The sequence below is a fragment of the Acinetobacter sp. YH12231 genome, from assembly GCF_013417755.1.
GTDB classification, from domain to species: Bacteria; Pseudomonadota; Gammaproteobacteria; order Pseudomonadales; family Moraxellaceae; genus Acinetobacter; species Acinetobacter amyesii.
Window position 1 is genome coordinate 1 of the sequence record NZ_VPDJ01000012.1, and the last position, 57,671, is coordinate 57,671.

Annotated in this window: 56 protein-coding genes (1 of these 56 running past the window's edge); 42 read left to right on the forward strand and 14 right to left on the reverse strand. The window is 41.0% G+C overall.

From position 1 onward, the window contains the following. Positions 1-532: 532 nt before the first annotated feature. From FTV11_RS08720 to FTV11_RS08755, 8 genes are all read left to right on the forward strand, one after another. The gene (locus FTV11_RS08720; protein ID WP_180073846.1) at positions 533-1,048 is read left to right on the forward strand and encodes a hypothetical protein; all 516 of its coding nucleotides are present in this window, start codon (positions 533-535) and stop codon (positions 1,046-1,048) included. A gap of 46 nt (positions 1,049-1,094) precedes the next feature. Further along, a complete protein-coding gene (locus FTV11_RS08725) occupies positions 1,095-3,077 on the forward strand; it encodes a multicopper oxidase domain-containing protein (RefSeq protein ID WP_180073847.1) in 1,983 nt (660 codons plus the stop codon). Continuing rightward, a complete protein-coding gene (locus FTV11_RS08730; RefSeq protein WP_180073848.1) occupies positions 3,064-4,056 on the forward strand; it encodes a copper resistance protein B in 993 nt (330 codons plus the stop codon). The genes FTV11_RS08725 and FTV11_RS08730 overlap by 14 nt, the downstream gene beginning before the upstream one ends. 300 nt (positions 4,057-4,356) lie before the next feature. Further along, positions 4,357-4,674 carry a multidrug efflux SMR transporter gene (locus FTV11_RS08735; protein ID WP_078191168.1) on the forward strand — a complete coding sequence of 106 codons (318 nt, stop codon included), beginning with the start codon at positions 4,357-4,359 and terminating at the stop codon, positions 4,672-4,674. A 54-nt stretch (positions 4,675-4,728) separates the two neighbouring features. Continuing rightward, entirely contained in the window at positions 4,729-5,046 is a 318-nt protein-coding gene (gene sugE / locus FTV11_RS08740) for a quaternary ammonium compound efflux SMR transporter SugE (protein WP_078191206.1), read from the forward strand. A 37-nt stretch (positions 5,047-5,083) separates the two neighbouring features. Further along, positions 5,084-5,566, forward strand: a complete 483-nt coding sequence (locus tag FTV11_RS08745) for a methylated-DNA--[protein]-cysteine S-methyltransferase (RefSeq protein ID WP_180005010.1) — start codon at positions 5,084-5,086, stop codon at positions 5,564-5,566. A 39-nt stretch (positions 5,567-5,605) separates the two neighbouring features. Continuing rightward, positions 5,606-6,259 (forward strand): nuclease-related domain-containing protein, encoded by a 654-nt coding sequence (locus tag FTV11_RS08750; RefSeq protein WP_180059814.1) that lies wholly within the window; start codon positions 5,606-5,608, stop codon positions 6,257-6,259. A 62-nt stretch (positions 6,260-6,321) separates the two neighbouring features. Then, positions 6,322-6,690 carry an SseB family protein gene (locus tag FTV11_RS08755; RefSeq protein ID WP_180055577.1) on the forward strand — a complete coding sequence of 123 codons (369 nt, stop codon included), beginning with the start codon at positions 6,322-6,324 and terminating at the stop codon, positions 6,688-6,690. A gap of 92 nt (positions 6,691-6,782) precedes the next feature. Here FTV11_RS08755 and FTV11_RS08760 read toward each other — a convergent pair whose 3' ends face one another. After that, the gene (locus FTV11_RS08760; protein WP_180073849.1) at positions 6,783-7,715 is read right to left on the reverse strand and encodes a tRNA-dihydrouridine synthase; all 933 of its coding nucleotides are present in this window, start codon (positions 7,713-7,715) and stop codon (positions 6,783-6,785) included. Between the two features lie 449 nt (positions 7,716-8,164). Between FTV11_RS08760 and FTV11_RS08765 the strand changes: the two genes are divergently transcribed. Next, a complete protein-coding gene (locus FTV11_RS08765) occupies positions 8,165-8,374 on the forward strand; it encodes a cold-shock protein (RefSeq protein ID WP_067761877.1) in 210 nt (69 codons plus the stop codon). Positions 8,375-8,541: 167 nt separating this feature from the next. On the opposite strand, the gene FTV11_RS08770 is transcribed toward FTV11_RS08765, so the two are convergent. Beyond that, on the reverse strand, positions 8,542-9,351 hold the full coding sequence (locus FTV11_RS08770) for an inner membrane protein YpjD (RefSeq protein WP_180073850.1): 810 nt from the start codon (positions 9,349-9,351) through the stop codon (positions 8,542-8,544). 138 nt (positions 9,352-9,489) lie between these two features. On the opposite strand from FTV11_RS08770, the gene ffh reads away from it, so the two are divergent. Both ffh and FTV11_RS08780 read left to right on the forward strand, forming a co-directional pair. Further along, positions 9,490-10,893: a signal recognition particle protein gene (gene ffh, locus FTV11_RS08775; protein WP_078191163.1), complete on the forward strand. Its 1,404-nt coding sequence runs from the start codon at positions 9,490-9,492 to the stop codon at positions 10,891-10,893. A 283-nt stretch (positions 10,894-11,176) separates the two neighbouring features. Further along, on the forward strand, positions 11,177-11,770 hold the full coding sequence (locus FTV11_RS08780) for an alpha/beta hydrolase (protein WP_078191162.1): 594 nt from the start codon (positions 11,177-11,179) through the stop codon (positions 11,768-11,770). A 143-nt stretch (positions 11,771-11,913) separates the two neighbouring features. On the opposite strand, the gene FTV11_RS08785 is transcribed toward FTV11_RS08780, so the two are convergent. The 3 genes from FTV11_RS08785 to FTV11_RS08795 form a co-directional block, all read right to left on the reverse strand. Then, positions 11,914-12,591, reverse strand: a complete 678-nt coding sequence (locus FTV11_RS08785; protein WP_180073851.1) for a hypothetical protein — start codon at positions 12,589-12,591, stop codon at positions 11,914-11,916. A gap of 226 nt (positions 12,592-12,817) precedes the next feature. Further along, positions 12,818-13,546 carry a type III pantothenate kinase gene (locus FTV11_RS08790; RefSeq protein WP_180073852.1) on the reverse strand — a complete coding sequence of 243 codons (729 nt, stop codon included), beginning with the start codon at positions 13,544-13,546 and terminating at the stop codon, positions 12,818-12,820. A 22-nt stretch (positions 13,547-13,568) separates the two neighbouring features. Beyond that, a complete protein-coding gene (locus FTV11_RS08795) occupies positions 13,569-14,324 on the reverse strand; it encodes a biotin--[acetyl-CoA-carboxylase] ligase (RefSeq protein ID WP_180073853.1) in 756 nt (251 codons plus the stop codon). Between the two features lie 29 nt (positions 14,325-14,353). On the opposite strand from FTV11_RS08795, the gene FTV11_RS08800 reads away from it, so the two are divergent. The 5 genes from FTV11_RS08800 to ligA all read left to right on the forward strand — a co-directional run bounded on the left by FTV11_RS08800 (position 14,354) and on the right by ligA (position 22,655). Next, positions 14,354-15,166, forward strand: a complete 813-nt coding sequence (locus FTV11_RS08800; protein WP_180073854.1) for a sulfite exporter TauE/SafE family protein — start codon at positions 14,354-14,356, stop codon at positions 15,164-15,166. Between the two features lie 147 nt (positions 15,167-15,313). Next, complete coding sequence (locus FTV11_RS08805) at positions 15,314-16,009, forward strand: GntR family transcriptional regulator (RefSeq protein ID WP_180073855.1); 696 nt, start codon at positions 15,314-15,316, stop codon at positions 16,007-16,009. 10 nt (positions 16,010-16,019) lie between these two features. Beyond that, positions 16,020-19,469, forward strand: a complete 3,450-nt coding sequence (smc, locus tag FTV11_RS08810; protein ID WP_180073856.1) for a chromosome segregation protein SMC — start codon at positions 16,020-16,022, stop codon at positions 19,467-19,469. Position 19,470: 1 nt separating this feature from the next. Further along, a complete protein-coding gene (locus tag FTV11_RS08815; RefSeq protein ID WP_180040879.1) occupies positions 19,471-20,523 on the forward strand; it encodes a cell division protein ZipA C-terminal FtsZ-binding domain-containing protein in 1,053 nt (350 codons plus the stop codon). A gap of 98 nt (positions 20,524-20,621) precedes the next feature. Next, positions 20,622-22,655: an NAD-dependent DNA ligase LigA gene (gene ligA, locus FTV11_RS08820; RefSeq protein ID WP_180073857.1), complete on the forward strand. Its 2,034-nt coding sequence runs from the start codon at positions 20,622-20,624 to the stop codon at positions 22,653-22,655. Positions 22,656-22,895: 240 nt separating this feature from the next. Here ligA and FTV11_RS08825 read toward each other — a convergent pair whose 3' ends face one another. From FTV11_RS08825 to FTV11_RS08835, 3 genes are all read right to left on the reverse strand, one after another. Then, positions 22,896-24,359: an amino acid permease gene (locus FTV11_RS08825; RefSeq protein ID WP_180073858.1), complete on the reverse strand. Its 1,464-nt coding sequence runs from the start codon at positions 24,357-24,359 to the stop codon at positions 22,896-22,898. Continuing rightward, on the reverse strand, positions 24,359-25,393 hold the full coding sequence (locus tag FTV11_RS08830; RefSeq protein ID WP_078192341.1) for a methyltransferase: 1,035 nt from the start codon (positions 25,391-25,393) through the stop codon (positions 24,359-24,361). The genes FTV11_RS08825 and FTV11_RS08830 overlap by 1 nt, the downstream gene beginning before the upstream one ends. Positions 25,394-25,459: 66 nt before the next feature. After that, on the reverse strand, positions 25,460-26,830 hold the full coding sequence (locus FTV11_RS08835) for a uracil-xanthine permease family protein (RefSeq protein ID WP_078191151.1): 1,371 nt from the start codon (positions 26,828-26,830) through the stop codon (positions 25,460-25,462). 173 nt (positions 26,831-27,003) lie between these two features. Here FTV11_RS08835 and typA point away from each other — a divergent pair, with 173 nt between their 5' ends. After that, positions 27,004-28,839, forward strand: a complete 1,836-nt coding sequence (gene typA / locus FTV11_RS08840; RefSeq protein WP_111884800.1) for a translational GTPase TypA — start codon at positions 27,004-27,006, stop codon at positions 28,837-28,839. A gap of 290 nt (positions 28,840-29,129) precedes the next feature. Next, positions 29,130-29,561: a large conductance mechanosensitive channel protein MscL gene (gene mscL / locus FTV11_RS08845; protein ID WP_078192339.1), complete on the forward strand. Its 432-nt coding sequence runs from the start codon at positions 29,130-29,132 to the stop codon at positions 29,559-29,561. Between the two features lie 113 nt (positions 29,562-29,674). On the opposite strand, the gene FTV11_RS08850 is transcribed toward mscL, so the two are convergent. Together FTV11_RS08850 and mutM are read right to left on the reverse strand one after the other, a co-directional pair. Then, on the reverse strand, positions 29,675-29,959 hold the full coding sequence (locus tag FTV11_RS08850) for a peptidylprolyl isomerase (protein ID WP_086198859.1): 285 nt from the start codon (positions 29,957-29,959) through the stop codon (positions 29,675-29,677). Beyond that, a complete protein-coding gene (gene mutM, locus FTV11_RS08855) occupies positions 29,956-30,810 on the reverse strand; it encodes a bifunctional DNA-formamidopyrimidine glycosylase/DNA-(apurinic or apyrimidinic site) lyase (protein ID WP_180059797.1) in 855 nt (284 codons plus the stop codon). Before mutM ends, FTV11_RS08850 begins: the two co-directional genes overlap by 4 nt. A gap of 389 nt (positions 30,811-31,199) precedes the next feature. Between mutM and FTV11_RS08860 the strand changes: the two genes are divergently transcribed. From FTV11_RS08860 to FTV11_RS08875, 4 genes are all read left to right on the forward strand, one after another. Further along, positions 31,200-32,456 (forward strand): carbohydrate porin, encoded by a 1,257-nt coding sequence (locus FTV11_RS08860; RefSeq protein ID WP_180073859.1) that lies wholly within the window; start codon positions 31,200-31,202, stop codon positions 32,454-32,456. 18 nt (positions 32,457-32,474) lie between these two features. Then, on the forward strand, positions 32,475-34,619 hold the full coding sequence (locus FTV11_RS08865) for a TonB-dependent receptor (RefSeq protein ID WP_180073860.1): 2,145 nt from the start codon (positions 32,475-32,477) through the stop codon (positions 34,617-34,619). 12 nt (positions 34,620-34,631) lie between these two features. Continuing rightward, positions 34,632-35,747 carry an NADH:flavin oxidoreductase/NADH oxidase gene (locus FTV11_RS08870; RefSeq protein ID WP_180073861.1) on the forward strand — a complete coding sequence of 372 codons (1,116 nt, stop codon included), beginning with the start codon at positions 34,632-34,634 and terminating at the stop codon, positions 35,745-35,747. Between the two features lie 77 nt (positions 35,748-35,824). Then, entirely contained in the window at positions 35,825-36,754 is a 930-nt protein-coding gene (locus FTV11_RS08875) for an AEC family transporter (RefSeq protein WP_180027265.1), read from the forward strand. Between the two features lie 71 nt (positions 36,755-36,825). Here the strand turns inward: FTV11_RS08875 and FTV11_RS08880 are convergent, their stop codons facing one another. Continuing rightward, complete coding sequence (locus tag FTV11_RS08880) at positions 36,826-37,632, reverse strand: tetratricopeptide repeat protein (protein WP_180073862.1); 807 nt, start codon at positions 37,630-37,632, stop codon at positions 36,826-36,828. 249 nt (positions 37,633-37,881) lie between these two features. On the opposite strand from FTV11_RS08880, the gene FTV11_RS08885 reads away from it, so the two are divergent. Together FTV11_RS08885 and FTV11_RS08890 are read left to right on the forward strand one after the other, a co-directional pair. Further along, positions 37,882-38,127: a hypothetical protein gene (locus FTV11_RS08885; protein WP_078191141.1), complete on the forward strand. Its 246-nt coding sequence runs from the start codon at positions 37,882-37,884 to the stop codon at positions 38,125-38,127. A 207-nt stretch (positions 38,128-38,334) separates the two neighbouring features. Further along, a complete protein-coding gene (locus FTV11_RS08890; protein WP_180073863.1) occupies positions 38,335-39,510 on the forward strand; it encodes a sorbosone dehydrogenase family protein in 1,176 nt (391 codons plus the stop codon). An 86-nt stretch (positions 39,511-39,596) separates the two neighbouring features. On the opposite strand, the gene FTV11_RS08895 is transcribed toward FTV11_RS08890, so the two are convergent. The 3 genes from FTV11_RS08895 to FTV11_RS08905 form a co-directional block, all read right to left on the reverse strand. Next, complete coding sequence (locus FTV11_RS08895; RefSeq protein WP_180073864.1) at positions 39,597-40,850, reverse strand: YgcG family protein; 1,254 nt, start codon at positions 40,848-40,850, stop codon at positions 39,597-39,599. 99 nt (positions 40,851-40,949) lie between these two features. After that, complete coding sequence (locus FTV11_RS08900) at positions 40,950-41,675, reverse strand: folate-binding protein YgfZ (protein WP_257223224.1); 726 nt, start codon at positions 41,673-41,675, stop codon at positions 40,950-40,952. A 117-nt stretch (positions 41,676-41,792) separates the two neighbouring features. After that, positions 41,793-43,892 carry a multicopper oxidase family protein gene (locus FTV11_RS08905; protein WP_180073865.1) on the reverse strand — a complete coding sequence of 700 codons (2,100 nt, stop codon included), beginning with the start codon at positions 43,890-43,892 and terminating at the stop codon, positions 41,793-41,795. A gap of 591 nt (positions 43,893-44,483) precedes the next feature. Between FTV11_RS08905 and acnD the strand changes: the two genes are divergently transcribed. The 18 genes from acnD to FTV11_RS08990 form a co-directional block, all read left to right on the forward strand. Further along, positions 44,484-47,102, forward strand: coding sequence for a Fe/S-dependent 2-methylisocitrate dehydratase AcnD (gene acnD, locus FTV11_RS08910; protein ID WP_180073866.1), 2,619 nt, complete (start codon positions 44,484-44,486; stop codon positions 47,100-47,102). 49 nt (positions 47,103-47,151) lie between these two features. Next, on the forward strand, positions 47,152-47,580 hold the full coding sequence (locus FTV11_RS08915; protein ID WP_180073867.1) for a hypothetical protein: 429 nt from the start codon (positions 47,152-47,154) through the stop codon (positions 47,578-47,580). 45 nt (positions 47,581-47,625) lie between these two features. Further along, positions 47,626-47,799, forward strand: a complete 174-nt coding sequence (locus tag FTV11_RS17110; protein WP_257223225.1) for a hypothetical protein — start codon at positions 47,626-47,628, stop codon at positions 47,797-47,799. A 219-nt stretch (positions 47,800-48,018) separates the two neighbouring features. Next, a complete protein-coding gene (locus FTV11_RS17115; protein WP_257223226.1) occupies positions 48,019-48,339 on the forward strand; it encodes a hypothetical protein in 321 nt (106 codons plus the stop codon). Positions 48,340-48,414: 75 nt separating this feature from the next. Then, on the forward strand, positions 48,415-48,645 hold the full coding sequence (locus FTV11_RS08925; RefSeq protein ID WP_180073868.1) for an antitoxin: 231 nt from the start codon (positions 48,415-48,417) through the stop codon (positions 48,643-48,645). Beyond that, entirely contained in the window at positions 48,645-49,064 is a 420-nt protein-coding gene (locus tag FTV11_RS08930; protein WP_078192327.1) for a type II toxin-antitoxin system VapC family toxin, read from the forward strand. The genes FTV11_RS08925 and FTV11_RS08930 overlap by 1 nt, the downstream gene beginning before the upstream one ends. Before the next feature lie 60 nt (positions 49,065-49,124). Continuing rightward, positions 49,125-49,340: a hypothetical protein gene (locus tag FTV11_RS08935; protein ID WP_111884814.1), complete on the forward strand. Its 216-nt coding sequence runs from the start codon at positions 49,125-49,127 to the stop codon at positions 49,338-49,340. Between the two features lie 127 nt (positions 49,341-49,467). Continuing rightward, positions 49,468-50,043: a DUF4126 domain-containing protein gene (locus FTV11_RS08940; RefSeq protein WP_111884815.1), complete on the forward strand. Its 576-nt coding sequence runs from the start codon at positions 49,468-49,470 to the stop codon at positions 50,041-50,043. A gap of 174 nt (positions 50,044-50,217) precedes the next feature. Beyond that, positions 50,218-50,682: a DUF2569 domain-containing protein gene (locus FTV11_RS08945; RefSeq protein ID WP_180082307.1), complete on the forward strand. Its 465-nt coding sequence runs from the start codon at positions 50,218-50,220 to the stop codon at positions 50,680-50,682. Positions 50,683-50,899: 217 nt separating this feature from the next. Continuing rightward, a complete protein-coding gene (locus FTV11_RS08950) occupies positions 50,900-51,109 on the forward strand; it encodes a hypothetical protein (protein WP_078191130.1) in 210 nt (69 codons plus the stop codon). Positions 51,110-51,214: 105 nt separating this feature from the next. Beyond that, complete coding sequence (locus FTV11_RS08955) at positions 51,215-51,472, forward strand: hypothetical protein (protein ID WP_180027257.1); 258 nt, start codon at positions 51,215-51,217, stop codon at positions 51,470-51,472. A 752-nt stretch (positions 51,473-52,224) separates the two neighbouring features. Beyond that, on the forward strand, positions 52,225-52,467 hold the full coding sequence (locus FTV11_RS08960; RefSeq protein ID WP_078191128.1) for a DUF6868 family protein: 243 nt from the start codon (positions 52,225-52,227) through the stop codon (positions 52,465-52,467). A gap of 106 nt (positions 52,468-52,573) precedes the next feature. Then, entirely contained in the window at positions 52,574-53,278 is a 705-nt protein-coding gene (locus FTV11_RS08965; protein ID WP_180027256.1) for a DUF1003 domain-containing protein, read from the forward strand. Positions 53,279-53,882: 604 nt separating this feature from the next. Further along, positions 53,883-54,341, forward strand: a complete 459-nt coding sequence (locus tag FTV11_RS08970; RefSeq protein WP_180027255.1) for a GIY-YIG nuclease family protein — start codon at positions 53,883-53,885, stop codon at positions 54,339-54,341. A gap of 85 nt (positions 54,342-54,426) precedes the next feature. After that, complete coding sequence (locus FTV11_RS08975) at positions 54,427-55,092, forward strand: pseudouridine synthase (RefSeq protein WP_078191125.1); 666 nt, start codon at positions 54,427-54,429, stop codon at positions 55,090-55,092. A gap of 497 nt (positions 55,093-55,589) precedes the next feature. Then, a complete protein-coding gene (locus tag FTV11_RS08980) occupies positions 55,590-56,525 on the forward strand; it encodes a hypothetical protein (RefSeq protein ID WP_180027254.1) in 936 nt (311 codons plus the stop codon). A 133-nt stretch (positions 56,526-56,658) separates the two neighbouring features. Continuing rightward, entirely contained in the window at positions 56,659-57,045 is a 387-nt protein-coding gene (locus tag FTV11_RS08985) for a ribonuclease E inhibitor RraB (protein ID WP_168378552.1), read from the forward strand. Between the two features lie 329 nt (positions 57,046-57,374). Further along, positions 57,375-57,671, forward strand: partial view of an SRPBCC family protein gene (locus FTV11_RS08990; protein WP_078191122.1) — the 5' portion only. It continues 150 nt past the right edge of the window; the window shows 297 of its 447 coding nt (coding positions 1-297); it begins with the start codon at positions 57,375-57,377; its stop codon lies off the right edge, out of view.

Below are 57,671 nucleotides of genomic sequence, written 5' to 3' on the forward strand. Positions count from 1 at the left end.
CAAGTAACTTGGACCAGTGTTGATCATTTAGCATTGTTCGAGGCATAGCGAGTGTAAAATTGGGTTTGGCGATTTAATTTTACTATCTCGCTATTTTTTTAATCAACAAATGTCAACAGACCCTAATCTATGGTAAATAATTAATCAGTTTAAAAAATAACTTTTATGTTTTAACTGGAAGATATGCGCTGATTTTTATGACAGCGCAATAAATTTAAAACTGTTGTGAATAACTGCACAATTAATTATGCTGTTAGCAACTATTGAGATACGCTGCGACTGGCAAAACACATCATCGATCGCACTAGATAGTGCTTTTAGATATTTCTGAATGTATCGTTCATGATGGATAAATCGGTCGAGCTGCATGTCATGTTGATACAAATGTCATGTGATTGCATTTGAATCGTAAATAATATCATCATGGTGTTTCATGCGGATTTCGGCTGAGCCGATCGCGTGATGTTTCTAAAGATGTGTTAATAGGGATATATTGTCACAGTGCATCATTGGGTTGAATTAGGATACTAAATTGTTTAATTTTTTGCGTAAGCATCTTGGCTTTGCTTGGCTCATGGCATTTGTCATGGGGTGGAGCAGTGTGGTCAGTGCACAGCAAAATTTTCAACATCAACAAATGATGACAGCGAATGCCCATCAGGCACCAGTTCATGCAGCACATACTGATCCTTCACGTTCAAATATAGCAAATTGCCATCAAAATCAGCGGCAAGCTGTTCCAGAGCATGCAGCACATCATGGCAAGCAGCCGACACCTGAAGTCATTTCAATGATGGACTGTCATCAATCTTTAGATTCGCCATCTGCACAGCAAGATGGTCTGGTGCATCATTCATCGATACAAAACACAGACTGTCAGGACTGTACACTCGCACATTGCCAAATCAGTACCTCTTATGTCGATAGCGCCTTGGTCGCATTGCAGACCGTCCATGTGCATCACTATGCAGAACCTCCTCGTTTCATTTTTGCTGGACAGCATTTAAAAGGCTTTTGGCAAGAAATTCTAAGACCTCCGCAAGCTTAACCTGAGTATTAAATACGTTTTTTCGTTATTTTATAAAGGTTAAGTCATGTCTAATTTATTTAAATCAGGCCTCGTGTTCGGGGTATGTCTGCTGTCTCCAACGTGGGCGTTTGCAGCCATTAAAGAATATCATCTGAATATTGATGAAAAGACCATCAATTTGACTGGTAAAGCGGTCAAGAAAATCAGCGTCAATGGTCAGTTTCCAGCACCATTACTGGAGTTTGAAGAAGGCGATGATGCGGTCATCCATGTGCATAATCAGCTCAAAAAACAAAATACCTCAGTGCATTGGCATGGTCTATTACTGCCCGGCTTAATGGATGGTGTCCCCGGCTTTAATGGTTTTAATGAAATTCAGCCTGATGGTAGCTTTACTTATAAATTTAAAGTCCGTCAAAGCGGAACCTATTGGTATCACGCGCATTCCAAAGGCCAAGAACAAGACGGATTGTATGGCGCTTTGGTAATTTATCCGAAAGGTAAACAAGCACTTGCCGTACATGAACAGACGCAACGTGATTATGTGGTCATGCTGTCTGATTTTCATGAATCATCTAGCGCTCAGATTATGGCAAATCTGAAAAAGTCTGCCGAATACTATCAAAATCAGCGTGAAACAGTTTCAGATGTATGGACGCAAATGCAACGAACGGGTTTGAAAAATACTTGGCAAGACCGTTCGATGTGGAATCAAATGCGTATGCTGAAAACGGATTTGTCTGATGTAACGGGTTATACGTTCTTATTGAATGGTAAAACTCCAGAACAAAACTGGACAGGTCTATTTAAGCCTAACGAAAAAGTTAGACTTCGTTTTGTAAATGCTGCGGCCATGTCGTTTTTTGATGTGCGTATTCCTCAGCTCAAAATGACGGTGGTCAGTGCAGACGGTCAAGCGGTCAAGCCGGTCGCTGTGGATGAATTCCGCATCGGTGCTGCAGAAACCTATGATGTGATCGTAGAGCCTAAATCTGCGCATTATCAGATTGAAGCTGAGTCGATTGATCGGACTGGATTTGCGATTGGCACTTTACATGATGAAACGCAGCCTCAGCACTCAGGTATTCATATACCAAAAGCACGGCTACGCGCTTTGCTGACCATGGAAGATATGGGGCATGGTTCAATGTCAGGTATTGACCATAGCAATATGGGACATATGGCTACAGGTTCAACCCAAACTTCAGCAATCCAGCAAGTGAATGCTCATGAGCACAGCGCGCATACTGTCGATCCGTCAAAGATTCAGCCGAATCAAGCACATGATCATGCAGCTATGGGACATGACATGGACCATTCTCCAGTGACTGCACATACTACTATGCAGCATCCAGAGATGCATAAACAGAACATGTCTGATTCAGCGCATGCCAATATGGATCATAGTGTGATGGATCATTCATCTATGAACCACTCCTCAATAGATTCATCTATGAAACATGATATGCATACAGCGATGGAGCATGCACAGTCTAAAGGAGAGATGCGGGCAGTTGAAAATTCAGCAACGGTTATGGGTTGGGCCAATGCTTCAACACCTGTCGGTGATAAGGCACTGCAATATAGTGATCTAAAAGCGTTAACCCCGCAGCCTGATACACGTGAACCGACGCAAGACTTGGTCATTCATTTGGGTGGAACTATGGAACGCTATATGTGGACCATGAATGGCAAAAAATTTAGCGAAGCTGGACCACTAAAAGTGAAATATGGTGAGCGAATCCGACTGAAATTTGTCAATGACAGCATGATGGCGCATCCGATGCATTTACATGGCATGTTTATGCAATTGGAAAATGGGCAAGTGTCTTCTGAAATGCCAAATAAACATACGGTGATTGTGCCGCCGGGGAAAACAGTGACGGCTCTGTTAACGGCCAATGAATTAGGGGAATGGGCGATTCATTGTCACTTGCTGTATCACATGTCTGCAGGGATGATGAATAAACTTGTGGTCGCAAATGTCGCAGAGAATACGAAAACGGCATCTGTACCGCAAAAGGAGGTGTCTCATGCGCATCATTAAACCATGCACATATACGGTTCTAAGTTTAGCTTTGGCATCGGTCACTCAAATGACCATGGCGCAAGATGCACATCACAGCATGCCGATGTCAGCTCAACATGAGTCGCATTCCTCACATGATTCGTCGCATCAAGTGATGCAAACAAGGATCGAATCGAACAAGATGGAGCATACTGCAGAACATGCAGAACATGCAGAACATGCAGAACATGCAGAACATGCAGAACATGCAGAACATGCAGAACATGCAGAACATGCAGAACATGCAAATGCATCATCTATTGCGTCACGTGCTGCTTCTGCGCAGTTTCCTGTTGATCATAAGCGTGAACATGGTGGACAGATTTATCAAGCGACTGAGATAGACAATCGATGGCTCAATAATGCCGATGGCAGTGGAAGTTTAAAGACCGAAATTGAGAGTCGAATCGGGACCGATGAAAATAAGCTCTTTATCAAACTACATGCCGATAAAGCAGAATCTCAAGATGCTGATTATGCGGCTCAAGTGATGTATAGCCGTATGATCTCCGACTTTTGGGATGCGCAAATTGGCGCACGTTATCGGGTCGATGAACATCAAGTGATGGACAAGGAACAGTTTGATGCTGCGGTGGGTCTGCATGGTCTGGCACCGTATTTCTTTGAAACTGATGCTTATCTATATCTTGGTACAGATAATCAGGTCAGTTTTTCTTTAAAAACCGAACGTGATCTGCTGCTGACGCAAAAATTGATTTTAAAACCGTATCTGAACCTAGATGTGGTGCTGAGTGATGATTCCGCCTATGCACAAAAAACAGGACTCAGTTCTGTATGGCTAGGGCTAGAAACACGCTATGAAATCAATAAAAAGCTGATGCCCTTTATCGATGTCGCTTACAGCTATGAAAAAGGAAATCAGCATACGGCATGGCAAGCTGAAACTGGAAGTGAAAAGCAATGGTGGTATGGCGCAGGTCTTCGTCTGAAGTTCTAATCGGCGAATAGACCAAATAAATAGGGTATCATCAATAGGTTTTGGTGATGCCTTTTTTATTTCTGAATTTGTCCTTTGAACAGACATGCTATGTTTTGGCGCAAATCATCAGCACTAGAGTTTTACTCAACTGAATAACGCCCTGAATTTGGTCAAAAAATGTAAAGACTGCACTAAAATTCAGCATATTTGCTATACTGAGAAAATATTCGGAGGAACGACCTCCCTTACATCTTTGTTCAAAGCCAGTAAGAAAAATCGTCAGGACGACCTGACTCTATTAATATGGAGGAAGGCATCATGGCTTGGGTTGTTCTGGTATTCGCTGGTATTTTTGAAATCGTTTGGGCCTATTCGATGAAGCTCTCAGAAGGCTTTACAAAACTTGGCCCAAGTTTAGTCACTTTATTTTTTATGATCCTGAGCTTTGGTTTGTTGGCCTATGCCATGAAAACGTTGCCTCTGGGAACAGCTTATACCATTTGGACAGGAATCGGCGCGATTGGCTCTTTCCTCGTGGGTATTTTTATACTCGGTGAGCCTGCAACTGCCATGCGGATGTTAGCCGCAGTACTGATCATTTCGGGTCTAATCTTGATGAAATTATCTTCAAGTTAATATGTTCTAAAGCACAGCGGTCATTGATCCCTGTGCTTTTTTTGGGGTAAAAATATGGCTTGGGTTTTATTAATTGTAGCGGGATTACTTGAGGTGGTTTGGGCCTATTGTATGAAAGTCTCTGAAGGCTTTAGCAAACTGACGCCAAGTATTTTGACCATTGTTTTCATGATCGCAAGTTTCGCTTTATTGTCTTATGCAATGAAATCCTTACCACTGGGTACAGCCTATACGGTGTGGACAGGGATTGGTGCAGTGGGTTCATTTATCCTCGGCATCGTTGTATTGGGTGAGCCTGCCAATGCCATGCGCATGCTAGCTGCGGTACTGATTATTTCAGGACTGGTCTTGATGAAATTATCGTCCTCCTGAATAATGAAGTGCTGCGATTTTGAGCTTGGAGTATGTCATGCAACTTTCTTATCAGTTTTTAGATTCGCCCGTTGGACAATTAAAACTTGTTGCACATGAAACCGCATTGGTGGCTGTCCTTTGGGAAAATGAAAACCCTAATCGTGTGCGATTGGCGGCTTTGGTTGAAGATCGGCAACACCCGATTTTGCTCAAAACTGCACAGCAATTAAATGAATATTTTGCAGGTAAAAGACAGCAATTTGACTTGCCGCTAGACTTTGAAGGTACCGAATTTCAGCAACAAGTTTGGCAAGCTTTACTGACAATTCCTTTTGGAGAAACTCGCAGTTATAAACAAATTGCAGAGCAGATAGGCAATGTCAAAGCCGTACGTGCTGTCGGTGCAGCCAATGGTAAAAATCCAATTTCAATTATTGCACCCTGTCATCGTGTCGTGGGCGCAAATGGAAAATTAGTGGGTTTTGCGGGTGGTTTAGAAAATAAAGAAATATTGTTAAAAATTGAGAAATTACAATAAAATATAAAATATACTTATTTAAAATAATGAATCAAAACAATGAATATTTCTCAAATCTTTGCACCCCTCATTTCGACGTTGTGGTGGCTAATTCCATTGTTACTGATTGTGGGGGCAATCAAAGCATTTAAACCTTTTTTAAAGGGGAAAATGGGGGAGTTTGCTGTCGCCGTTCATGTTAAACTTTATTTGAAAGACCATTATATCTTGTTAAATGATTTGACCTTACCAGATGGCGAGGGAGCTACGACTCAAATTGATCATCTTCTTTTAAGCCCATTTGGTGTGTTTGTGATTGAAACTAAAAACTATAAGGGTTGGATTTTTGGGAGCGAGAGACAAAAACAATGGACGCAAAAGATTTATAAAAAAAGTTTTAAATTTCAAAATCCGATTCACCAAAATTATAAACATATGAAAGTGTTAGAACTGGTGTTGAGCGATATTGTGGATAAAGACAATATGCATTCTGTGATTGTTTTTATGCCTGAAGCGGTGTTTAAAACAGAGATGCCGTCGAATGTTTTTCGGGGTACAGCTTGGGTGGACTATGTTCAAACTTTTCAGCAACCCGTGATCTCTGAAATGAAACTTAAACGAATACAGTTGCGTTTAGAAAAAGAAATTTTAGAAAAGTCGTGGAAAACAAATCGACAGCACATTGAGGATTTAAATCAACGGCATAATTCATAAACTTCCTGTATGCTGTGGATTGTGAACAGTATCTGACTGATAAAAATAGACGGACAATAACAATGAACGACACGCTGCAACATCTTTATGAATCGACTTTAGATCATCCTGAGCAATACCAAGACTTTTATCAGCAACTTTTAGCCAGCCAAGTGTATTGTCTGGGTGAGCGTGATGCTGAGCAGCATCTGCATTTTCAATTGATGGAAACGGAGCAGGGCGAGCAAGCCATTCCATTCTTTCTGAGTCTTGCGATGCTTCAACAGGATGTTGGCGCAGACGCAGAATTTGTCATGATCAGTGCTGAAAAATTGTTTGCCATTACCAAAGGCGCAAGCTTGGTGATGAACCCGACTTCGGAACATCCGAAAGAGTTTTTGGCAGATGAGATCGATGCAATTTTAGAGTTTGCCACACAACAAAGCCTTTGAACACTGTAGGTGTAATCAAAGGCTCTGCGGCTACGCTTAAATAGCTGTTTTCACACTTTTTCGTTTTCATATTGGGCGATGTGCTTTAAAACTTACATACCGGCTTTGAGTTTTTGCACGATTTCATCAAGTGGTTTGACACGTTTTACTTCATCCCAAAGGACTTTGGCTTCTGGATAGTGCTTCGACATCATGCCGAGCCATTGTTTATAACGACCGACCATATTCATTTCTTTTTTATACGAGCCATTTAAGAAACGAATTTGTAATCCAAGTAGTTCATGCCATGTAATCAGCGGTTCATCGGTATTACGACGGATACACTGTGTAATGTCAGGAGTGGTCACCGCAGCACGACCAATCATTAGGTCTTCACAACCGGATTCGAGTTGGCACTGTTTGGCATCGGCATTATTCCAAATTTCACCGTTGGCAATCACATTGATTTTCAATGCTTCACGAATGGGTTGCAACTGATCCCAAAAGGCAGGCGGGGTATAACCATCGGCTTTAGTCCGCGCATGGACTGTAACCCATGCAGCTCCAGCATCTTCGATGGCATGCGCATTTTCCATAGTGAAGTTACGGTCCATATAACCCAAACGCATTTTTGCTGATACAGGAATATGACTCGGAACAGCATCACGCACAGCTTTGACTAACTCATACACCACTTCAGGCTCATCCAGCAGAACTGAACCACCACGGTGGCGGTTGACGGTTTTTGCAGGGCAACCAAAGTTCATATCAATTGCAGGGGCACCAAGTTCTACCGCGCGTACAGCATTTGCCGCGAGCATAGTGGGATTGTTACCTAACAACTGCACATGAACCGGTGTTCCTGCTGCAGTTTTGCCTGCATTGTTTAGTTCAGGACAATAGCTATGATAAATATGATCGGGCAGGACAGAGTCCGTGACACGGATAAACTCGGTTACACACCAGTCAAAACTCCCCACATGCGTTAACACATCTCGCATAATTGGGTCGGTTAAGCCTTCCATCGGCGCAAGAACAAGTTTCACGGTCACACAGCCAAAAATTGAAAAACGGAGTTATACGTGGTTTTGAAAGGGATGTCTAGGTTTTGTGCTTCTGGTGATGCGGAATACGAAATCACAAGATTTTATGTAATTATTTGGTGAAATTAGGACCAAAGTCGTAAAGTCTTGACTGACATAAAACTTAAACAATAAAATGAGTAAATACAGATGGATAGTAATAATAAGAAGATGGCTTTTACTGTTGTTTTTTAATGGAATCAACAACATATACTGTGCTTGAATCTTTTAAGATTTCATGTATGATGGCTGCAACTAGAAAAAAAGTATTGTTTCGTAAATTTTCTTTAAGTATCGCAGTGTTAGTCATAATCCTTCGTTTTTTACAGAAATGAAGTTCAATTCTTTATTATTTTCCAAGTTATAGTCAGTCATCATCCAATGGCTAAATCAACAAATTAATAGGTATTATTATGTCTAATACAGTTACTGGTACAGTTAAATGGTTCAACGAAACTAAAGGTTTCGGTTTTATTGCACAAGACAACGGTCCTGACGTTTTTGCTCACTTCAGCGAAATCACTGGTTCTGGCTTCAAAACTTTGCAAGAAGGCCAAAAGGTTTCTTTCAGCATCGCTCAAGGTCAAAAAGGCCCGAATGCTGTAAACATCGTTGCTCTATAATTTAGACGTAATGAAAAAAAAGCGCTGTATAGCGCTTTTTTTATGCCAGTTATTTCTGTGTGAATAATCAAGCTATAATAAAGAGAGCCTTAGCTCCCTTCTTGATAAAACTTACTTCTTAATAAAACTTACTTCGTAATAAAACTTAAAATCATTTCATCGTCGACTTAGCGGCCCAAAACCATTTCTAAAATAAACTTAGATCCAATAAAGCCGACTGCCAAAAGACAAAAACCAATAATGGTAAAGCGAATAGCTTTTTGACCACGCCAGCCAAAACGATAGTGTCCAATAAGCAAAGCTCCATAGACGAACCATGAAATAATGCTAAAGGCTGTTTTATGTGCCAAATGCTGTGCAAAGAAGTTATCGATGGTGAAGAAACCAAACCCAAGCGCCACGGTCAGTAGTGCAAATCCAGCAATCAATAAATCAAATAGCAAAGATTCCATGGCTTGGAAGGATGGAAGCAGGCTCACCCATACACGCTTTTTCTGCTTGTTTTTTAGTTCACGGTCTTGTAAACGCAAAATAACCGCTTGAATAGTTGCCATCAGCAGGACTGCATACGCGGAAAGCGACAAAATAATGTGAACATCTAAGCCGAGAGAGTGCTGTTCAATAAACTGATTTTGTTTACTAAAGGCAAAACCCAATATTAAACCCATTGCTGCTACAGGGATACCGAGCAAATTCATTGCAAGAACAGGGCGATAGGTACTAAAAATTAAACTGAGAAAAAGCATTAAACCTGATGTAAAAGACATCAAGTTAAACACATCATAATTAACACCTGATGGTGTCATCATGTCGTTATATAAAACGCCTGCATGTAGCAACATGCCTAAGCCAAGCACTACACCAATTAACCAATGGTTCGGTACACGTTTAGACATCAAATGGCTGAATAAATACCAAAAAGAAGTGGTATAAGCGATTAATGCTAAGATCGTATAAACCAAGGGGAGACTGATCATGTCAAACCTTTTTCAGGATGATGAATATTCATTTATATAAATTCTGCAAGAACTAAAGTATCCTATAGCATTCTATGCATAAATTTTCTATTTTAAGAAACAATTTTTTGCTCATGGCTATTTTAAGCGGAATTTGCAATGTTTGATACCTTAACAGAACGACTCACGCAGAGTTTAAGAAATGTTACTGGCTCAGGGCAGCTAACCGAAGACAATATTAAAGATACGTTACGTGAAGTACGTATGGCACTTCTTGAAGCCGATGTGGCGTTACCTGTAACTCGTGAATTTATCGCGAAAGTTAAGGAAGAGGCATTGGGTCAAGAAGTGATGACTCAGTTATCACCGGGGCAGGCATTCGTCAAAATCGTTCATGATGAATTGACCAAAATGATGGGTGAGGCGAATGAAAGCCTAGACCTAGCGGCAAAACCACCAGTTGTTGTGCTTCTTGCAGGTTTGCAAGGTGCGGGTAAAACAACCACTGCGGCAAAACTTGCACGTTTCTTACAAGAACGTCAAAAGAAAAAAGTAGCAATGGTATCTGCCGACGTTTATCGTCCAGCAGCGATTAAACAGCTACAAACAGTTGCAGGTGAAGTTGGCGCGATTTTCTTTGAATCAAGCGCAGACGAAAAACCAATTACCATCGCTAATCGTGCGATTGAGCAAGCAAAAATTCAATTTGCTGATGTCTTGATTGTCGATACAGCAGGTCGTTTACATGTAGACGACGAAATGATGGATGAAATTAAAGAGCTTCATGCAGCAATTAAGCCGACTGAAACATTGTTCGTGGTTGATGCCATGACCGGTCAGGATGCGGCGAATACGGCAAAAGCCTTTAATGATGCTTTGCCTTTAACAGGTGTGATCCTGACAAAAACGGATGGTGATGCACGTGGTGGTGCGGCACTTTCTGTTCGTGCTATTACTGGCAAGCCGATTAAATTCTTGGGTATGGGTGAAAAACTCGATGCCCTAGAGCCATTCCATCCTGAACGTATCGCACAGCGTATTTTGGGTATGGGTGACGTACTTTCTTTGGTCGAAGAAGTTGAACGTAAAATCGACAAAGAAAAAGCCGAAAAAATGGCGAAAAAACTGCAAAAAGGCGGTAGCTTCAACTTTGAAGATATGCTGATGCAGTTTGAACAAATGAACAAAATGGGCGGTATGATGGGCTTCCTGGATAAACTTCCAGGCATGAGCAACTCAGGGATTCAAGATGCAATTGCACAAGCAAATCCTGAAAAGCAAGTGAAGAAAATGGAAGCGATTATTCAATCGATGACCATTAAAGAACGTCGTAACCCAGACTTGATGAATCCAAGCCGTAAAAAACGTATTGCAGCAGGCTGTGGTATGGATGTTGCTGAAGTGAATAAACTCATCAAGCAACATGCGCAAATGGCGAAAATGATGAAGAAATTTGCCAACCCAACGGGTATGGCAAAAATGATGAAATCATTAGGCAATATGCAAAAACAATTTGGCGGCGGTGGCATGGGTCCATTGTTTGGCAGTAAAGATCCGAAGTAATTTGGACTGAAAAAAAGGCGCTTTCTGCGCCTTTTTTTATGGCTGCAATTTGACGAGACTGTGCGTTCAAGTAAAGTGGTAGGGTACATTTGATAGCAAGTACTGGATGAAGGAATCTTGCTATACCAGCAGATAGATACCGAACTGAGCTAAATCATTACAAAAAGATGCCAAATTGACATTGAGAGCGTGTAGGTGACAGGTTTAAAACAGAGGTGAAAATTTGCCGAACTGCAAATTGAAAGCTTCACTAAAAATAATCACCTAAAATAAGAATCAAATCATGAATACACCGCATACGCCAGAAAGCCAAAAGATCTATATTGTTCATGGTCATGATGCATCGCCTAATGATCATTGGTTTCCTTGGTTGGGACGAAAGCTGCAAGAAGCAGGACATTATTCTCGACGCATCGTGATGGCAAATGCAGCACAACCTGATTTTGACCATTGGCAGAAATTTCTAGCGTTGCAAATGCCTGATTTGGATGAAAATACCATTGTGATTGCCCATGGTTTGGGGTGCTTAACTACGCTGCATTATCTCAATCAATATTTTGAACAGCATGGCACACGGATTAAAGCGGGCGTTTTTGTGTCAGGTTTTAAAAGTAGTTTACCGACACAACCTGAATTAACCGCATTTATTCAACGTGCAAAAATGGATAGCGGTGTTTTACAGACCTATATGCCGATTTGTATCAGCTTGATTTCATCCAATGATCCTATCGTGCCGCCACCGGTTGCGATCCAATTGGGCAATTTTATAAATGCACAAATTTATGAAGTGAAAGAAGCCGGGCATTTCACAGCAAAAGATGGCTTTTCTGAGATTCCACAACTGTGGCACGTGTTAGAGCCAATTTTAACGGCTTAGATAGGTTTTGTGCGCGTGTTTAATAGATCGCGTGTTTTGTAGATAAGGTAATAGTGAAAACTAAAATTGATCATGCAATAGGTGCAATTGAAGATAAAAAAAGGCGCAATCTGCGCCTTTTGTTTGTTCGATTTGTTGATAGATCAGTCGAGTTCTAAAGCAACACGTTCACGAATGTCGTCAATGTTGTCATTGGCTTCGCGACCATCTTCCTGCCAAGCTTTATAGCCACCAACATATTCACCATCGGTATCGACCACATATTCAGCCGCAATTTTTCCTGAGGCATACCATAAGCGATAGGCATCATTGCCATTTTCATCGACTTTATACGCTGCGCCACGTTGTCCTGTTGGATAAAACTCTTCGCCGTGGATGCTCACGCCATCTTGGTTCACAAAGGTTGATTCTACTTTGCCGTTTTTGCGATAAAGCGTTACTGGGCCTTCAATGTCACTGCCACTGAAACTAAATAGTTTCATCGGATCTTTGACCCAAGCAGGTGAGGATTGAGGGGTTTTGGTTTCTTGGTAAAAATCTTGGACTAAAAAATCACCTGTGGCATTACGACCTAAAAGTACACGGTAATAGCCGTCTTTGACTGGGGTCATGTAATAGCTTGAGTCAATATACGATACGCAGCCGCAGTAATCAGGATTATCTTCATCACCGAAATAACCCAAAACAGCTTCAGAGGTGCTGAGCTGTGATTTGATTTCGGCAGGGGTTTTAGAGTTGGCTAGATTTTGTGTCGTGGTACAACCGCCGAAGAATAATGTAGAGGCGAGCAGGCTTAAACCCAGTAAATTTTTAAATTTCATATCTATACTCTTCGTCTTATATTCTATCTTGAAAGACATTTTTAAATTATAAAGTTGCTGATGTATCTGTCGATCATCGCAGGCTATTGTAATTCCTTGGACGAAAAAAGGTCATGAATCGCGATACAATTTGTAACCACGCTTATATGAAATGAACCTCAATAAAAAAGCGTGATCACCATTGGCCATCACGCTTTCACAGTTTGCTATCAAATAAATAGCTAAATTACACACCATTTACATAACTTTGTAGGCCTCGAAGCAGTAAATCTGCTTCGACAGCTGGCTGGTATTGTTCTAAATAGCGTGCAAATAGCGCAGCATCGCCACCGGTTAAAATCAACTGACTTGGATATTTGTCGAGAACCTTTTCAATGGTGCTGACCAAACTGAGCAATATGCCATGATGAACAGCATCGATGGTATTTTTACCAGGAGACAACTCGTCAAAGATGGCATCTGGAATTTTAATGCCTTTGGTATTTTGGATGAGCGAATCACGTTGCAAATATAAATTTGGCAAAATATAGCCACCTAAATGTTGTAATCCATCCGTTAAGTCAATGGTGAGTGCCGTTCCACAGCTAATCACACAGTATTTTTGAGCAGGGTCTTTGACCACAGCCAGCATTTGCAGCCAACGGTCGATCCCGAACTTTGTGGTGTCTTCGTAAGCACAGCGCAAGCCCGCATATTCGGCATGAACTTTGGCAAAGGTGACAGGAACGGCTAAAAATTTAAGAATTTTTTGAATCCGATCATTATTTTTTTTGTCGAGTACTGAAGAAATACCCACCTGATCTAAATTCAAGCTTTTAAAGTGCTGGATCAAACCGAGTAGAAGTTCCGCAGGAGACTGTAGATGCAGTTCCGCAGCATGTTCTATGATTTGATCGTGTTCAGTAATCCAGTATTTCAGCCGAGTATTACCGACATCGAGCCATAATTTTTTCATCAGTAGGCCTTTGCAATCCTGTTTATGATTGATCTGCTAAACGTAAGCGACCTTGGAAATGATTTTCTAAGCGCTGCGAAGTTTGGATGTTGATCGAACCATCATTTTCAATACCGAGAAAGAGACCTTGGCTTTTGCCTTGCAGGTGTTCAAGCTCAACGGGCTGTTGCATAAATGCAGCATAATGGTTGAATCGTGCAGCGAGGTTATAGCAGTTATGATCGAACCATTCACCTGCAAGTTGAATCGCTGCATAGAGTTCAGCGATTAACTGTAAACGGTTTGGCGAGTGAAGTCCGAGTTCATATAACGACGTTGCGCGTTGCTCAATTCCTCTGGATGGAATCGGAAATAAGTTCATGCCCACGCCGACAATCGCTTGATGTGGCGAAATTGGTTCAATCAAAATCCCGCCCCATTTGCCTTGTGGGCTATATAGGTCATTGGGCCATTTCACTTGTAAAGCGAGATTTTGCAAACTTGGCATTTGTAAGATATTTAAGGCAATTTCGAGTGCAAGCCGTCCATCTATCGCTGTTTGTAAATTCAGCAATGTGCTTAAATAGATATTACCAACGGGTGAGACCCATTGATGATCGCGTTGCCCACGGCCTTGAGTCTGTTGTTCACTGCATACCAAAACATGCTGAATGCCTTTTTTGGCAATCTCACGGACATCGTCATTGGTCGATGTAGTAATGGGCTTCAGTAATAAAACTTCAGGCGGTTGAGGTACTGTGCTCAGCAATTGCTGTAAGTATCTGGTCTCTAAATCCATTTGAATCTGAGAGTTGTGGAATAATATTGATGGAGTTAATCATATATTTACTGATTGGTGCAATCGCTGGTTTTGCTGCGGGGCTATTTGGTGTTGGCGGTGGCCTGATTATTGTGCCAATTTTGTTCATCGTCTTTACCCAACTTCAGTATGACCCCAGTGTGATTATGCACATGGCGGTGGGCACATCTTTAGCCACGATTATTGTGACCTCACTCAGTTCGGTTTCGGCGCATCATAAAAAAGGTGCAGTGCTGTGGAATGTCTTTCGTAATTTGGCACCGGGTTTGGTGATCGGTTCATTTCTCGGTGCAGGCATTGCAGATTATTTATCAGGGCAGGGTTTGCAACTGTTAATTGGCTTTTTTGCGGTCTGGGTGGCCTTTAAAATGTTTCGCGGTGCAGCGACACCAGTCGATCCGAATAAACATTTACCCTCACAAGCCATGCAAATGGCAGCAGGCGGTGGTATTGGGATTGCTTCTGCGATCTTCGGTATTGGTGGTGGTAGCTTAACCGTCCCGTATTTGAATAAAAACGGCGTCATTATGCAAAAAGCGGTCGCAACCTCTGCTGCATGTGGTTTACCGATTGCGATTGCTGGGGCCCTCGGCTTTATGTGGTTTGGTCATCAAGCCGATATCGAGGTTCCCAATACCATTGGTTATATCCATATTTATGCATTTATCGGGATTAGTGTAATGAGCTTCATTACTGCGAAATTGGGTGCGAAAGTGGCTCATATGTTGTCTCCATTTATGCTAAAGCGTTGTTTTGCATGTTTATTAATAACAGTCGGCTGCTATTTTATTTACCAAGGTATGCAAGTCTTTGGCGCATGATTGTCCGTTTTGACTGACAAAATTGGCTTTGTTGACACAAGATTGTCAGACAATGTCATGTTCAATTAGGTTGCTTATCGTTTCTAATGCAAATAGATTGAGTGTAAATCTGAACATTGCATCTTATAAAAAAAAGATAGGAACAGTATGCAACAACAAGAAGCGGACAGTTTGTCAGAACAAATTGCCAAACACATCGGTGAACAAATCATTCGCGGTGAGTTGGTCGAAGGCGAGCGTATTCAGGAACTTAGAATTGCGGCTGAATTGGATGTGAGCCGTGGCTCTGTTCGTGAAGCTTTATTGATTTTAGAACGGACCCAACTCATTGAAATCTACCCGCGACGTGGCGCCTTAGTCTCTGAAATGTCGGCTTTACAAGTGCGTTCATTATTTGATATTGCAGCATTATTGTTGGGCCAAATTGTGCATCGTATGGCGGAAACGTGGCGCAGCCATGAAGCTGAGCGTATCCAGTCATTACTTGAACAATTAGATGTAGAAACTCGCCAAGGCAATACCGAAAAGTTTTATGATCTGATTTTTCAGGGCATGGCTCGTCAGCATGAAATGGTGGGAAATACCTACCTGATGCGTTATTACCAAGAATTGTTGCCATCACTCAGACGCAGTTATTTTCTGACACTGAATATTTCACGACGTGAACTCCAAGAATCTTTTGATTTGTTTAAATTGGTGACTGATGCAGTTTTAATCAGAAAATCACATCAAGCCACTTTATTTATGGAAGATTTTTGTCGACACTTACGCAACCTTGTGTTGGAATCACTAACACGGATGAAACAAATCGAATTAGCGTGGGCGAGACGTTCACGCCGCTGATCAGGACATTATGCGTTTAAGCAGTTTAAAACTTTCCGGCTTCAAATCTTTTGCCGATAGCACAACTCTAAAATTTGAAGGCAACCGTAGTGCGGTTGTTGGACCGAACGGCTGTGGTAAATCCAATGTGATTGATGCCATTCGTTGGGTTATGGGTGAATCCAGTGCTCGTCAATTGCGTGGTGGCACCATGCAAGATGTTATTTTTACCGGAACGGCCAAGCGTAAACCAGTCGGGATGGCGAGTGTTGAACTGCGTTTTGATAATACCTATGGCAAGCTAGGTGGCGCTTATAATGCCTATACTGAACTAGCAGTTCGTCGTCAGGTCAATCGTGATGGTAAATCCGAATATTTCCTCAACGGCACCAAATGCCGCCGTCGTGATATTACCGATATTTTTTTAGGTACCGGTTTAGGTCCACGTTCGTATGCGATTATTGAACAGGGCATGATCAACCGTTTGGTCGATGCCAAACCTGAAGAAATGCGTGTGTATATTGAAGAAGCCGCTGGGGTTTCTCGCTATCAAGCTCGTCGTCGTGAAACTTTACAGCATCTAGAACACACCACTCAAAATTTAGAACGTCTCGAAGACATTGCATCCGAACTAAAGTCTCAGCTGAAAACCTTAAAACGTCAGTCTGAAACGGCGGTGCAATACAAAGAATTAGAAACCCAAATTCGCACGATTAAAATTGAAGTGCTGTCTTTCCAATGTGAACAAAGTATGCGTTTACAGCAAGAATACACGCTTCATATGAATGAGCTTGGGGAAACTTTCAAACTGGTGCGTTCTGAGCTGAACACCTTAGAACATGACTTATCTTCCACCAGTGCTTTATTTCAACGGCTTATTCAACAGTCCACGCCATTACAAAGCGAATGGCAACAGGCGGAAAAGAAACTGTCTGAGTTGAAAATGACGCTGGAGCAAAAGCAGGGTTTATTTGCACAAAATTCGGCAAGTTTGGTGGAGCTTGAAAAGCAAAAAGCTCAAACCAAAGAACGTTTACAGCTATTAGAGTTACAACTGGAAACGCTGCAAGAACAGCAAGATGGATTTGTTGAGCAATTACAGCGCCAAGAAAGCAGTAGTCAGGAACAGACCCAGCAGTTAGCCGATTTGAAAGCTCAGCATCAACAAGCAGTTCAACAATTTGAACAATGCCGTGGGCAAGTTGAAAAGCAGCAACAGCAAAAGCTACAGATGTTGGCGCAGAGTGAACAATTGACCAAAAATATTGGTCGTATTGAGCAACAACGTGAGACTCTGCAACAGCAACGAGGTCAAATTCAGCATCAGGCGCAGCAAGATGAGTTGGAGCAGTATCAGCAAGATAAGCAGCAGCTCGAACAGCAAATTGTGCAACAAGAGCAGGTGATTGCCGAAACTCAAGCACAGCTTGCAGCTGCACAAGAACAGCAGGCACAGCATAAAAATATGGTGCTGCAGCTAAAGTCAGAAATACAGGTGCTGTTGTCAGAGCAGAAAAACCTAAATCAATTGATGATTAAAGCCAGTCCAAAGCAGCAAAGCCAGCGTCAACATTTAATGCAGCAGTTGCAGTTGAGCACACAAGGTAAACAGCATGCACAACTGGTCGAGAAATTTTTGTCTAAATGGCTGAGTGCCCAAGTCTTGGGACACAGTGATAATTTTCAAGACAGTGTTGCACGTCAGGTCAAAGGCAGTCACCACACTGCAGCACAAATCGTTGGATTAGATGCTTTGGTGACGTGGGTTGAAGCACCACAGCTTTCAATCTGGCAGCAGGTCGCGATTGCTGAAACATTGACGGTGGCATTGAGCCATCAGGCTAAACTGGCCGCAGGTCAGTCAATACTCACGCTCGATGGTTATCATGTCGGTGCGGATTGGGTGATTGGTTTGGACTATGACGAGGACAGCCAAGCAGGCCAAGGTGCATTGAGCCATCGTATTCGTTTAGATGAATTGACTGAATTACTTGCAGAGCAGCAGCCTAAACTGGCACAACTAGAAGGCCAATTGCCTGAGTTGCAAAATGCCATACAGGCTTTACAGCAAAACCTGCAACAGCAACACAGTCAATTAAAAAATTGGCAAAAAGACATTCAAAATGCTGATGTTGCCATTGCGAAGGTACAAAGTTCCAATCAGGCATTTGCATTACAAAAGCAGCAGTTAGAAGATCAATTGCAGCAACTTGAAGCGCAGCTCGAAGAAGATGCCATGCAAAAAGACGATTTGGAAATTGATCTGCATGCGCTGACAATGAAGCTTGAGCAAGCCTTGCCCAATTATAAAACCTTGCAATTCCAAGTTGAAGAATTGAGTCTAGCGCTGGAAAGTGCTCAACAAGTGGCATTACACAGTCAGCAAGAATTGGAAATCGTGCGTCGTCAGTCTGTACAGACGAAACAACAGATTGAATTATTAGAAAAAGACACGGTCTTTTTGAAAGCGCAAACTCAGCAAATTATTGGACAGATGGAGCAGGCAAAGAAATTTGTCGATCCGGTACAGTTAGAATTGCCTGCGCTTGAGTCACAGTATTCTGAACAGGCTCAAGTCACTGAACGTTTACAAAAAACCTGGAATGACTGGCAGCTTGAACTGAATAACGTACAGAGCAAACAACAGACATTGACGGAACAACGCCATTCACATCAACAGCAAGATGAAAAATTGCGTACGCAATTGGAAGAAAAGCGTCTGGCTTGGCAATCCGCGCAGTCTGATTTGCAGCATTATTCTGAACAGCTGAAAGAAATGAACAGCGAAATGCTGACAGGTTTAAGCCTTGATGTGGTATCCCATCAGCAAAAACTCGAAAAAGCACAGCAGCAGTTTGATAAATTGGGTGCAGTCAACTTGGCTGCGGCAGAAGAATATACTGAAGTTTCTAAACGCTTTGATGATTTAAGCCACCAAATTGATGACTTGCAAAAGACCGTTGAACAACTGCAAGCTGCGATGAAAAGCATTGATCAGGAAACGCGGAAGCTGTTTATGACCACTTTTGATAAGGTCAATGCAGAACTTCAAGCGTTATTTCCGAAAGTATTTAATGGTGGTGAAGCAAGCTTAAGCCTTGAAGATGGTTGGCAATCGGGTGTAAAACTTATGGCACGACCACCGGGTAAACGAAATAGCTCTTTGGCATTATTGTCAGGTGGTGAAAAGGCACTGACCGCATTGGCTTTGGTTTTTGCGATTTTCCGCCTAAATCCTGCACCATTTTGCGTTTTAGACGAAGTCGATGCACCTTTAGACGATGCAAATGTAGGAAGATTTTGTAATCTTGTAAAAGAGCTTTCAGAACAAGTGCAATTTATCTACATTACACACAATAAACTGGCTATGACAATGGCAACTGACTTACTTGGTGTGACCATGCCAGAACCAGGAACTTCAAAATTAGTGACTGTGAATATAGAGCAAGCCAAAGAATACGGTTTAGCTGCGGAGGCATAACATGGAAATCACCACTATAGCTGGGATTGTAATCGCTGTAATTATAATGGTTGTGGGTATTCGAATGATGTTTCGTAAACCTGCAGATGCAGCGCCATCACTTGACACCGAATTACATATTGATCCTGATAGTCAGCAACCTGTTATTCCGCGCCATGTACGCAATCAGTTAAATACACCTGAAACCACGCAACGTGTAGAGCCGACTTTGGCTGAGGAAAAAGTCACAGCGGTTGAAACGACTGAAGCTGTTCAAGCAAATGTAACGCCAGAAGCAACGGCAACGGAACAAGCGGAGCAGAGCGTTGAGGCTACGGCAAAGACTGAGACGACAACGACGGATCCCGTTTCAGTTGAAAACGCTCAAACTGCAACAGAAGACAGTACATTGTCTACAGAAGCAACTGAATCTACAACTGTTGCATCTGTAGCCGCCGATGCCAATGACGCAGCGACTGCTGCGACACACGTTCAGGCTGACGCTGTTCCTGCGGAAAAAGCGCCAGAGTTTAGTGTAAATAGCGCAATTGAAAAAGCTGAAATCAGCGATTTTGATGAAGAAAGCAGTATTTTGGATGCGCATTTACATGAACAAAAAATTGTTGATGAAGAAAGTGCTTTAGCAACTGCGGAAACTTATATCGCCTTAAATGTTTTCCCAGATAGCCGTGCATTGTCAGGTGAAAAAGCATTAAAAGTGTTACTCAAATACGGCCTGCGTTTTGGCGAAATGGCCTGTTTCCATCGCTATGATGAAGAAGGTACAAAGTTATTATTCTCTGTATTGCAAATGAATAATGATGGCGCTGCGCAAGGTTTTGATCTTGAAACTTTATCGACTGAAGAAGTAAAAGGTTTGGCCTTCTTCTTAGCGCTGCCACACAGCGATGTACAAAATGCCTTTGATACCATGGATAGCATTTCACGTCTAATTGCCCGTGAAATTGACGGTACTGTGTATGATCAAAATAACCAAGAATTTACACCGCAGATGCGTGAACATTGGCGTCATCAAGCGATTGATTATCGTCAAGGTCAAGCTATCGAAGTCTAAGCGTCTTTGATTGAAACTCACCGAGTGGGTTTCTATAATAGCAACAGATAATGAAATTTGAGGGCGGAGCATGAACCGCCCTTTTTTATGGTGAATGTATGACACAACAATCCACTGTCGTTGCACAGATGCGACAACTGATTCAACTCTTGGCGAAGCATAACCATGCCTACTATGTCATGGACACGCCAGAAATTGAGGACAGTGAATATGATCAACTTTTTCACCAATTAAAAGCTTTAGAAGAGCAATACCCTGATTTAGTACAACCTGATACACCAACTACAAAAGTGGGTGGAAAGGCCTTGTCTAAGTTTGAATCTGTAACCCATGCAGTACCCATGTTGTCATTGGGTAATGTGTTTAATGCAGAAGATTTATTTGCCTTTGCGCGTCGTGCGGAAGAGCGCTTGCCGAATCAAAAAATTGAATATGATGTCGAATTAAAATTTGATGGACTGGCCATTTCTCTCTGGTATGAAAATGGCATTTTAGTCCGTGGTGTGACACGGGGTGATGGTGAAACTGGGGAAGACATTACCCAAAATGTAAAAACCATTCGTAATTTACCTAAAGTACTGACTTCTACACAGACTGAAATTCCAAGTCTGCTTGAAGTCCGTGGTGAAGTCCTGATGCCAAAGTCAGGCTTTGAAAAGCTTAATGCTGAAAATGAAGCCAAAGGTGAAAAAACCTTTGCCAATCCACGAAATGCAGCAGCAGGAAGCTTACGTCAACTCGATCCTGCAATTGCGGCTTCGCGTCCTTTGGCTTTTTATGCTTATGGCATTGCACAGTGCGAACCACATCATGGTCAAACCACCATGTCTGCTAGCTTAGAATGGCTAACACAGTTTGGTTTTGCTGTCGGTGAACGTCACTTTATTTGTGACAGCATTCAGGACGTACAAGCTGCGTATGAGCAAATGATCATTGATCGTCCAAGCCTGAGTGTTGAAATTGATGGCATGGTGATTAAAGTGAATAGTTTGAAACAGCAGCAAACTTTAGGTTTTTTAAGCCGTGAGCCACGCTGGGCAACGGCATATAAATTCCCTGCAGTTGCAGCGCTCACGACGGTTGAAAATATTGATTGGCAAGTGGGGCGTACAGGCACTTTGACCCCAGTCGCACGTTTAAACCCTGTGGCAGTCGGAGGGGTAACGGTTTCCAATGTCACTCTTCATAATATTGGTGAAATTCACCGCCTAGATGTCCGTGTAGGCGATACCGTGAGTGTTTACCGTAGCGGTGATGTGATTCCAAAAGTGGAAAAAGTATGGCCTGAATTCCGTCCTGTAGATACGGTAGAAGTTCAGTTACCTGCATATTGCCCAGTCTGCTCATCTCCAGTGGTGATGCCCGAAGGTGAAGCCTTGGCACGTTGTTCAGGTGGTTTGTACTGTGCTGCACAGCGTATTGAGGCGATTCGTCACTTTGTATCGCGTAAAGCTATGGACATTGAGGGCTTAGGCGACCGTTGGGCGGAATCACTTTTACATTTGGATCTGCTCAAAGATGTTGCTGATATTTATAGCTTGCATGCGCATCGTGAAAAATTACTGACTATTGAAAAAATGGGCGAGAAGTCGGTTCAAAACCTCATCGATTCTATTGAAAATAGTAAGAAAACGACACTAGGCGCATTTATTTATGCACTTGGCATTCGAGGCGTGGGTGAAACCACGGCACGCATGCTCGCCAATACCTTCCAAACCTTTGATGCGATTCGTCATGCAGATCTCGAATCCTTGAAAAAAACGCCAGACGTTGGTGATATTACCGCTGAATGGATTGTCGACTTTTTCCAAGCGCCGCATAACCTCGAAGTGGTTGATCGTTTGTTGGCAGCAGGGATTCATTGGGATGCACCCGTTGCACCAAGCCGTCAGCCACTGAATGGCGAGAGTTGGGTGATTACTGGGACATTGAGTACCATGGGTCGTGATGAAGCGACGCAAATGCTTCAAGCCTTAGGCGCACGTGTCAGTGGTAGTGTTTCGGGTAAAACCAAATGTGTAGTTGCAGGTGAAAAGGCAGGTTCTAAATTAGAAAAGGCTGAAAAGTTGGGTGTACCTGTGATGAGCGAAGAAGAGTTTATTAGATTTGTACAACAGCATAATGCTTCTTAACTATTGAAAATCAAACCTGAAAAGGTGATTAATTTTGAACAAACGCCTGATGCATTGCATTGGGCGTTTTTATTTGAGCGCTTAAAAATGATCGAATGAGTAGATAAATTGGCGGTTATAGGTGAGACAGCGTACTTTAAATAGACACTAAGCATTTTGTTAAAGCGTGAATGTATTGAGACACAATTTTAGCCATAAAAAAAGCAGCTCTTAGGCTGCTTTTTTTATTTAGTGATCACATTATTCTTGATCAACTTTCATTGGTTTTACATCCATTTCTTGATATGGAACCAACTTAGTTTTGTGTTTCCACTTATAACCGAACCAAATGGCAAGGAATAAGAAAATACCAATATAGGTAGAAACAACGGCTAACCATTCACCATCTAAAACGGCTTGATAGTTCTGACCAAGGACTACGATGGCACACAAAATAAAGGCAAACCACGGTGCAAATGGGAAGAATTTTGCACGGTAAGCAAGATCTTCTAATTTATTGCCTTGAGCCAAGTAGCCTTTACGGAAGCGATAATGTGAAACTGCAATACCGAGCCACACAATAAAGCCACACATACCTGACATGTTCAGTAACCAGTTAAAGACCGCTTGTTCACCGATAAAAGTGGTTAAGAAGCACAGTGCCGCAATCGCCGTCGTTGCATAAAGCGCATTCATCGGTACGCCACGTGAATCTAAGCGACCAAAGACTTTCGGCGCACTGCCTTTACGTGCCATATCAAACAGCATACGAGTAGAGGAGTACATACCAGAGTTACCCGCTGATAAAATCGCAGTCAAGATCACTGCATTCATCACCGATGCAGCAAAAGCAAAACCTGCTTTTTCATACAGTAAGGTAAATGGTGATAGTGCAATATTTTCAGAAGATGCCGCTTGTAATAAACGTGGGTCATCATAGGCAATCAGTGTGCCGATAATGAAAATACACACGATATAAAACAACAAGATACGCCAGAAAATTTGCTTGATGGCAATAGGGATGGTCTTTTCAGGATCTTTCGATTCACCTGCAGCCACACCAACCATTTCAGTCCCTTGGAAAGAGAAACCGGCAATCATGGCGACACCAATCAAGGCAGATAAACCACCGACAAATGGGGCTTCACCCTTGCTCCAGTTGGCAAATGTTTCTACACCCGGTGTCAGCATGATTTTGCCAATCATAAACAGACCGATAATGATAAAGGCAACAATTGCGAGCACTTTAACAAGGGAGAAGAAGAATTCGGATTCACCAAAGCCTTTTACGGTCAGCGCATTAATGGCAAAGACGATTGCGAGGAAAATCGCACTCCAGTAAAAGCCCGGAATATCTGGAAACCAGAATTTCATAATGAATTGGACTGCGACCAATTCAAATGCCACGGTAATCGCCCAGTTGTACCAATAGTTCCAACCCAAAGCGAAGCCGAAACCGCCCTCGACATATTTGGTGCCGTAGGTAAAGAATGCACCCGAAGTTGGGTTATGTGTTGCAAGCTCACCTAAACTGGTCATCAAGAAGTAAATCATGATACCAATTAAGCAGTATGCGAGCAGGGCGCCGCCCGGGCCTGCATTGGCAATGGTTGCACCTGAGGCAAGGAATAAACCTGTACCAATGGATCCACCAATTGCAATCATGTTGAGATGGCGAGCACCCAACTTACGCTGAAGCTGAGCTGGTTTTTGAGTTTCGCTCATCATTGTTCCTTAAGATTTTTTTGCGTGCTCGCAAACAAGACTTTAAATCCTTGTTGGTCGGCTTTGATTGTACATTGACCATAATGCTGCTCAATTAAAGTCGGATAATTGAGGAATCGGTTGGCAACAATCCAAAGCTCACCCCCAGACTTCAAATGTCTGCGCGAAGTTTTGCATAGATTTTCACTGGCATTGTAGTCGGTTTGAATCCCTTGATGGAAGGGTGGATTGCTGACTATGGCATGTAAAAATAATGGAGCATCCTCGATTCCTGTGACCGCTTTAATCTCAAGTTGTTCAGGTTCAAGCAAATTTTGTTCAAATGTCATTTGTGTAGACGCTAGTGCAAAGGCATCTACATCCATGGCGAAGATACGATTTTTAGGATTCAGTTTGGCTAAATAAGCACTGATAACACCCGCACCACAGCCAAAATCTGCAATTTTGCCCGAAGTCACCTGTGATAAATAAGGCAATAAGGTAGCCGTACCCACATCTAAACGGTTCTGGCTAAATACGCCAGGCAGTGCGCAAATCGTAAGCTCACCATTTGGGGTCTCAACTGGATATTTTTGCACCCAATCTTGCAGTGGCTTCAGTGTGACAGTTTTTTCCAATAGGGTTTGCCACATTTGGCAGTGACGCGCGCTATCAATTTTTAGGGTTTTACCAAAGGGCTGTAATTGTTTTGCAGCGCGTTCAACACCGCCTTTTTTCTCACCCACGAGGAAAATAGACGCACCTTGAGCAAGATGACTTGCGACATTGTGTAATAAATAATTTAGCAGTTCTTTTGATTTCGGAACAAAAATAACCGCTTGATCAAACTGACCTTCAGGAAAATCGACACCAAAATGGACGTTTGACTGTTGATTTTGAAAGTACTGAAAATCATTAAAATTCCAGCACCAAATCGATGGCTTAATATTGTCATTCAATTGACTGAGTAAGTCATCTGTCGGTGCATTTACGAAAAGCACGCGATCTTGTAATAAATCGATCTGTCGTATAACGACTTCACTTGTGAGATCCATAGATTTCTCCATCATAAAAAACACTGCCTAGGGCGGAACCTAGGCAGTGTTCTTTGACAAATGAACTTACTTCTTCACTTCAGGAAGAACAATATTCAAAATAAGGGCAGCGATACCACCAGTGGCAACGCCTGAACTGAAGATATTACGGAACAATTCAGGAAGATGTTCAAGGATTTGTGGTACTTGTGCAACACCTAGACCCAATGCCAATGAAATCGCAATGATTAATAGTGCGCGGCGGTCTAAATGAATGCCTGACAAAATATTAATACCAGAGGCAGCCACAGCACCGAACATCACCATCACAGCACCACCAAGCACGGCTTGTGGAACCGCTTGAATGACACCTGCTACAGCAGGAAGTAAGCCTAAAATAACCAATAAGGCAGCAATCCAAATGCCTACATAGCGGCTTGCAACACCTGTTAACTGAATAACACCGTTGTTTTGCGCAAATACAGAACTTGGGAACGTGTTAAAGATACCGGCAAGGAATGAGTTTGCACCATTCACCAATACACCACCTTTAATACGCTTCATCCATTCAGGGCCATCTACAGCTTGATTTGAAAGCTTAGAAGTCGCGGTAATATCGCCAATCGCTTCCAAAGATGTCACAAGGTAGATAAATGCCATTGGAATAAACAAGCTCCAAGAGAAGCTTAAGCCAAAGTGCATCGGTGTTGGAATTTGAACCAGTGGCGCATCTTTTAAACCATCAAAGTTTAAATGACCCATAAAGCCTGCAAGGATGTAACCCACGACTAAGGCAATTAGGATGGCAGAACTTTTTACCCATGTAATACGCACACGGTTCAATAAAATGATCAGTGCCAAAACGGTACATGACATGATGAGGTTGTCTGCATTGGCAAATGTTTTATCGCCCATGGCTTGATAACCACCACCCATGCTGATCAGGCCTTCTTTAATTAAAGTCAGACCAATCAATAACACCACGATACCTGTTACCAATGGAGTGATCAGTTTTTTCACCCACGGTAAAATTCGTGACACACCCATTTCAATGAATGAACCCGCGATCACCACACCAAAGATAGATGCCATCACTGCTTCTACAGGTGTACCTGCCGCAACCATTGCAGAACCAATACCGATAATAGGACCAATAAAGTTAAAGCTGGTTCCTTGTACAATCAGGAGACCTGCACCAAATGGACCGACTTTTTTACATTGTAAAAAGGTTGCGATACCAGAGATCACCAATGACATCGACAGAATCATATTGGTGTCTTCTTTTGACACACCAAGTGCCAAACAGATCAGCAGACCCGGCGTCACAATTGGGACAATAATGGCCAATAAATGTTGAAACGCAGCGAGAAAAGCAATAAAAGGTTTTGGTCGATCATTCAATCCATAGACTAAATCGAGTTGATCTTTTGCTTCGGGAGATTGGTTTAAATCAGACATGCGGCACTGAAAATTAAGGCTAGGTGGCGCTATTCTAATCTGTTTACACAGCTTTACAAAACCAAAAGCGTGCCAGTCGTCAAAAAAAATGCGATTGTCAATAAACTGTCACTACTAAAATCTATATTTTTTCTGTATAATTTGCCCTCAAACTTTAGGCGTATCGAATTCACATGTCAGATATTAAAACTCTCCGTAACATTGCCATCATCGCGCACGTCGACCATGGTAAAACTACTCTTGTAGACAAACTTTTACAGCAATCAGGTGCTCTTGGCGATCGCGCAGGCGAGATCGAACGTGTAATGGATTCTGGCGCTATTGAAAGTGAACGTGGTATTACCATTCTTGCAAAAAACACTGCAATCAAATGGTTAGACAAGCGTACTAACACTGAATACCGTATCAATATCGTGGATACCCCGGGACACGCCGACTTCGGTGGTGAAGTAGAACGTGTAATGTCAATGGTTGACTGCGTACTTCTTCTTGTTGATTCTCAAGAAGGCCCAATGCCACAAACTCGTTTCGTAACGCAAAAAGCGTTCGCACGTGGTTTGAAACCAATCGTAATTATTAACAAAGTCGACAAGCCAAACGCTCGTCCAGACTGGGTAATTGACCAAGTATTCGATTTGTTCGACAACCTTGGTGGTTCTGACGAACAGTTAGACTTCCCAGTTGTATATGCTTCAGGCCTTCGTGGTGTGGCTGGTCCATCTCCAGAAGAACTTGCTGAAGACATGACTCCATTGTTCGAAACAATTGTAGACATCGTTGAACCACCAGCGGTTGACGTTGACGGTCCATTCCAAATGCAAGTGTCTTCACTTGACTATAACAGCTTCGTAGGTGTTATCGGTGTTGGTCGTATTCAACGTGGTTCAGTGAAATTAAACACTCCTGTAACTGTAATTGACAAAGACGGTAAAACACGTAACGGTCGTATCTTAAAAATCATGGGTTACCATGGTTTAGAGCGTATCGATGTTGAATCAGCTTCTGCTGGTGACATTGTTTGTGTAACGGGTATTGATGAACTTCATATCTCTGACACAATCTGTGATCCAAAAGCAGTTGAAGCTTTACCTGCACTTTCTGTAGACGAACCTACTGTATCGATGACTTTCCAAGTAAACAACTCACCGTTTGCTGGTAAAGAAGGTAAATTCGTAACTTCACGTAATATCCGTGAACGTCTAGATCGTGAATTGATTCACAACGTAGCATTACGTGTTGAAGATACTGACAGTCCTGACCGTTTCAAAGTATCTGGTCGTGGTGAGCTTCACCTTTCAGTTCTTATTGAAAACATGCGTCGTGAAGGCTTCGAAATGGGCGTATCACGTCCACAAGTAATCATCAAAGAAATTGATGGTGAAAAACAAGAGCCATACGAAAACGTAACGTTTGACGTTGAAGAGCAGCACCAAGGCGCTGTAATGGAACAAATGGGTCACCGTAAAGGTGAAATGACCAATATGGAAGTTGACGGTAAAGGCCGTATCCGTATTGAAGCAACTGTTCCTTCTCGTGGCTTAATTGGTTTCCGTTCTGAATTCTTAACTATGACTTCAGGTACAGGTATCATGACTTCTAGCTTCTCGCACTACGGTCCTATGAAACAAGGTACTGTTGCGAAACGTCAAAATGGTGTGTTGATTTCTATGGTTCAAGGTACTTGCTTGGGCTATGCACTATTCAGCTTACAAGACCGTGGCCGTCTATTCGCTAAACCTCAGTTAGAAGTTTATGAAGGTATGATCGTTGGTATTAACTCACGTTCAGACGACATGACTGTTAACCCAACTAAAGCGAAACAGCTAACTAACGTACGTGCTTCTGGTACTGATGATGCGTTGACTCTTGTTCCGCACATTGAATTTACGCTTGAACAAGCGCTTGAATTCATTGAAGACGACGAATTAGTTGAAGTAACACCTAAGTCAATCCGTATCCGTAAACGCTGGTTGACTGAAAACGAACGTAAACGTAACCGTAACGGTTAATTTTACAGTTTCAAAAAAACCGCTGACTTAGGTTAGCGGTTTTTTTATGCATGGGTGTTTTGAATAAAAATGCAAAAATTGAATGACTTTATTCATTTAATTCGACATGTATAATTTTGATAAATCCTTTTTAATAGAATGTATTACCAAAATCAAAAATGTTTTGTGTGAATTTTTATACATGGCATTTAGAATCCAATAAAAACCAAGTAAATTAGGTGGAAATAGTTATACAGACATAATGTATACTTCGTCACAAAATTAAAGCTGAAAAAATTTCTGGAGATCACATGAGTATTATTCAAGAATTTAGAGAATTTGCCGTAAAAGGCAACGTGATGGACTTGGCTGTAGGTGTCATCATTGGTGGTGCTTTCGGTAAAATCATCGATTCCATGGTAAAAGACATTATCATGCCTTTTATTTCTTGGATCCTTGGTGGTGACGTTGATTATTCAAATTGGTTCTTAGTATTGGGCGATAACCCAAACAATTTAACCACGCTAAAAGCAGCACAAGATGCAGGCCTTAATGTGCTGGCTTACGGTAACTTCTTAACTATCTTAATCAACTTCTTGCTTTTGGCATGGGTCGTATTCTGGTTAGTGAAATTGATGAACAAATTGCGCCGTCAAAAAGTTGAAGAGCCAGCTCCAGAGGCGACTCCAGAAGATATCGAATTACTTCGTGAAATTCGTGATGAATTAAAACGTAAAGGTTAATCCTTTAGCATTTAAAATGGCACTTTGAAGTGCCGTTTTTTATTGAATCCCTTCCGACCTCCATTTTAAAAAGGGAGGAGAATTCCTTCTTTTCAAAGGGGGGATTTAGGAGATTAAAAATCCATCCGAAACTTAATTTCTAACAAATGCCAGCCAAACTGGCTTTTGATCGGGCCATGCAGTTCACGTTCGGGCAAAGTAAAAACTGCCTTATCAATTGGACCAACCAGTTGGCCTTTTTTAATGTCGCCAAGCTCACCGCCTTTTTTACCCGAAGGGCATGTCGAATGCTGCTTTGCAATTTTGGCAAAGTCCGCACCGCCTTTGATTTTCTTTTTCAGTTGCTCACATAGTTCTTTATCTTTAACTAATATGTGGCGAACAATCGCAGACTTCATGCGTTATTTCCTTTCACGGTTTTCTTACTCAGCATTTTAACCTTTTTTAAAGGCTGACACTCTGGGCAAAACACCGATGCACGTTGCCCTAGTTTGATATTTTGCAAGATGGTTTCACAGTTGATGCACATTTCACCGGCACGTCCGTAGGCGAGCAGAGTTTGTTGGAAATAACCATTTTCGCCCATCGCATTGGTGTAATCACGTAACGTCGAACCGCCTAAATCAATTGCCTGTTTTAAAATGCGTTTGATTTCGATGACCATTTTTTCAACTTGTTCAAAACTCAAACTTGATGCAGGCTGCGCAGGGTGTATGCCTAAGTTAAATAAGCTTTCCGTTGCATAGATATTGCCGACACCAACCACAATATGATTGTCCATGATCGACACTTTGATACCGGTCTGTTTATTTTTAAATTTTTGGAATAAGTATTCAGCATTAAACGCATCACTCAGCGGTTCAGGGCCAAGCGTGTCAATCAGTTTGCTTTGAGATGATGCATCTAACCATAAAATACAGCCAAAACGGCGCGGATCATGATAGCGTAATTGCATATCTTCAAAATGAATCACCAGATGATCATGCTTTCGTAATGCTTCATGACCTTCACAAATCCGAAAACTGCCAGACATGCCCAAATGCCATAGCATGCTGTCCTGTTCAAATTCAGCCAAAATATATTTTGATCGACGGCTGAGCTGAAGCAGCTTTTGTCCGACGAGTTTTTGAATGTCGTCAGGAATAGGCCAACGCAGGCTCGACTGAAAAACCTCAACTTTGAGAACCTTTTCATTTAATAATGGCAATAAACTGGTTTTAGTGGTTTCTACTTCTGGTAATTCAGGCATATAGGTCGAAGCAATGGGTCATTCAAGTTATGCATACTATTGGGCCTAGCCCTACAGAATGCAAGTTTCATGGCGGTCTGAGTAAAAGGTTAAACAGGTTGTAGGTTATTTATTGTGAGAATAATAAACCAATAAGTCACGATAATGAGTTTAAGTAAGCGATCAGAATTTTAAAATTTAATTTTTCAAAAATATAAGGTGTTGAAAAATAACAATTAAAATAATTATATAACAATAGATTTATTTAAAATCATTTATCGATAAATTAAAGTTTTGTGAATGATAAAAATAATGCTGAGATAGAACGTGAAAAATTATGTAATTTTTGTGACATTAGATTTCAAGCCTTGTGGCTTGTCTAGAGACTCTCTCCAGATTTAGGTTTTACCATGAAAAAATACAGTCTAGCTTTTCTACCTGCATTTGTTGTAGCAGCCATGACACATGTTCACGCCGCAGAAGCATTCGACACTAAAGGTCAGTACATGCTCGGGGATTGGGATGGTAAACGTACCGAACTTGCACAACAAGGTGTGAAGTTTGAGGCCAATATTGCTGCTGATGCTGCCTATCTTGCCGATGGCGGTCGTAATCCGGGACATTCAGCAACGGTAGCCAGCCAATTGTGGTTAGGTACACAGCTTGATATGGAAAAACTCGCAGGTTGGGGTGGTGTGACTGTGCGTGCTGTAATGACTGCTCGTCAAGGTCAAAGTACCTCAGTTCGTGATTTGCAAGGAGATGTTCCTCAATTGGCAAATGCACAAGCCAATTTTGGTCGTGGTAATCAGAAAACTCGCTTATCTGAACTGTCTATTGAAAAGCAATTTAAACAGCAAGGCTTAAGCATTAAAGCAGGCCGTTTAGGTTTGGGCATGGACTTTAACGTGACGGGCTGTGACTTTGCCAGTACTGCATTTTGCGCTGCGCAAATGGGTAAATGGCAAGGCAATATTTGGATGAATACCCCAGTTTCACAGTGGGGCGCACGTGTGAAGCAAGAGCTTAGCCCAGAACTTGCTGTACAAGCGGGTGTGTATGAATACAACCCTGAAAATGCTTTGGAACGCCATGGTTGGAATTTGGATACCGATGATGCCGATGGTGTAACTATTCCTGTAGAAATCATTTGGACACCGAAAGCATTGGTGAATGGTTTAGCAGGCAGTTACCGTGTTGGCGGTATATATAACACGGCTGATGATGTCAAAAATCAAAAAGACATTGCAAATCCAGCTGATGCTAAAAACCGTACTTTTGCAGGTTGGTTAGCCGTAGAACAGCAATTGACGTCTACAGGTGAAGGCAAACGTGGTTTGCATAGCTTTGCCAATTTTACTTGGCATGATCGTGTCACCACAAAAGTTGATAACTCACAGCAGTTGGGTTTGAAATACATTGGATTGGCCGATCGTTTACCAAACGATATGGTTGGCTTGGGCGTGAACCGTGTGCATGTCAATGATCGACTTTCTGCTGAGAAATTTGATGCAAGTGCAGAATATAATGTCGAGTTGAACTATAGCCATAACCCTACGAAATGGTTGATGATTCGCCCAAGTTTACAATATGTGATTAACCCAGGCTCAACAAATCGAGTTGATGATGCTTTCCTAATTGGTTTAAGCTCTAAGGTAATCTTCTAATGTTAAAATAGGTGCTCTATGCAAAGTAAATTTAACGTCACATCATTTAAGACACATTTACTTTGCCTGACGGCATGTATTAGCCAACAGCTGTATGCAGAAACAGGTTCTACGGAACCTGTTTTACTTCCTGAGATTACCATTGAAGCACCACGAACCAATACCACGTGGTTAAAAACACCTGCATCGGTATACCGTGTACAGCAGGCTGAAAATAATAACAATACTGGAGTGAATCTGTCCGAAACCTTAAAAGGTGTGCCCGGACTACAACTGAATAACCGTGAAAACTATGCACAAGACTTGCAACTGTCTATGCGAGGCTTTGGCGCTCGTTCAACATTTGGTGTGCGTGGTATCCGTTTATATGTTGATGGAATCCCTGCGACCATGCCGGATGGTCAGGGACAGACATCAAATATCGATATGAGTAGCTTAAATCATATCGAGGTATTGGGCGGGCCATTTTCTTCTTTATACGGTAACTCTTCGGGTGGGGCGATCTTAACAACAACCAAGCAAGGTACTGGAAAAGACTCTATCGAACTCGGCTATTCGGGCGGCAGTCATCATAAAAGTCGTGCTGATATTGTGCTGCAAGGTGGCTCAGAACAGGCCAATGAGCCTAGCTATGTCGTGAGTTCTTCTTATTTTAAAACCGATGGCTACCGTGATCATAGTGCTGCAAATAAGGTGCTTAGCAATGCAAAACTGACTTGGGATCTGGATGATGGTTCCAAGGTCAATTGGATTGTGAATCATGTGGATATCAATGCCGATGATCCACAAGGTCTGAATCGGGAGCAATTGCGTCAAAATCCGAAACAAGTTAATGATGCCAATAATACCTATGATGTACGTAAGGAAATTAGCCAAACTCAAACTGGGTTGACGTGGAAAAAACCATTGAATGAGCAGCATGAACTCAATGCAATGGTGTATATGGGGCAACGTGATGTCACCCAATATCAATCAATTCCAAAATGTGCTTTAAAAATAGGTACAAAAGATTGTATCCCGAATACCATTCAATTAAATCAAAGACATGCAGGTGGTGTGATTGATTTTAGCCGTGATTATTATGGAACAGATATTCGCTGGACAGGCAAAGACCTCTTGCCGAATACGCGTTTTACTGCAGGCCTTGCCTTTGATTATATGGATGAAGACCGTAAGGGCTATGAAAATTTTGATGCCAATGGAAATTTTGGCAAGAAAGGCAATATTCGTCGAAATGAAAACAACACCTTGTGGAATTTAGATCCCTATGTCCAAGCTTCGTGGAATTTTTTACCCAATTGGACTTTAGATACAGGGCTACGATATAGCAATGTTCATTATGAATCTGACGATAAATATGTCGTGGGTTTAAATAAGGATGACAGCGGTAAAACAGATTATGACAAAGTTTTACCTTCAGCAGCAGTAAGCTGGAATATTGCGCCTCAACTGAATGCCTATGCCAGTTATGCAAAAGGTTTTGAAACACCGACCTTTACAGAAATGGCCTATTCCAAAGATGACGGCATGAATTTTGATTTAAAACCAGCCAGTAGCGATAACTACGAGCTTGGGCTTAAATCACAAAATGCATGGGGGAATTTCACTGCAGCGGTATTCCAAAGCAAAACTCAAGATGACATCGTCTCTGCAGGAAGTATCAATGGTCGTGCAACCTATAAAAATGCCGATAAAACCTTACGTGAAGGTGTGGAGCTTTCGTGGAATAAACAGCTATGGCGAGATTTAAGCGCGCAAGCAAGTTACAGTTATATCGATGCCACATTTGATGCTGCAATTCCTGACAGTGATGTCGTCAAAGGCACTTATATACCGGGTATTGCCAAAAACCAAGCGTTTGCCGCACTGAATTGGCAGCCAGATATTGGCTTTAATGCCGGCCTAGATGTGCGCTATATGGATAAAGTCTATGTCGATGATGCCAACAGTGATGCTGCGTCGAGCTATACCGTGGTTTCTGCCAACGCTGGTTATGTATGGAAACAAGCAGATTGGAAAGTTAAAACCTATGTACGTGCAGATAATTTGTTTGATGAAAACTATGTGGGTTCAGTGATCGTCAATGATGGAAATGGACGCTTCTTTGAACCCGCGGATGGGGTGAATTGGAGTGCAGGATTGAGTGTGACCAAAGCCTTCTAAAAGGAGAGTGATGTGGCGTTGTTATTTCAACCAATTCAGTTTGGAACATTGGGGCTGAGTAATCGAATCGTGATTGCACCCATGTGTCAATATTCTGCCAATGAGCAAGGGGAGTTAAGCTATTGGCATGAGCAACAATGGGCGAATTATGCCTTGTCAGGTGCTGGACTTTGTATCGTCGAGGCAACAGCTGTACAGGCAGAGGGGCGCATTAGCTATGCAGACCTCGGCCTTTGGAATGATATGCAACGCGCACAGATGAAGGCACTATTGGCCAAGGTGAAATCACTTTCACCTATGCCATTTGCTATCCAACTGGCACATGCGGGTCGCAAGGCATCGACAGATAAACCTTGGGCAGGACGTGGACAATTACCCCCAGATCACCCTCAAGGATGGCAAACTGTTTCAGCAAGTGAGTTGCCCTTTAATGCCACAGATCATGCACCCCATGCTTTAAGTCGAGATGAAATCCAGCAGGTCATTCAAGACTTTGCCGATTCAGCAAAACGAGCGGTAAATGCAGGCTTTGACTTAATTGAGCTACATGCTGCACATGGTTATTTGCTGCATCAATTTATGTCGCCATTGTCGAATCAGCGTAGCGATGAATATGGTGGCAGTCTGGAAAATCGCATTCGGCTGACGCTTGAAGTGTTCCAAGCCATGAAAAATACCGTTCCTGAAGATTATCCAATAGGGGTACGTATTTCCGCAACTGATTGGATGGAATATACTGAAGCACCGAGTTGGGATCTAGACTCGGCTGTTGGTTTGTCAAAAGCGCTTGCACAACTAGGCACAGCCTATATTCATGTTTCTAGTGGCGGCTTAGATGTTGCGCAAAAAATTCAATTACAAGCCAGTTATCAAGTGCCCTTTGCAGAAGCCATTAAGCAAGCCGTTCAGGTTCCCGTCATTGCTGTGGGTTTAATTACCGAAGCAATGCAAGCCGAAGGCATCTTACAATATGGCATGGCAGATGCGATTGGTCTTGCTCGTGCAATTCAATATGACCCGCGTTGGCCATGGCATGCTGCTGCAGAACTCGGTGAAAATTTAAAAATTTCTCCGCAGTACTTACGCTGTCAGCCGCATGCACAAAGAAGTCAATTTACGGCTTTCTAATTTTCAAAATAGAGGTCCGATCCACACTCTCAGGTTGAGGGTGTGGATGGAAGAGTCTATTACACAGGATATTTCGTATGGTCTTTGAGGTGATTGGTCCAATCTTTTTTCTTTTGGCCTTGGGATATCTGTCTGTAAAATGCAGTTTATTGAGTAAAGAACAGGTCGGAACCATTGGTGCATTTGTGATTAAGATTGCACTGCCGGCTTTGTTTTTTCAGTCATTAGCTTCTAAAGATTTGCATCAAATTTGGTATCCCGGCTATTTCTTTGTTTATACCGGAGTCACGTTTTTACTGTATGGTATGGCCTATTGGCTATTGTCGACACATTTTAAAAATAATATGTCGCAAACAGCGGTACTGTCATTAGGCGCTGGCATGTCAAATACAGGCTTAATTGGCACTGCAGTCCTAAGCTTATTGGTCGGTCAAAATGCGATGACCTATACCTCACTAATCGTCATTATTGAAAGTGTGCTACTGATTCCAACGGTGCTGGTCCTTGCACAATTAGGAAGTTCACAGCAAAAAGCCAATATTGGCGACATCATCAAAAATACCTTAATGACCCTGTTAAAAAATCCACTCTTTGCAGGGGTAATGCTAGGGATTGGGTTTGCAATTTTCCAAATTCGTTTACCTCATCAAATCAATGATGTACTGGCGATGTTAGGTCAAACGGCTTCACCACTGGCACTGTTTGCAATTGGTGGAGGGATTGTCGGTATGAGCTTAAAGTATGTGAATGCTCAGAGCTTCTATTTGGTGATTTCAAGCAACTTGGTGATGCCTTTACTGACTTATTTAGGCTTACGTTATTTGACCGATGTCAGCCAAGAGATGTTATATGCAGGGACGATTATTGCCGCATTACCGATGCCGACGATTTTTGCCATGCTAGGACAAGTTTATGGCTTAAATGAAAAGACCTTAACGCCTTTGTTGATGAGTACTATCTTGGGCTTTGTCGTAACAGGCGTATTAATCAGTCTGTGGTGGGCGTGATTTTGATCAGCTCAAGATTTGCATGAACCTATAAAAAAGCCCTGCATGTGCAGGGCTTTTTTAATGCTCAATTAACTCTTTTTCGCATTGGCTTTAGGTGGTTTAGCTTGTTCAGCAATCATTTTATCCACGGTTGCCAAAGATTCTTTGGCTTGCGGAATATTTTCTTTGGCTAATGCACTGAATATTTTTTTAGCTTCAGGCAAATTCTGCGGGATGATATTGCCATTTACAAACATATTGCCCACCGCCATCAATGCAGGGACATAGCCTTTTTTTGCTAACTCTTGAATGCTATTCAGACCTTGCTGAATAGGCTTTTCATTTTTAGCTTTAAAGCCCGCACTGATGTCATAAAGCGCTTTGGCATGAATCGCAGGGTAGTTGCCTTTTTTAATCAGCGGATCAAGTTTACTGAGCGCCAATTTATCTGACTCAGGTTTATTTTCTGCAAAAAGTAAAATGGCATAGTCGATGGAGGCATCGTCAAACCCTGCCGAAGATGCGCGTTCTAAATATTGTTTGGCCTTGTTGGTATCTTGTTTTAAGCCCAGTGTGCCCGTTGCATAATTTTTACCTAAAACATAGTTAGCAACTGGGTAGCCTTTGGCTGCAGCCTGTTCATAGAGTTGGATGGCTTTTTTCTCATCCTTCGCTACGCCTTGACCTGTTTGAGTAAGATAGCCCAAATTATAAATGGCCTGAGCATTACCTTTTGCTGCAAGCTTGCTCAGTGTTTGGTAGGCGCCATTCATATCTTTGGCCTTGACCATAGCTTCCACTTTAGCAAATTCAGGATCGACGGCATCTGTTTTAGTTTCAGCAAAAGCCAATTGAGTGCTCATTGCCAAAATGCTTGCAAGTAGGATTTTTTTCATCTTGAAACCTTTTTTAAATCATACACATAATTCCATTTATGTGTTTTGGTGGTTATTTTTGTCGGTTTTTACATCATAGGTAGATTTACGTAAATGTAAAGTGAGGAATTGTGATTTAAAGCGTTTTTATAAAATAATGTTGATTGCCATTTGCACTTTAAATGCTACGACTTTATTGCATCAAAAGCCTTTGCAAAAAAGCAGGACTCTGATTTAATCGCGCATTGTTATTTTCTCAGAGGCAGCGCGATGTTTATTAAAGGCATTAAACGCAATTACGATAAAATTAATGCAGATGAATCGATTGCAGATGAAGATAAAATTGATGCGCTTTTGATGAAACTGGGCGCAGAGTTTTTAGTCAGTAAAGAGGATCGTGTTTATATTTTCAAAAAAGGCGATTTAGAAGCTAAATTTGATGCCAAACATGCGCGCGCCTATCATTTTAAAGAATATGTATGCAAAGACATGAATAAGCTGTTTCATGGATTTTGATTAAAATCATGATTTAAAAACGAAGAAGTGAGGGGGAATAAAGTTCTTCCTTATTTTTGACTGTTGCGTACTGCCACAGCGTATGTGATTTAAAAAATCTTTATTTTCAAAAGTATAATATTTTCTAAAAATATAAATTGAATAAAATAGATACAAGGCATCTATGATGAATACAGATATACATGATTCATTGAGATGTATTTAAATATGATAAAAATAAGCGCCATCTTGATCCTTAGTTTCGTCTGTTCAATAACCAGTTGGGCGCAACAACCCAAGCTTGTTCCACATCCAATCCATTTAAAAAATGGCAAGCAGTTTTCTTTAAATTTGCCTACAAATTTCGAGATCATTCCTGCTGCTGAAGGTCTCAAACGGGTACGCTTTTTTGCGCAAGCGCCTGATCGCAGAATGTTTGTCACGGATATGTATGATCTAACAGATAATAAAAAAGGTACTGTGTATATATTGGATGATTGGAATGCTGACACAGGTAAATTTGGCAAAATCATTCCTTATCTGACCGGTTTGAGAAATCCAAATTCAGTTCAGTTTTATACCGATGCTCAAGGACAGGATTGGCTTTATTTGGCAGAAACGCACCAACTGACACGGCAAAAATTCAACAGAGGTGAAACTCAGCCTTCGGGTAAGGCTGAGGTTTTAGCGACATTTCCAGATTATGGTTTGAGTTATAAATACGGCGGTTGGCACCTGACTCGGACGATTGCTATCGGTGGAAATGGAAAAGTTTATGTGTCGGTTGGTTCGAGTTGTAACGCCTGTGTTGAAAAAGAAAAAGTACGAGCCTCCGTCATTGAGATGAATCCTGATGGTTCAGAGCAACGGATTTATGCGACAGGTTTGCGTAATGCTGTTGGGCTAAAATGGATCGGAAAATTTCTATTTGCGACCAATCAAGGTTCTGATTATTTGGGAAGTAAAAAGCCAGATGAAACTTTTTATGCGTTAAAGCGGGATGCCGATTATGGCTGGCCCGCATGTTATTCATGGCAGGGCAAAGTCTTGGCGGACTCTAAATTTAAACGTGCATCAGGCTGTAAAAATGTTCCATCGCCCTATGCTTATTTCCTTTCGCATTCCTCAGCACTGGGTTTTGATTATTTTGACCATCCAGACACAGATGACACCATCAAAAATTCTTTTTTAGTGGCTTTGCATGGCTCTACCGACGAAGCGATTGGCCATGGCTATCAAATTGCAATTATGCGTAAAGGGCAAAAACTTGAAACCTTTATGGATGGTTTTTTAGTTGGTAAAGCGGTAAATGGGCGGCCTGCCGATATTTATAAGATCGATGAAAAATCTTTTTATTTTTCGGATGATCGGGCAGGGGTGATTTACTATGTGAGAGAAAAATGAGTGATAAAAAGCCAAAGTTTTAGGCTTTGGCTTTGAGTGATTGGATTTTAAAAAATTAATCTTTAATCGCAACTTCGTTTTAGGTATTACCATGAACCCGATGCGCCGCCGCCGCCTGAGCTTCCTCCTGAATCTCGTGAGGAAGATGAGGAAGAACTACTTGAGCTGCTTCCTGATGAAGAACTGCTGCTTGACGATGAAGAGCTGTAACTAGAGGAAGAAGACTGACTTGATTCGTTCGTTCTATTGAAAGGATTTAAACGCTCATATTGTTCATCCAACATTTTTTGACGTGCTTTTTCTTGTAAATATTGATTATAAAAAGCGGTGAGATAGGTGTTTTCAGTACCTGCTCTGAATCGATATAAAAACACTGCATATCTTAATAAAAGTAAAATAAAACAAGTGGTTATGGATGTTAATATAATGAGTGATATTTGAGGATAGAATTCAATGAAGTAAAAAATCCCGAAGCCAAATAAAGCAAAAATCTGAAGTGGTAAGCTGTATAAAATAGTTTTAAGTAATCTGTATGGTTCATTGAAGGGAAGAAATATAGTCAACATAAAAGGGGCATAAAGAGGAATAGATGCGCAAAGTAAAAATGCAATTTTTCCAAAATTTAAATAACCAAAAATCAAAAGATGAATAAAAATTTCAAAGATAAGGAGTCCAATAAAAGCACCTAAGGCACCATTAGTACCAAATTTAATAATCACTTTTGTGTAACACCAATAGAGTGGGATACACAATAAGAATGATAGAAATATTCCAGCTATTGTTTTTAGAATGTGATCTATTTTTTGATCTTCGTTTTTAGGTTTACCAAGAGTAATTGATTTATCTAGTAACTTTTTTTGTGTTTCTTTAAAGCCATTAAAATAGTCATTATTTTGGAAATTTGGAGCGAGTGTGTGTCGAATTATGCGCCCAGCTTCTAGATCAGTGAAATCTCCCTCTAAACCATAACCTACCTCGAACCGCATTTTACGATCATCTTTTGCAACCAAAAGTAGTAAGCCGTTATCGAGCTTCTCATTGCCAATTTTAAGTTTATTGAATATCTCAAGTGCATATTGATCAATAGGTTTTCCATTGGTCGAGGGAATCATCAAAATTTTAAAGTCGATATGCTTTTGCTGATAAAGCTGCTCGTTTTGCTTTTTCAACTGGACAATTTCATCGCGGGAAAGCGAGTTGGTTTGATCGACCACATTGCTATTTTTTAGCTCTTCCAATACTGCTGAATCTATCTCGCCATAAATATTTGGTGATATAAAACAACTGAAGAGAATGAGGCAATTCAATAAGAAAAAGCGAAATGGGAAAGGGATGAGCATTTTTATAAATCTTTATATTTTGTTGTAATTTTAAATAGTAATCAGAATAAGAGCCAAACAACTTTTGTAATTTGGCTCTTATTTTCAAAATTAAGATGCTTAAGCAGGACGTGCCACATCACCATTCAAAGCTTCAGGCAAGGCTAAAACAGTTACATCTAACTCTTCCAAAGCTTCTGGACGAGCAACAACCAATGCTACATAACCATTTTCCACAGCTGCGCTATTGACTACTTGTACGCCTTTATTCAGCTGTTCGCCTTGTGCAGGAGTAGCGCCTGTACCTGAAATCGCATGCAGCCAAGCTTTCGGTTTGGCTTTAAACCATAAGCGTGCAATCACTTCCTGACCCAAATAACAGCCTTTGTCATAGTGGACACCTTCACGCTGATGTAGACGTAACTCTTGCGGTTGGAACACATGTTCAATAGCTTGGTCGATATAGGCCTGACCCGCTTGAATCGCTTGAATTTCCCATGCAACAACATCCGTCGGTTCCGAAGTAAATGTCGTTTCATCACCAACTAAACTCGGAAAAACTGCACCAGTTTCTTCAAGTTTCATCTTAGAAAATGCACCATATTTTTTAATATGTTTGGCAAATTCTTCGGCTTGATCTGCCGTTGTGACAATAGAAAAACTTTCAGCACTGTGTTTGGTGAGCCATAAACCAAAATGAATACGGCCTTTGAGGTCGCAGATTGCAGTATAACGTGTTGCATTTTCTTCAAGGCGTTCAACATGCAAAGTCACTTGCCCTTGTAGAAATTTTTGTGCATCGACACCGTTGAGAGAAAAAGATGTGAATGCCATAGACGTTGTCATGACCAGCCTCAGTATAAATTTTAGATATCATTAATCATGTTATTTTGCAGCAAGCCGCAGTGTTAGGCAAACAAAAAGCCCATATTGATATGGGCTTTTGTACAGCAGAGATCTGTCTTAGTGATTGTGTGTCGGCATATCGCTTGCAGTCATATCCATAGTGGAATGATGTGAAGGCGGTTCACTATTACAATCATATTGATCGCCACAAATACGCACGGTTTCCATCATGCCTTGATCTTCATGGTCTAAAATATGGCAGTGCAGCACAAAGTCGCCTTCAAATTTTTCGTATTTACTGCGTACAAAGATTTTATAGCCCTGTTTGACGAAGAGCGTATCTTTCCAAACGCCTTTCATTCCATGATATTGCGAGTCAATATTTCCTGCACCATCTTTATCTGAGCTGCCGATCGCACTGACATCGACACCATTTTCATTCAATATTTTCACGACTTGGAATGGATTGACATGAATATGGAAGGGATGACTGGCAACATTACTGCTTAACTCCCACTCTTGAGTTTGCCCGATTGGAAGCTTGCGGACATAGCTATGGTGGGTATGGTCTTCATCATGGTAGGCATCGCCAAAGCTGATCAAGGTACCTTCTTCGGCATGACGAATACCAAATTTAAAGCTGCCATCTGTATTGAACAGAATGTCAAAGTTGGTGATTTGCTTCGCCATCGTTTTGAGCATTTCATCGACTTCAGCGGTCATTAAACTCGCATGCGAGATAAAGGCTGATAAATCACCCTGTTCGAGCTGTGCAATTACTTCTGGTGCCAGTTTCAATTGGGTGGCCTGACTTTTTAAGAAGTTAAACGGCGTTTGCTGTGGTAGTTGGGTTGCTTTTACATTGACCCAACCGAGGAGCTGTGTATTGAGTTTTTCTTCTGGTGCCCGACGAAGTAATGGACTTGATTCAGGCGCATTAATTTCATCTTCCAGATTGAGCTTGGCATCGTATACACAGTATTTATTGGTGGTCGGGAAGGAGAGCATGGCATCAAAGCGATAACCCGGCTGAAAAATTTCAATCCCTTGCTTTTGGATTTTCCCCATGGTCAAGCCGTCTTGTGCAAGGGTATATAACGGTAATGTTTTCAGCGTTTTAAACTGTGAAGACATCGACTTGCTTTGATACTTTTGACATTCACTAAGGGTTTGCTCTGCGGTAAAGAGCGCAGAATCAGGCAGTTCTTTGATGGTCAAACCAATGGTGTCACGGATACCGCCGTGAATCATGCGCCAGCGGTGGTATTGGTTCTGATCCACCTTAATTTCACCAAACATTTTGCCATTGATACTGGTAAAACGATTTTCATCGGCCCAAGAGGTCGGTATATCGAGTTTTGAATAATCTTCTAAGCTATAGATGCAGGGTGTACCATTCACTTGGCTTAAATTGCTGTCGCAATCTTCATTGTATTGAATCTGCTGGAACAGCATGATTTTTTCATGGTCATACTGCTGGGTTTTTTGATTTTTCCATAAGATGTCCAAATCACCAGTCTGCTGAATTTGCCCCTGACGAATGACGGGTTTTCGCTCTCCCTCAATAATCAAAGGGCCAGCCATGCCACTTGAGACCTGAATCGCGGTTGAACCATGCACATGCGAGTGATACCAAAATGTTCCCGCAGGATGATTCGGTTCGATCTTAAATTCGTAATGAAAATCTTGCTGAGGCTTTAAGCTCAAAAATACGTTGTCACTATTTCCTTGCGGGCTAACCCAAAGACCATGTGTATGTAAATTTGTGGTGTTAAAACAGTTCCCTTGGTTAATATTGGTTACTGGACTTGGACAGGTCTCCGTCGATTCAACAGGGAGATGATTGACCAGATGAATTTTTAAATTGTCACCTTGTTTTGCACGAATTTGTGGGCCGACCAGCACATCAGAAACACTGCCATCGCTATTTTTCGAGTTCCAGAGTTCAGGTTTAGTTAGATAGCCTCTGACTTGTAATAGGTCATTTTCACCGGTTTCAGGGTCGTATAAGGCTTGGCGTTTATAGGCAATTAGCAGTTCATGTTCACCTTGTGCATTGGCTTTCAAACGTGGTGGATTCGAGACGACAGTCGGTGAGTCTACTTCCTCTTCTTGAATCGTCGAATCTGTTGTCGATTGGTCGTTGTCGCCACAGGCAATGAAGCTGAGACAGCTTAAGAGGCAGCCAGCCCCAATGATGGTTTTAAATTTTGTCATGATCTTTCCCCAAAGCATAATGACGGTAGAACAGTAATCGCAGATTTATTTAGCTAAGATTTTGTAAATATTGTGATTATTTTGGCGAGTACAGCGAGTTACTGTGCTTGTATGTCGTGCTTTTATTATCTGAGAGAGGGGTGATTCGACGCTATCCCTGCAAATAGGGATAAATTGAGAATTAAGATAAAATAAATAATAAAACCGTGTTTTGATTCACATTATGGCTTTAAGGCGCCATGAGCTAATGAAGTAATTTAATGCCTTGATTATTAAATACTAAAATTGATAAGACTGATTATTAACCAAATTGGTTGATATTTAGATTAAATATTATGCAGTGCAATTTACCTTAGACTAAAGAATGAGGCGGATTTGCAGCTATTTTTCAAAAAAATTCATATTTAGAGCGAATATTCCAAAGTTAGTGTAACTAAATATTTCAAAAACCCCTATTTTTATATTTAACTATATGAAATATATGAGATTTGGGAAATGGGTTTTCGGCAGTGTAGTATGCCTATCGAACAAAGATGAATTGTCTATGAAAAAGACAACGCAAAAAAATGAAAGACCGAGGGCAGGAACGCTATGAACAACAACTACCGTAAACCGCTGCAAGGCACCCAGCTAGAATACTTCGATGTACGCCAAGCCGTAGAAGATATTCAGCCAGGCGCATACGCAAAACTCCCATATACATCTAAAGTCCTTGCAGAGCAGTTGGTTCGTAAATGCGACCCTGCAATCTTAGAACAATCTTTAAAAGAGCTGATTAACCGCAAACAAGACCACGATTTCCCTTGGTACCCTGCACGTGTGGTGTGCCATGACATCCTCGGTCAAACAGCCTTGGTTGACCTTGCAGGCTTGCGTGATGCCATTGCAGATCAAGGTGGCGACCCGTCAAAAGTCAATCCTGTTGTTCCAACACAGCTGATTGTTGACCATTCTCTAGCTGTAGAGTTTGGTGGTTTTGACCCAGACGCTTTTGAGAAAAACCGCGCGATTGAAGACCGTCGTAACGAAGACCGTTTCCATTTCATTGAATGGACCAAGACAGCCTTTGAAAATGTCGATGTGATCCCTGCGGGCAACGGCATCATGCACCAAATCAACTTGGAGAAAATGTCTCCAGTAATTCAAAACCGTGAAGGCGTAGCATTCCCAGACACTTGCGTGGGCACAGACTCACATACGCCGCATACTGATGCATTGGGTGTGATTTCTGTCGGTGTCGGCGGTCTAGAAGCTGAAAATGTCATGCTCGGCCGTGCATCTTGGATGCGTCTGCCAGACATCATTGGTGTAGAACTTGTTGGTCAGCGTCAAGCGGGCATTACCGCAACTGACATCGTGTTAGCACTTACTGAATTCTTGCGTAAAGAACGTGTCGTCGGTGCTTATTTAGAGTTCTTCGGTGAAGGTGCTGACAGCATGTCAGTGGGTGACCGTGCAACGATCTCGAACATGACCCCTGAATATGGCGCAACGGCAGCGATGTTCTACATCGACCAAAACACCATTGATTACCTGACTTTGACAGGCCGTGAAGCGGATCAAGTGAAATTGGTTGAAGGCTATGCCAAAGAAATCGGTCTTTGGGCGTCTGATATGACCGCTGCGGAATACCCGCGTGTACTGCGTTTTGATTTGTCGAAAGTAACCCGTAACATTGCAGGGCCATCGAACCCGCATGCACGTGTATCGACGGCTGACCTAAAAGCCAAAGGTATTGCAGGCAACTTAGAAGCAGCACGTGCGCAAGAAGCAGAAGGTTTAATGCCAGATGGCGCGGTGATCATCGCGGCCATTACCTCTTGTACCAATACTTCAAACCCACGTAATACCGTGGCTGCAGGTTTGCTTGCACGTAAAGCCAATGAGCTTGGCTTAGTACGTAAACCTTGGGTGAAATCATCTTTTGCACCAGGTTCTAAAGCAGCCGCTTTATACCTAGAAGAAGCAGGTGTACTCGGTGATTTAGAAAAACTGGGCTTTGGTATCGTGGCATATGCATGTACCACGTGTAATGGTATGTCGGGCGCGCTCGATCCAGTGATTCAGCAAGAAATTATTGACCGTGATGTGTACGCAACGGCGGTACTTTCAGGTAACCGTAACTTTGACGGACGTATCCATCCATACGCAAAACAAGCATTCTTGGCTTCGCCTCCTTTAGTTGTGGCGTATGCGATTGCAGGGACGATCCGTTTTGACATCGAAACTGATTCATTGGGCAATGACAAAGATGGTAACCCAATTTACTTGAAAGACATTTGGCCGTCTGATGCTGAAATTGATGCATTAGTAAAAGAAGCGGTTAAACCTGAACAGTTTAAGAAAGTGTATATCCCAATGTTTGACTTGGGTGAGCGTGAAAAAGCGGCAAGCCCGTTATACGACTGGCGTCCGCAAAGTACTTATATCCGCCGTCCGCCGTATTGGGAAGGGGCTTTGGCTGCACCGCGTACCTTGTCAAATATGCGTCCGCTTGCGATCTTGCCTGACAATATCACCACAGACCATTTATCGCCTTCAAATGCGATCATGATGGATTCGGCTGCAGGTGAGTACTTACATAAAATGGGCGTGCCTGAAGAAGACTTTAACTCATACGCAACCCACCGCGGTGACCATTTGACTGCGCAGCGTGCAACATTTGCCAACCCGAAATTGTTTAATGAAATGGTGGTTCGTTCTGACGGCACGATCAAACAAGGTTCAAAAGCGCGTGTAGAGCCTGAAGGCGAAGTGATGCGTATGTGGGAAGCGATTGAAACTTATATGAACCGTAAGCAGCCGCTCATCATCATTGCAGGTAAAGACTACGGTCAGGGTTCGAGCCGTGACTGGGCTGCCAAAGGTGTGCGCCTTGCAGGTGTAGAAGTGATTGTGGCGGAAGGTTTTGAGCGTATTCACCGTACAAATTTGGTGGGTATGGGTGTGTTACCGCTTGAGTTTAAAGCAGGGACTGACCGTAAAACCTTGAAGCTTGATGGTACTGAGCTTTATAGCGTGATTGGCAATATTGCGCCGCGTTCTGACCTGACTTTGGTGGTAGAGCGTTCAACTGCTGATGGTAAAAATGAAATCATTAAAGTGCCTGTGACTTGCCGTTTGGATACCGAAGAAGAAGTGCATGTGTATGAAGCGGGTGGTGTGTTGCAACGCTTTGCACAGGACTTTTTAGAAGGGAATGTGGCTTGATTGAGAGAAAGGCTCCAATTTAGGAGCCTTTTTTCTGGAGGATAATATTTTGGAAAATGAGGATATTTTTCATAAGGTTTTTGAGTTAGAAGAAGCAATCATTAGTTATTTTAAAGACCTAAATAAGCAGGGTGTATGGTTATTTTTAGCTATCTTAGGTGCATTTAGTGCTCCAAATGATTATTTAAAATGGCTAGCTTTTATAATAATCATTATTATGGTAGCTCGTGAAGTTGTTAATACTAAGGCTTGGTATTTAGCAGAGAATAATAATTTCAAAAAGATGCTTAATCTGTATGAAAATAAAATTGATCAAAGTGATATAGATTTAGCGTATAAAAATATATTGAAAGAAAGACTTATTCAATTAGATCAAAAATATTTTACATTTGGTCTTACCTCAGTGAATATAGGTATTAATTTTTTTCTTGCAATGATTTTTTTAGCAGCATCAATTACATATATGATTTTAAAATAAAAAGTCGGTTGACTGTTATTAGTAAAACTACATTCAGGAGATGAGATGACGGATAACAACTTAAACACAAATTTTCTCGATACCAGGGTTGCAACTTACAAGGCAGTAGTAGGTTTAGTACCAGGTTTTGGTTCTATACTTTCAGAAATTGTTGGGGCTATTATTCCAGATCAGCGAATGGATAGATTGGTTAAATATATAAAAATATTAGATGAATAAGTTCAGCAAATAGACAGTGAATTTTTAGAAATTGTTAGAACTAATGAAGCAGTTATTGATCTTATAGAAGAAGGATTTGTTCAGGCATCTAGATCACTCACAAATGAGAGACGGGAATATATTGCAAATTTAGTTTGCAATGGGATATCGGATGAAGTCAAAAATATTGCAGATAGTAAGTATGTATTAAAGTTACTAGGTGAACTTAATGATCAGGAAGTGATTTGGTTACGTTCTTTTTTAGATCCAACAATAGGTGGTGATCAGGAATTTCGTCGTAAACATGAAAATGTACTTGAGCCGATTAGAGCCTATATTGGTGTGGATGATAGTATCTTAGAACAAAAAGATATTCAGGAAAGTTATAAATTACATTTAGAAAGGTTAGGACTTGTTCGATCAATTTATAGAGTTGACAGTAAAACGAAGTTACCAAAGTTTAATAATCACGGGGTGCCTGAGATTTCTTATAGATTGATTACTCCACTTGGTAAGCTAATGCTAAAGAGAATAGGTCTTTTAGATTCTACGAATTTGTAAATGTTTTAATGTAATTGAAAAACACTTGAAAAATACCTATCATGAGGTATGTATCAAAATACATGGAGTCGCCTTATGACTACCGCAAAAGTTTTTATGACAGGGCGTAGTCAAGCCATACGCTTACCTAAAGAGTTTCGCTTTGAAGGCAAAGAAGTAGAAATCTTCCGCCGTGGCGATGAGGTTATACTGCGAGAAAAACCAGTCACAGCAGAACAGTTATTTAAAGTTTTGGCACAAATGCCAGACGACTTTTATGCAGAAACAAGAGTGGATGAACCACCGCAAGAACGAGAAGAGTTCTAATGCCAACACAATATTTATTAGATACCAATATTTGTATTTATATCACCAAGCATCAACCCGAAATTGTCCGTCAGCATTTTGAAAAACATTTACCTGACGGCAATATTTTTATTTCAGTGATTACTTTGGGGGAACTTCGCTTTGGTGCGGAAAAAAGCCAATGGAAAGACAAAGCTTTCAAAGTTATCGATGAATTAACTTCAATCATTCCTGTTATAGAGTTAGATGAACACACCGCCGTACACTATGCTCAAATTCGAAAACAGTTAGCGCTTCAGGGGCAAATAATTGGCAATAACGATTTATGGCTAGCTGCTCATGCACGATCAAATAATTGGGTCATGGTCACAAACAATGAAAAAGAATTTCTGCGTGTAGACGAACTGCAAGTAGAAAACTGGCTCAGCAAATCTCTGTAAACCCACCAAAATTTCCATTCGAAATTATGCTTTGCCTAAATGCCATTATCAATTGTCGAAATGACCAATAGACATTCATCACAAGAGGGTTATACTGAATCTACCATTTCTAAAAACACATGGAGAACAAAAATGGTTACTGCTGGTCAAAAACCCGGAACAGGCTTCTATTTTTGTGTTCAATGCGGACACCGCGTCTACTTAGAAATTGGTACTGATCGTTTACCACCGTGTACCAAATGCCAAGGCAATCAATTTAACAATAAGAATGCTTAAGCTGCAAAACACTAACAGTTATCCGCTGTTTAGAAAGAAAAGCCCTATCACTCGATAGGGCTTTTTGCTAACGTATAACACAGCATATATAAAAACAAATTGTACGTTTGACCATTCGGAGAAGCCCATGGAAACAATATTAGGACTGTGTATTGGTATTGGCTTAAGTGCTGCCTGTGGTTTCCGTGTCTTTGTACCTTTATTGGTGATGAGTGTTGCTTCCATTTTAGGACTATTCGAACCGATGAAAGGATTCGAATGGTTGTCTATGCCTGCGGTTTGTATTGGCTTAGCAATTGCGACGGTTTGTGAAATTGCAGCTTACTATATTCCTTGGGTAGATAATGCGCTCGACACCATTTCAACACCTGCAGCCATGATTGCAGGGACGATTGCCACAATGGCAGTCAGCTCAGGTGAAATGTCACAGTTTGCCAGTTGGGCTGCAGCAATTATCGTGGGTGGTGGTACAGCAACAGCAGTGCAAATGAGTACTGTCGCTGCGCGTGGTGTATCTACCGCAACCACAGGTGGCGTTGCAAACCCCATCTTATCTACAGGAGAATGGATTGGTGCTGCAGTCTTGTCAGTATTGGCCTTTTTAGTTCCATTTTTTGTTGTGATCTTAGTGATTGCAATCGTGATCTGGCTGGTTCGCCGCATTCGTCAGAAACGAACTGTACAGGTCGACACCCCTTTATAAACCAATCAACATTTCACTCTAAAATGAATCCATCTTTTAGAGTGAGTGATCTGCGTTATGCTTAATAAATATAGAAATAAAAATCCGAAACTGAGTTTTTCAGCGTTTGATAAAGATTATTAAAATTATGAGAAGTGATACAAAAAAAAGAACAATCAGAGGAATTTAAAAGGTTTGGGCGGGTGGCTTATTGTGTTGGGGATAAAAATTGTCCTATCACTACTATTGCTTTCATTTGATATTTATAGCCTATATCAACTTTTTCAAAATGAGGCGTTAAGTCAAATAAGTGATCAAAAATCGGAACTTTATTATCCAACTCTGATGTATTTACTCTATATAGAAAGCATCTTAAATATTGTATTTTTCTTACTTTCAGTTTGTGCTGTCTACTTATTTTTTAGTAAGCATCTTTACTTTCCAACATTCTATATTACGTTTATGGCAAGTTTTTTATTGGTACAGTTATGTGATAGTGCCATTTTGAGTGTGCTATTCAGTGATAAAAATGCATTTGATACAGAGACCATCATGCAGTTAGCGACGAGTACTATGGGTTGTCTGATTTGGACGCCGTATTTGTTGATGTCAGTTCGAGTGAAAAATACCTTTACTCAACATTCAAAGCACTCGGCTTAAGCACATAAATTTGATCAAACAATTGCAACTATCTGTCCTAAAAGAGCACATCATTCTGCGTTTAAGTCATCCAAGAGACGCCTAAAAATATCTTTAAAATATGGTTGATTTTTGAACAATAAAGGCATAATTTTATTATGTGATTATAAATCACATAATTTTTATATGGATTTATTAATCATTTGAATTTTATAAAAAATAATGAGGGGAATGGTAGATGATTAAATTTATAGTGGATGAAAATGCCTTAACGAATGGCTCGCATTTAATTCACAATGGTACGCAAGGATGTGTAGACATGCCGCAATTTGACCAGCAAATATTGATTGGTTATTTTGCCAATTTCGAACTCGCTTATAAGCGTGCACGAATGAGCTGGCCAACAGAAAAAGTTGTCGGTTGCGATAAATGCTGTAGTCAAAGCTAGAAATTCAACATGCATTAACCTTGAAATAAAGCTGTATATCCAAGAAAAATGGCGCAGAAATTGCTAACTAAAAAAGGTAATCGCGTTATTAATAGGATATACAGCATGACCACAGAAACCATCCGTTCTACAAAATATCCAGCAGAGGCGCATGCCTATGCAGCATGGCCTTTGATCCTGATCATCATTGGTGGTGCGATTGGACTGGTATATGCCGTGATTGCATATCTGATCAATCTCAAAATATATGCATCAGACCTCAGTCGAATGAATAAAATTTTGGCCAATTTACTCTGTGGCATGGCGGCATGTAGTGGTTGGTGGTTTAGCGCACACTGGGTACAAAGCTATTTAGCTCATTGACCAATACCTCGTTGAATAGATCAACCCTAATATCGGCAGAACATGGATAGGCTTAGATCTCTACTCAGAGGACGATACTTTGTGAGTCGTGTTCAACCTAGATGTATGAAGTTAAGGGGGATGAATGCTCAGTGGCTATACATTTTAAGTTTGACGCTGTATTTGCACGTTTGAGCTGTTGTAAAAGAAAATTTTCTTATAATTGGACAAATCTGCAGATAAAAAACGCTGAAATGAGCTGAAAAGATAAAATATCCTGCTAAATCTAAAATGGCTGAAAAAATTTGCTGAATTTGTGGAAAATTAGAAAAACTTAGGAAATTAATCCCGATGCCCTTTGGTTAAAGTATATCTCAAGGGTGTGATAGAGATTGAAAAGAGTAGCATGCTGTCAGTGGTGCAAAACACGCGTACAGTACTCACCCAAAAGGTCTCGATTCAGCTTAGGACGCTATAAACCAGAAGTTTATAGGCTATAAGATCATGACTTATAAAGTGATGATAGTTGAAGTAAACAACATTGTTTTCTCTTATACCACCCCAAAAATTTAAGCCAAAATAAAAAAGAATAATAAATCATTACTCCTTTAATCCGCACAAAACAAACCACACCAGTTAAATCAGCACAAGCTCAAAGATCGTCAGGCATCTCTCTTAAAAATAGTCCAAATCTAAGCGGAAATTTAAAAGCAATATTCAATTGCTCGAAAGGGGCATAAACTAAGGATAAAAATACGCTTAGGAGATTTGCCATGAACTTGAGTCATTTAAGCGATTTCTTGCTGTATAGCTTAGTGATTAACTATCTGATTTTAATCATTTGGTTTGTGGTATTTGTCTTTGCTAAAGATTGGATGAAACGCCTGCATGGGCAGTGGTTTAAGCTGAGCGATCAGCAGTTTGACGCTATTCATTATGGTGGAATGGCTGTCTATAAAATTGGTATTTTACTTTTGAATTTAACCCCCTATATTGCATTGCACTATCTAAAATAGGCTTAACCATAAAAAATACTGAGTGTAAAAGCACAAGCTGCTTGCATTAAATTTAGGCAAAACAGTATGCTCAAAAGAACATAAAATTCAATTGGGCAAGGCAAGAATGAACGGGAAAGTAGAATGCCGTACTTGTTTGGTGTGCAAAAAAAGTTTCCCACTGAAAAATATGATTCCAATGGGAATCGTGCGTAAAGTCATTACAGAAGAAATTGCACAGGATTTTCCTGAATCTGGTGCTCAGGACTATATATGCCAAACTGATTTGACCAAATACCGTATGCAATATGTACAGTCAATTCTGAACTCCGAACAAGGCGAAGTCTCCAATTTAGAATATGAAGTGCTGAACAGCATGCAGCAGCATGATCTGATTAGCAAAAATGTTGAAGAAAAGCTGGATCAGCAGTGGAGTTTTGGCGAAAGGCTAGCGGATAAAATTGCAACATTCGGCGGTAGCTGGGCATTTCTTATTTGTTTTACATTGTTTTTAGCAGTGTGGATTTTAGTCAATACGGTGGTAATGGTGAAGCATCCTGCTGATCCTTATCCTTTTATTTTGCTGAATTTGATGTTGTCTTGCCTCGCTGCCATACAAGCGCCCATTATTATGATGAGCCAAAACCGTCAAGAAGCTAAAGACCGCATGCGTTCGGAAAATGATTATCAAGTGAATTTAAAAGCTGAATTAGAAATTCGCCATTTACATGAAAAGATAGATCATTTGTTGATGCATCAATGGGATCGTCTTGCCAAGATTCAGGAAATTCAGTTGGATTTACTGTCCGAAATGAGTAAAAAGAAGCAATAGTGTGCTTTGAACAGCATAAATAATTGTTATTTGAGTACTAAGTCTTGGCGAAAATTCTCGGGAAAAGTCATTTATCAGATGGAAAAAATGCTAAAACATGATACAAGAAGAAAATATTTTCAATATATCTTTAAATGTGAAAAATATTTTTAAAATAAGTCAAAAATAGTAATTTTCAGGGAAACAATCCCTCATCGATACCACTACTATATATCTCAAGGGTGTGATAGAGATTGAAAAGAGTAGCATGCTGTCAGTGGTGCAAAACACGAGTACAGTACTCACCCAAAAGGTCTCGATTCAGCTTAGGACGCTATAAACCAGAAGTTTATAGGCTATAAGATCATGACTTACAAAGTGATGATAGTTGAAGTAAACAATACTGTTTTCTCTTACACCCTAAAAAATTTTTAAGAATTCAATCGAATAATAAATCCTTCCATCTTTTTCAAAATTCCAAACTTCGCATTCATTCCAGACAAACTTTGATCATTGCTGATGTAATGAATATCACGCAGAACAACTCAAACTTAATCTAAGCTTCGGATTGTCCTTTTTCACAAAGTTGTTATGCTTAACTATCTAAATTTTAAATAATTTTATTATGGGTTATCTTGATCAATTGATACAGGATTGTCTGCAGGCACAGCAGACTAAAGCTGAGCGTATATTTGAGTTTTCAAGTTTTGATGATCTTGCTCTACACGCACATTATATTTATGTGATAGAGCAAGTTGGTGGCGATATACAGCAGACATATCAGGACTATGCTGCATTTAAGGCATTGAAAACCCATACTTGCGCCAAGTTAAATCAACCCAATCACATTCTGTATGTCGGATCATCACGGACAGGTATAAAGAATCGTTTAAAACAACATTTAGGTTTTGGGCCTAAACGAACCTATGCCTTGCATTTATCGCAGTGGTTTCAGGGCAAATATCGCATCACACTACATCAGTATCCTTTAACCACGAGTGCAAGCATCTTACAGTTACTGGAGGATGATTTGTCTCATTCATTAGCACCAGCCTTTGGTAAATTGGGGACCAATAATCGTTAGGGTTAGACCTGATCGGCCAAAGTCGATTGACAGCGAATTAGTCAGTTGTTATTTTGCCGACATTCTCCCAGTACACAGTCTATCCATGCCTTTAGATCCCAACTTTGTCTATGCGCCGCCTCAAGGTCCTCTACGTATTTTGTATGAAGATGCAGACTTGGTTGTTATCGAAAAACCGGCGGAATTGTTGTCGGTTCCGGGACGTTTGCCTGAGCATCATGACAGTGCCTACCTTCGTGTTTTGGAGCAGTATCCTGCTGCAAAAATTACCCATCGTTTAGACATGGCAACATCAGGCATTTTGATGTTTGCGAAACACCGCGATGCAGAAGTGGCAGTGAGTAAAATGTTCCAAGCGCGGACGGTTCAAAAGCAATATGTGGCTTTAGTTCAGGGCAAACTTGAAGGTGAGGGCAGTGTTGAAGTGCCCCTCATTACGGACTGGGAAAATCGCCCACGTCAGATGGTGCATTTTGAATTGGGCAAACCCTCAAAAACCTTGTATCAAGCCATTAGCTATGACGCAAGCAAGGACATTAGCCGAGTATTATTAACACCAGTGACAGGGCGTTCTCATCAGCTACGTGTACACATGATGCATATTGGGCACCCAATTACAGGGGATCAACTGTATCACCCGAATGCAAAACAGAGCTCACTCGGACGGATGGCGTTACATGCTTGCGATCTGGCATTTACCCAGCCTTTAACTCAACAAGCTGTTCATATTCATTGTGCGGCAGAATTTTAAAGCATATTCATGTGAATGCTCATTGTTCATAAAAACTGCTGCATTGAATTAAAACCTTTGGGACTCGTAAAAAGCGCAGAATATCTACAGCTTTAAATAGGTTTTTCTGCTTAAAAATGATTCATGATATACACTATATCCCCAATTCTGGGGATATATAAATAATTTAAATATCTCTATAAAGTATGTGAAAAATTTAGAAAGATTGATATTAAATTTCTTTGTAGCTTTTAGTAAATAAACGCCATTTTTAAGGTTTTATTATATTTTCTAATGAATATTGAATGATTACTTTTTTAATATAAAAATATTTTATTAAAATGATTTAAAACAGCATTTTAGTTAAATTGTGTGCAAGTGTGTATTTGGTCAGATAAATACAGTTTTTTGCATTTATTCTGCTAATATGAAATAAATTATTGATTTTAATTTTTATAAATTTGGTTTGTTTTGGGGAATAAACTTAAATTATTGAAGCTTATTTTGAGGATTGGCAAATGATCAATATTGCTTTAATCGTCCTTATCATCCTATTAATTGTGGCTCTCCTTTTTGTTTATAACCGCAAATTGAAAAATGATAAAACCCTACGTTCACTGCAGGAAAACTTCGATCGTGCGCGGTTAAAACTGGCTGAAACAGAGTCGCAACAAGATGAACTGAATTATGAAATCAGTCAATTACGCATTCAAAACAGTGGCTTAAAAATCCAAGTCGATAAAGTAGCGAAATATCAACATATTGTGGATATTGAACAATATGTTGAGTATCGAACTTTACAGGCAGATGGCTTGTTAGAAGTCACCAAAGCCAATGCAGATATCATGTTGAATGATATTCGCGCCAAGATCGAACAAGTGCGTCAGTATTTGAGCAAATATCAAGAAAAAGCCAAATTACAAACGCAGGAACAAGCCCGTGCCGAGTTAAAAGGTTTATATAGCCAAGCGCTGGATCAGCAGCATTTGGAAAACATCAACCGTGCTTTGGACAACAAAATACGGGGCTATCAGTCAGCGTTCTTTTTGCCTTTACAGAGTATTTTAGATCAGCTGATGGATGGTATGAATGAATCTGCGGCAAAGCAAAATTTGACTGCGGTACGTTGCAAAATGATTGATGCAATGGAGCAGCAATCGACTGCAAACTGTAATTATGTTGATGAAGAACGTCGTTTGGCTGCGATGCAATTATTTACATTGGTGTTTAATAGTCGTGCTGATTTGTATTTAGCCCAATTAAATACCAAAAACTTAGGTGAGCTATTGCAGGCTTTGGCGGATGATTTCACCTTGCTCAATGCGCATGGTGTACATTTTAGTCAGGCACGGGTACTCGACAGTTATCTACAATTACGCTTAGAAGAATTGAAAATGGCAGCTTTGGTTTTACATCTCAAAGAAACTCAGGCCCACATGGATGTTGTGGTTTAATTTGAATTGTTATCAGAAAGATCACTTCGGCGGTCTATTTCTGATTAAAGAGATTTCGCTAATGCAAATTGCAACAATTATCCGTTAATCTAAGTCAACAGAATAAAATTCATAAACGATAAGGGAAAGTACAATGACTCGTGATTTTAAACAATTTCCAGATGATGATAATGGCAATGTGCTGTGGCAGATGCAGCAAGATGGTGATGATTTATCTGTGCCGCACGAAATCGAATATTCAATTGCCTTTTCGAACGAAGCGCAGGCTGAACAGTGTGCATTGTATTTATTGAAAGAAGAGCAAAAAATTTCGTTGTTCCAAGATGAAGAATCAGATCGCGTGGAATGGATTATCACGGTCTATGTCTATATGGAACCTGATTATGAAGATATCGTTGATTTAGAGCAGTGGTTTATTAAAATTGCGGAACAACATTCGGGCGAATATGATGGCTGGGGTTGTATGGCTTATATCTATGAAGATGATGATCTGGAAGAAGATGAAGCACAATTGAGCTAAGTCTCACTATTGCATCTTTAGCAACAAGAACCCAGTCTTTCAACTGGGTTTTTTATTATTTAAATTTTAGAGAAATTGTGTAAAATTTTGATTTTTCAATATTTTTATAAAAATCAATATAAATGCAGCTCACAAAACATAACACGGCATTGCGTTAAAGTGATGGGATCAATCTGTAGGATTCACTATAGTATTGAACAGCAATGACCTTTCTCGCATGTCTCAAAGCTGTTTCATTTAGAACGTTTCAGTGTGATAAAAATGGACGATAAAGCGAGGGTGAATGCATGTGGATGATTCAGTGAAAACAATGACACAAGGACATCATCATGAGCAATACTGTTCGATTACATCGTGTTTTTAGTGCGCCTGTAGAGCGCGTTTATCGTGCCTTTGTGGAGCCAGATGCTTTGGTGAAATGGATGGCACCGCATGGATTTACGGCCCATGTGGAGCATTCGGATGTGCGTGTAGGTGGCTCGTACCGCATGTCGTTTCAAAATTTTTCAACGGGAACCACACACGCTTTTCATGGTGATTATCATGAAGTCGTGCCGAATCATTTACTGCGCTATACAGACCAATTTGATATGCCAGAGTTAGCTGGTGAAATCGAAGTCACTGTT

What these genes read in the sequence shown, in the direction of transcription:
- FTV11_RS08925 (WP_180073868.1), top strand. Translation starts at nt 48,415, where the DNA reads ATGACTACCGCAAAAGTTTTTATGACAGGGCGTAGTCAAGCCATACGC.
- FTV11_RS08960 (WP_078191128.1), top strand. Translation starts at nt 52,225, where the DNA reads ATGAACTTGAGTCATTTAAGCGATTTCTTGCTGTATAGCTTAGTGATT.
- FTV11_RS08900 (WP_257223224.1), bottom strand. Translation starts at nt 41,675, where the DNA reads ATGACAACGTCTATGGCATTCACATCTTTTTCTCTCAACGGTGTCGAT.
- FTV11_RS08800 (WP_180073854.1), top strand. Translation starts at nt 14,354, where the DNA reads ATGGAGTTAATCATATATTTACTGATTGGTGCAATCGCTGGTTTTGCT.
- ligA (WP_180073857.1), top strand. Translation starts at nt 20,622, where the DNA reads ATGACACAACAATCCACTGTCGTTGCACAGATGCGACAACTGATTCAA.
- FTV11_RS08735 (WP_078191168.1), top strand. Translation starts at nt 4,357, where the DNA reads ATGGCTTGGGTTGTTCTGGTATTCGCTGGTATTTTTGAAATCGTTTGG.
- FTV11_RS08780 (WP_078191162.1), top strand. Translation starts at nt 11,177, where the DNA reads ATGAATACACCGCATACGCCAGAAAGCCAAAAGATCTATATTGTTCAT.
- acnD (WP_180073866.1), top strand. Translation starts at nt 44,484, where the DNA reads ATGAACAACAACTACCGTAAACCGCTGCAAGGCACCCAGCTAGAATAC.
- FTV11_RS08885 (WP_078191141.1), top strand. Translation starts at nt 37,882, where the DNA reads ATGTTTATTAAAGGCATTAAACGCAATTACGATAAAATTAATGCAGAT.
- FTV11_RS08825 (WP_180073858.1), bottom strand. Translation starts at nt 24,359, where the DNA reads ATGAGCGAAACTCAAAAACCAGCTCAGCTTCAGCGTAAGTTGGGTGCT.
- smc (WP_180073856.1), top strand. Translation starts at nt 16,020, where the DNA reads ATGCGTTTAAGCAGTTTAAAACTTTCCGGCTTCAAATCTTTTGCCGAT.
- FTV11_RS08950 (WP_078191130.1), top strand. Translation starts at nt 50,900, where the DNA reads ATGATTAAATTTATAGTGGATGAAAATGCCTTAACGAATGGCTCGCAT.
- FTV11_RS08935 (WP_111884814.1), top strand. Translation starts at nt 49,125, where the DNA reads ATGACCAATAGACATTCATCACAAGAGGGTTATACTGAATCTACCATT.
- FTV11_RS08860 (WP_180073859.1), top strand. Translation starts at nt 31,200, where the DNA reads ATGAAAAAATACAGTCTAGCTTTTCTACCTGCATTTGTTGTAGCAGCC.
- FTV11_RS08830 (WP_078192341.1), bottom strand. Translation starts at nt 25,393, where the DNA reads ATGGATCTCACAAGTGAAGTCGTTATACGACAGATCGATTTATTACAA.
- FTV11_RS08890 (WP_180073863.1), top strand. Translation starts at nt 38,335, where the DNA reads ATGATAAAAATAAGCGCCATCTTGATCCTTAGTTTCGTCTGTTCAATA.
- FTV11_RS08790 (WP_180073852.1), bottom strand. Translation starts at nt 13,546, where the DNA reads ATGAAAAAATTATGGCTCGATGTCGGTAATACTCGGCTGAAATACTGG.
- typA (WP_111884800.1), top strand. Translation starts at nt 27,004, where the DNA reads ATGTCAGATATTAAAACTCTCCGTAACATTGCCATCATCGCGCACGTC.
- FTV11_RS08745 (WP_180005010.1), top strand. Translation starts at nt 5,084, where the DNA reads ATGCAACTTTCTTATCAGTTTTTAGATTCGCCCGTTGGACAATTAAAA.
- FTV11_RS08895 (WP_180073864.1), bottom strand. Translation starts at nt 40,850, where the DNA reads ATGCTCATCCCTTTCCCATTTCGCTTTTTCTTATTGAATTGCCTCATT.
- FTV11_RS08985 (WP_168378552.1), top strand. Translation starts at nt 56,659, where the DNA reads ATGACTCGTGATTTTAAACAATTTCCAGATGATGATAATGGCAATGTG.
- FTV11_RS08865 (WP_180073860.1), top strand. Translation starts at nt 32,475, where the DNA reads ATGCAAAGTAAATTTAACGTCACATCATTTAAGACACATTTACTTTGC.
- FTV11_RS08975 (WP_078191125.1), top strand. Translation starts at nt 54,427, where the DNA reads ATGCCTTTAGATCCCAACTTTGTCTATGCGCCGCCTCAAGGTCCTCTA.
- mscL (WP_078192339.1), top strand. Translation starts at nt 29,130, where the DNA reads ATGAGTATTATTCAAGAATTTAGAGAATTTGCCGTAAAAGGCAACGTG.
- FTV11_RS08765 (WP_067761877.1), top strand. Translation starts at nt 8,165, where the DNA reads ATGTCTAATACAGTTACTGGTACAGTTAAATGGTTCAACGAAACTAAA.
- sugE (WP_078191206.1), top strand. Translation starts at nt 4,729, where the DNA reads ATGGCTTGGGTTTTATTAATTGTAGCGGGATTACTTGAGGTGGTTTGG.
- FTV11_RS08940 (WP_111884815.1), top strand. Translation starts at nt 49,468, where the DNA reads ATGGAAACAATATTAGGACTGTGTATTGGTATTGGCTTAAGTGCTGCC.
- FTV11_RS08795 (WP_180073853.1), bottom strand. Translation starts at nt 14,324, where the DNA reads ATGGATTTAGAGACCAGATACTTACAGCAATTGCTGAGCACAGTACCT.
- FTV11_RS08785 (WP_180073851.1), bottom strand. Translation starts at nt 12,591, where the DNA reads ATGAAATTTAAAAATTTACTGGGTTTAAGCCTGCTCGCCTCTACATTA.
- mutM (WP_180059797.1), bottom strand. Translation starts at nt 30,810, where the DNA reads ATGCCTGAATTACCAGAAGTAGAAACCACTAAAACCAGTTTATTGCCA.
- FTV11_RS08930 (WP_078192327.1), top strand. Translation starts at nt 48,645, where the DNA reads ATGCCAACACAATATTTATTAGATACCAATATTTGTATTTATATCACC.
- FTV11_RS08850 (WP_086198859.1), bottom strand. Translation starts at nt 29,959, where the DNA reads ATGAAGTCTGCGATTGTTCGCCACATATTAGTTAAAGATAAAGAACTA.
- FTV11_RS08965 (WP_180027256.1), top strand. Translation starts at nt 52,574, where the DNA reads ATGAACGGGAAAGTAGAATGCCGTACTTGTTTGGTGTGCAAAAAAAGT.
- ffh (WP_078191163.1), top strand. Translation starts at nt 9,490, where the DNA reads ATGTTTGATACCTTAACAGAACGACTCACGCAGAGTTTAAGAAATGTT.
- FTV11_RS08725 (WP_180073847.1), top strand. Translation starts at nt 1,095, where the DNA reads ATGTCTAATTTATTTAAATCAGGCCTCGTGTTCGGGGTATGTCTGCTG.
- FTV11_RS08730 (WP_180073848.1), top strand. Translation starts at nt 3,064, where the DNA reads ATGCGCATCATTAAACCATGCACATATACGGTTCTAAGTTTAGCTTTG.
- FTV11_RS08755 (WP_180055577.1), top strand. Translation starts at nt 6,322, where the DNA reads ATGAACGACACGCTGCAACATCTTTATGAATCGACTTTAGATCATCCT.
- FTV11_RS17110 (WP_257223225.1), top strand. Translation starts at nt 47,626, where the DNA reads ATGACGGATAACAACTTAAACACAAATTTTCTCGATACCAGGGTTGCA.
- FTV11_RS08805 (WP_180073855.1), top strand. Translation starts at nt 15,314, where the DNA reads ATGCAACAACAAGAAGCGGACAGTTTGTCAGAACAAATTGCCAAACAC.
- FTV11_RS08880 (WP_180073862.1), bottom strand. Translation starts at nt 37,632, where the DNA reads ATGAAAAAAATCCTACTTGCAAGCATTTTGGCAATGAGCACTCAATTG.
- FTV11_RS08980 (WP_180027254.1), top strand. Translation starts at nt 55,590, where the DNA reads ATGATCAATATTGCTTTAATCGTCCTTATCATCCTATTAATTGTGGCT.
- FTV11_RS08815 (WP_180040879.1), top strand. Translation starts at nt 19,471, where the DNA reads ATGGAAATCACCACTATAGCTGGGATTGTAATCGCTGTAATTATAATG.
- FTV11_RS08905 (WP_180073865.1), bottom strand. Translation starts at nt 43,892, where the DNA reads ATGACAAAATTTAAAACCATCATTGGGGCTGGCTGCCTCTTAAGCTGT.
- FTV11_RS08955 (WP_180027257.1), top strand. Translation starts at nt 51,215, where the DNA reads ATGACCACAGAAACCATCCGTTCTACAAAATATCCAGCAGAGGCGCAT.
- FTV11_RS08835 (WP_078191151.1), bottom strand. Translation starts at nt 26,830, where the DNA reads ATGTCTGATTTAAACCAATCTCCCGAAGCAAAAGATCAACTCGATTTA.
- FTV11_RS08970 (WP_180027255.1), top strand. Translation starts at nt 53,883, where the DNA reads ATGGGTTATCTTGATCAATTGATACAGGATTGTCTGCAGGCACAGCAG.
- FTV11_RS08770 (WP_180073850.1), bottom strand. Translation starts at nt 9,351, where the DNA reads ATGATCAGTCTCCCCTTGGTTTATACGATCTTAGCATTAATCGCTTAT.
- FTV11_RS08875 (WP_180027265.1), top strand. Translation starts at nt 35,825, where the DNA reads ATGGTCTTTGAGGTGATTGGTCCAATCTTTTTTCTTTTGGCCTTGGGA.
- FTV11_RS08750 (WP_180059814.1), top strand. Translation starts at nt 5,606, where the DNA reads ATGAATATTTCTCAAATCTTTGCACCCCTCATTTCGACGTTGTGGTGG.